This window comes from Ligilactobacillus pobuzihii E100301 = KCTC 13174 (assembly GCF_000349725.1).
GTDB lineage: Bacteria > Bacillota > Bacilli > Lactobacillales > Lactobacillaceae > Ligilactobacillus > Ligilactobacillus pobuzihii.
This window is the reverse complement of sequence record NZ_KB714687.1, coordinates 1-57,671: the sequence shown is the minus strand read 5'-3', so window position 1 is coordinate 57,671 and position 57,671 is coordinate 1. Positions and strand designations below refer to the sequence as shown.

Below are 57,671 nucleotides of genomic sequence, written 5' to 3'. Positions count from 1 at the left end.
GATCATATTATATGCATCGACGATCAGAATGTTTTTCTTCATTAGCGCTTACTTTCCTCTACTTGTATAAACTTGATAGATCAATAGGCTAGCGGCCACACTAGCATTTAAACTTTGAACGTGTCCACTCATCGGGATCGAGACCATACCATCGCAATTTTTCTTCAATAATGGCGAGATCCCTTTGCCTTCATTACCGATCACTAAGGCCGTTGGTGCAGTTCCATCAAACTTACGGAAATCCTGACCTTCCATATCAGTTCCAAAGACCCATACACCACGTTTCTTCAATTCTTTAACAACATTGTTCAAATTATTAGCTCGCATAACTGGTACGTATTCTATGGCACCAGTTGAAGTCTTGGTGACCGTTGATGTCAGTTGGACAGCCCGACGTTTAGGGATAATGACCCCATGTACACCAGCCGCGTCCGCTGTCCGAATGATCGAACCTAAGTTATGCGGATCCTCGATCTCATCTAAGATCAAGAAAAAAGGTGGTTCATCAGCAACATCAGCTTTGGCGAATAGATCATCAAGCTGTGCATATTCGAATGGTGCCACAGAAACTGCTACACCCTGGTGATTTTGGTGATCAGTCAGCATGTCTAACTTGGCTTTAGGCACACGCGAAACAACGATCGATTTCTTACGCGCTAAAGTAGCCAACTCGAAAATAGCGTCTGATTTCAATTTTTCTTGCACATAGACCTTATTGACCGGCTGGTCGCCTTTCAAAACCGCCATTGCAGCGTGGCGACCAATCACCAAGTCCGTTTGATCGGTAGTATTTTTCTTATTCATTTATTTTCTTCCTTTTTATGCGCGAATCCGTGCGCTAAAGTTAAGCACGGTCAGCTTCAACGGTTTCTATACACCACTGGGCTAATTCTTTCAAGCGGTCGTCTTGTTCACTGGTATACAAGTAGCCAAATAAGGCTTCAAAACCAGTTGAGATCCGATACGTTATGACAGCCGTATTTTTAGCCGATGTGTGGCTTTTAGCGTTGCGACCTTTTTTGAAAAAAGTCCACTCAGCTTCATTTAACTTATCTTGTACTTCCATTTGTTTGATCAAAAAAGCCTGGGCCTTAGCTGAAACGTAATGAGTTGCCGTGCGCTGAAGCTTATTGGGCTTAGTCAACCCCAGCTCCAATAAATGCTCACGGACAAAAACCTCCCAGATTGCATCACCAATATAAGCGAGTGCAATTCCGTTGATCTGTTGATAATTTGCTCTTGTCATATTTAGCCTAATCTCTCTTCCACCGGGTACCTTGTGGAGTATCTTCCAAAATGATCCCCTGTTCTTTTAATTCGTCTCTGATCCGATCGCTTAAAGCGAAGTCTTTATTTTTCCGCGCAGCATTACGTTCTTTGATTTTAGCCTCGATCTGCTCATCTAAAATGCCAGCTTGTTTGATCTCGATTCCAAACACAGACACGATTTTTTCGAAACCGTCTAATAAGTATTGTAAAGTAGCAGTATTGACCTGATCTTTTGCCGCGTAGATATTTAGTTCCTTAACTAGTTCATAAACGACAGCGATCCCGTTTTGCGCATTAAAATCATCGTCCATTGCTTCTTCAAAATGTGCTTTGTGATCTTGGAACTCCTTTTGAACAGTTGCATCCAATTCACCTTGCTCAGCTTGTTTTAAACGATAAGAAATATTATCAGCCGCAGTTTGGATCCGCTCCAAATTAGCCTTTGCATCCTGCAAGTTAGCAGAAGAATAGCGAATTGGACGCCGATACTGTGTCGTTGCCATAAAGAAGCGTATGATCTGCGGATCGACTTTTTCAAGAAGATCATGAACTGTCACGAAATTACCAAGTGATTTGCTCATCTTTTCGTCTTCTTCACCGATCGTTACGAAACCATTATGCATCCAGTAGTTAGCAAATTTATGGCCAGTTTTGGCTTCACTTTGAGCGATCTCATTTTCATGATGAGGAAATTCTAAGTCCTGTCCACCACCATGGATATCAATAGTGTCACCTAAATACTTGGTCGACATTACAGAACATTCAATATGCCAGCCTGGGCGCCCCCTGCCAAATGGGGAATCCCATGCTATTTCACCAGGTTTAGCAGCCTTCCAGACCGCAAAATCTAGTGGATCTGCTTTTTTAGCCTGATCTTCAGCACTTAAACGTGCACTGGCTCCTTGCTCTAAGTCATTAACTGACTGGCCTGACAACAAACCATACTTCCTGAACTTACGGGCACGGTAATAGACATCACCGCCTGACTCATAAGCATATCCTTTATCCACTAAGGTTTGCACAAAAGCAATTATGTCGTCCATGTTATCCATGACGCGCGGATTTAGGTCAGCCCGTTTAACATTCAAGGAATCTGTATCTTCGTAAAAAGCCTTGATAAACTTCTCAGTTACCTCTGACACGGTCAAACCCATTTCTTGACTAGCTTTGATGATCTTATCATCGACATCCGTAAAATTAGAAACGTATTTAACTTGATAACCTTTATATTCTAAATAACGCCGGACCGTGTCAAATGCGATCGCACTGCGGGCATTACCGATATGAATGTAATTGTAAACGGTTGGTCCACAGACATACATCCTGACCTTACCAGGTTGCATTGGCACGAATTCTTCTTTTTTCTTAGTTAAAGTATTATATAGCTGGATCATATAAAAACCTCCTGATAGACTCTTACCATTGCCAGTTTTGACTCTCATTTAATATATACTGCAAAAACAGTGCGTTTTGTTTTTTGAACTACAATTTTTTCTGTTTTATAAAAACAAGCTGTCTGGCTACCTGATAACCAAAAAATAATTACTTCGCTGGTTTGTTTGTGTGACTTACATTGGCGAACTAGGTGGTACATTCTTGTTTGTAATGCTTAGTTTAACTAACTTTGTACTACATTTGTGGTTGTAACACTTACTTCGACCGACTTCGCATTACATTTGCATTTGTAACACTTACTTCAACGGACTTTGTATTACATTTAAGTTTGTAACACTCACTTTAGCCGACTCTGCGTTACATTTCCACTTGCAAAGCTTACTGAGCGCATGTTAGTCTCACATTTACCTGCCAACTTGCACTGTAATTTTACCATTTTAACAAAAAAGTCCGGTGACAAAACAAACTCAGTTTTGTTTCCGAACTTTTCGCTTATCAGTGTTTAAAGCTTAATTCCTAATTCTGCAAAAGTCTTATCCAAGTGTGCCAACACTTTTTCGCGCCCGATCAATTCAATCGAAGGTGAAAGGTCTGGGCCATGCATTTCACGTGTTGTGGCGATTCGGATCGGCATATAAAGTTTCCGACCACGGATGCCGGTTTCCTTTTGGATCTGCATGATCACTGACTGGATATTAAAGGCATCAAACACTGGCAATTCTTTGATTTTTTGCGTAAATTTCTTCAAAACAACTGGAGCTGTTTCCTGTTGCATTTCATTCAAAGAATCCTCGTCAAGAGATTCAGGTTCGTTGAAGAAAACAGAAGACAGGTCGATCATTTCAGCCGCATATGACATTTGTTGTTTGTACAAGTTTGTCAACTGACGAGCCCATTCAATTTTTTCTTTCGATGGGTTTTTCGGTAAACGGTCAGCCTTGATCAATTGTTCGATTGCTAATGAAGTGATCTGGTCAGCATTGCCGGCCTTAACGTATTGGTTATTGACCCATTCAAGCTTCTTGTTATCAAATGAAGCGGGTGATTTACTCAAACGTTTAGGATCAAACATCTTGATAAATTGCTTCTTAGTGAAGATCTCTGATTCACCCACTGGTGACCAACCTAACAATGTGATGAAGTTAAACATGGCATTTGGCAAATACCCCAATGAACGGTACTGTTCGATAAATTGCAAAATAGTTTCGTCACGTTTACTTAACTTTTTACCAGTTGCAGTGTTAATGATCAGTGACATATGGCCAAAAACTGGTGCTTCCCAACCAAAGGCGTCATAAACAGCTAACTGCTTAGGCGTGTTAGCGACATGATCATCCCCACGTAAAACGTGTGTGATCTTCATCATGTGATCATCTACAACTACAGCAAAGTTGTAAGTTGGCATACCATCACGCTTGGCAATGACAAAATCGCCACCGATCGTATCAGACTGGAAGCTGACCTTACCTTTAACGATGTCGTCCCATTCATATAAATGATCATGTGGCACACGCAAACGAATGACCGGCTTGAGTCCTTTAGCTTTAGCAGCTTCTTTTGAAGCCTTGATCTGATCAGCGGTCATACCTTCATATTCGTAGATATAACGCGGCGCTTCACCATTAGCCCGTTGTTCATCACGTTGGGCACTCAGTTCATCTTCAGTCATGTATGATTCATAAGCCAGATCCTTGTCGATCAATTCTTGGATCAATGGTTCATAGATATCACGACGTTCTGATTGACGGTACGGACCGTATTCACCTGGCTTGTCGGGACCTTCATCCCAGTCGATGCCTAACCATTCCAAGTTATCCATCTGGCTTTTTTCGCCGTCTTTAACATTTCTTTTTGTATCTGTATCCTCGATCCGCAAGACAAACGTCCCATTATTATGTCGTGCAAATAAGTAATTGAATAATGCTGTCCGGGCATTTCCGATATGCAGATGTCCAGTCGGACTGGGAGCATAACGGACCCGAATTTTATCACTAGCCATTAAAATTACGCCTCTTTCGTTGATATTCGTCTTTTCTGGCTGTTTAAACAGCCACACCACTAAATTGTACTATGCTTATTACTAAAAATAAATAGTCTAGACCAAACTAATTAGAGTTTTTCTCATTGATACCGCGTTTTGAATGGACCGGTTTAGCAAAGATCATCCGACCAGCGTCAGTTTGGATGGCACTGGTAACTTCAACTTCGATCGTGTCATTCATGTAATACTGTCCATCTTCGACCACGATCATCGTTCCATCATCTAAGTACGCTACACCTTGTTGACGCTCAGTCCCTTTTTTAATGATCATGACTTTCAAAGTCTCGCCTGGGATAACACGTGGTTTCAAAGATTTAGCCAAAGCGTTGACGTTAAGCACTTCTACGTTTTGAAATTCAGCAACTTTATTTAAATTATAGTCGTTAGTAACGACCACCGCATCGATCATTTTAGCCAATTTCAACAACTTACTATCAACTTCTTGAATGTCATCAAAATCACCATCGTACATTTGAACAGGCATGATCTTTTCGTCACGTAATTTGTTTAAAATATCGAGTCCGCGCCGTCCCCGCACACGTTTGACACTATCTGCCGAATCAGCGATATACTGTAATTCATATAAAACGAAGTTTGGAACGACCAAAACACCTTCCAAAAAACCAGTCTGAACGAGGTCATAGATACGCCCATCGATCAAAATATTGGTATCCAGCAACTTATATTTATGGAAATTATCGCCGGCCTTGCGTTCTAAAACATCACCAGAACGACCATTCACGTCTTCAAAAGCGGTTTTCTTATGGCGCCCAAAAATTTTACGAATATCATTATAACGAGAACGACCAAGTGTAAAGCCTAAATATGCAAATAAAACTGCCAAAACAATGGGTAAGATCGTGCTTAAGAAAAATAATTGCGAATTCGAGAATAATAGAGAAATCAAAACGCCGATCACTAACCCGATTACTGTTGACACTATTTCTGTGACGACCAATTCTGGTCTTTCGTTTGCCAAAAACTTTTCAATTTTTTGAACTAATCTTTCCACCGGATCGATCAATAATATACTCAAAACTACAAAAACTAACAAACCAATGACCATATCAATAAAAATATTGTTGAGCCACCGATTAGAAACGTTGAACGCTGACCAGATCATTGGCATAAATGAGTAACCAGCGCCGATCCCTAAAAGTGCGAAAATCAACTGGATCATCCTTTTTCGCATCATTATCACTTCACTTTCTATTTTTTGATCACCTAAATACCCACATGACCTGAGTAAAAGATATTCCTTAAATTATTTTATCAAAAATCATCCAACTATGTGTGCTTTTTGCCTAATCAAAAGCAAAATGTAAAGCTTGGTTTAACGTTTTAACACCACGAATCTCGACATTCTCGGGCAAATGGGCTTCAGCCAGGTTATTTTGTGGGATAATGATCCGCTTAAAACCAAGTTTTTGAGCCTCTTTGACACGTGTTTCAATATCAGATACTCGTCTAATTTCCCCGGTTAAGCCAACTTCACCGATAAAACAATCCGTCGGGACGGTTTCTTTTTCACGATAACTAGACGCAATACTAATTGCCAAAGCTAAATCGATCGCTGGTTCATCTAATTTAACGCCACCAGCGGCCTTTAGGTAAGCATCCTGATTTTGTAACATCAACCCCGCTCTTTTTTCGAGTACAGCCATGATCAAAGAAACACGATTTTGATTCAAACCAGCTGTTGTTCTTTTCGCATTCCCAAAAGCAGTTGGTGTTACCAAAGCCTGGATCTCAACTAAGATCGGTCGCGTTCCTTCTAGTGAAACAACGACCGCCGAACCAGTTGCACCTTTTAGACGCTCTTCCAAAAAAATCTCCGAGGGATTATTAACTTCTTGTAAACCATCCTCACGCATATCAAACACACCGATCTCATTAGTGGAACCAAAACGATTTTTAACCGCCCGTAAGATACGGTAAGAATGGTGCAAGTCACCTTCAAAATACAAAACCGTGTCTACCATATGTTCTAAGATCTTGGGACCAGCGATCGCACCGCCCTTAGTAACATGACCGACAACGAAGATCGTGATGCCTTGCCCCTTAGCTAAACGCATTAAGTCAGCTGTTACTTCACGGACTTGTGAAACACTACCGACCGCAGAAGACATTTCTGGTTCCTGCATGGTTTGCACAGAATCGATAATAACGTAATCGGGCTTTAAATTATCAATATTAGCACGGATCGCTTCCATGTCAGTTTCTGGATAGAGGTAAAAATCATCACTTGAAACTGCCAAACGGTCAGCCCGCAATTTGATCTGGTTCGCACTTTCTTCACCGGAAACGTATAAAACTTTGCCACCAGTCTGTGCCAGTTGACCAGAAACTTGCAATAAAAGTGTTGATTTACCAATACCCGGATCCCCACCGATCAGAACTAAAGAACCAGGTACGATCCCACCGCCCAAAACACGATTCAGTTCATTGATCTGTGTTTGGACACGCGGAGTTTGCTTTAACGAAACGTCTTTTAGTAATTGCGGTTTGTTCGAACTAGAAGTCCCCGTTGATAATGTAGAAGCAACTGCTTTAGGTTGTTTTTTTTCAACTTCTTCAACTAAAGTATTCCATTGACCACAGTTAGGACATCTACCCAAATATCGTGGTGAAGAATAGCCACAGTTTTGACAGACATATTTAATTTTTGCTTTTGCCACTAGGCTGCCTCTTTTCTCTCTTTTAAAAATATTTTTCTTCCATAATTAGGAGGCTGGGACAAAACAATATTCCAGTTTCTTCTTTTGCTAAAAATAATCAAATTATCGCTTCTAATTTTTATAGCATAAACGCGTTTCAAAAGTCTGAATCCTCAATGTAATGCCGGCTTCAAAACGACTTTTGTCCCGCTCTCCTTTAAATATTAACATGGCCTATAGTAAAACAACCTTTTCGCGCTGTTTTATTTAGTTAAGTCCTAGCTATCTTTGACGCCATGTTAAAAAGTACGAGTTGACCAGAAATTAATGCTTATTTTTTAGCTAAAATCTTCCCACCTGCTTTTATTTACCTGATGAACCAAAGCCACCGGTCCTTTTTGCAGTTGGTTTTTCTTCTCCATCAGCTGTCAAATATGGCATGAAGATCCCCTGGCCAATTTTTTCACCTTGTTTGATCGTTTGGTCAAATAATGAAAAATTTAGTAACTGGAAAAAAATCTCGCCTTCGTTATTGTCATTATTATAATAATCTGCATCGATAATGCCCACACCATTTGGCAAAACTAAGCCGCGTTTTAACGGAGCACTTGAACGATCGGCTAATAATAAGTATTCATCGTCACCCATGTACGCTTTGATCCCCGTGGGTACTAAGTATGGTTTCAAAATTTTTTGCGCTGCAGTCATTTCATCTGGAGCGACTGCCTGACCTTTTTTCAAGGCAGCTAAAACTTTGATAAAATTTTTCTTCCAAATACTTGGCAACACAAAATCTTTGGAAGCAAAGAAATCATATCCAGCTGCATTTTGTGTGGCTCTTCGTGGTAATTTGGCGCTTGATGCAGCATAACTGCTGACTTTTTCAAATCCTCTTTTCAATTTTGACCCTCATTTTCCCATAAATTTTCAGACATTTTCATGATAACATATTTCCTTACTGCCAGTACTGGTCAGAAGCCTTTTTTAATTAAATATACGATTATGATATAATAGAAGAGCTATCAAACAACAGGCATGACTAAATCTTAACAACTTTATTCTTTGTTACTGATTTAGCCACTCTTAAGAAAAACCACGAGGAGGAGACAGCTCATCATGAAACAGGATGAATTAAAAAGATTAGTTGGTGAAAAATCTGTAGAATGGATCAAGGATGGTATGACAGTTGGTTTGGGGACAGGTTCAACAGTCAAATTTATGGTAGATGCTTTGGGTCGCCGTGTCAAAACAGAAGGCTTGCATATTACAGGAGTCACCACTTCTAAGGCAACTGCTAAACAAGCTGAAGAACTAGGCATCACACTCAAATCAGTTGACGCCGTTGATCACATTGACTTGACCATCGATGGTGCTGACGAAATCAGTAATGATTTTCAAGGCATCAAAGGTGGTGGCGCTGCTTTACTATTTGAAAAGATCGTCGCTACTAATTCCGACCAGATCATGTGGATCGTGGATGAAAGTAAAATGGTCAAAAATTTGGGTGCTTTTCCACTACCAGTTGAAGTTATTCCTTATGGTAGTCAAAAAGTTTTCGAACGTTTCGATAAAAAAGGCTACAACCCAACTTTCCGCAAAAATAACGATGGCAATAGTCTCTTGTTGACTGACTCTGAAAACTACATCATCGACCTACACTTGAATGACATCTTAGATCCTGAAAAGTTAGCCGATGACTTGATCAAAGAAGTCGGTGTGGTTGAGCATGGCTTATTCTTAAATATGGTCAATACTGTGATCGTCGGTCGCGCTGACGGTCCAGAAGTTTTAGAAGCTAAACGTTAAATTAAAAAATTATCATTTTTGCAAGGAGAGCTATCATGGCTCTCCTTTTTTAGTCTTGAATGTGAAACTATAATAATTCTGGTGAAAACCATTCTGACCGAATTCAAGCCTACTCGTTGACTTTTAATTTTATGTGAGCTAGATAAGCTGAATGTATTTACTATTATTAAAATATGCCGTAATATATGAGTAGACTGTTAAAGGAGAGTGACTTTTTAATGACCAAAGCAATCACTGCTGATCAATTAAAAAATTATCAACAAAATCTTGACCAACACACAGGTGCACAAGTTGCAGAACGTGCTGTAACAAAAAATGGTATTTTAGCAACAAGTATTGATTATCGTTCAAAAATCAACATGAACCCTGTTTTCTCCATTGATTTGGATACAGGTGAAGTTGCCAACCAGAAACAATCTGGTCGTTGCTGGATGTTCGCTGCGTTAAACACAATGCGTCATGATATTCACAATAACTTTAAGGTAGCGGATGATTTCGAATTATCCCAAAGCTACACATACTTCTGGGATAAGCTCGAAAAGGCCAACTACTTCTATGAAAATGTTTTAAAAACTGCTGATTTGCCAACTAGCGATCGTAAAGTTAGCTGGTTAATGACAACACCGCAACAGGATGGTGGTCAGTGGGACATGGTAGTCGCTTTGATTCAGAAATACGGTGTTGTCCCTCAATCCGTAATGCCTGAAACAAAGAACTCATCTGCTTCCGGTGAATTCAACAATACATTGAACCTTAAATTACGTAAGGATGCCGTTGAATTACGTGAATTAGTTGCCAGCAAAGCAAGTAACGAAGAAGTTGATGCAAGAAAAGATAAGATGTTAAATGAAGTTTACCGGATGTGTGCATATAGCTTCGGTGAACCAACTCGATCATTTGACTTCGAATACCGTGATAAAGACAACAACTATCACATCGACAAAGACCTAACACCACAGGACTTCTTTGACAAATACGTTGGTTGGAATCTTGATGACTATGTTTCGATCATCAACGGACCAACTGATGACAAGCCATACAACCACATGTACACAGTTGAAATGCTCGGAAACGTAGTTGATGGCCGTCAGATACGTCACTTAAACGTCGACATGAACACGTTCCGTGATGTCGCCGTAAAACAATTGAAATCCGGCGAAAGTGTTTGGTTCGGTTGTGATGTGGGCCAATCATCTGATCGTCAACAGGGTATCATGGATACTGAACTTTACAGTAAAGATGAATTATTCGACATTGATTTTTCTATGTCTAAAGCAGAACGCTTAGACTACGGTGAAAGCTTGATGACACACGCAATGGTCCTTACTGGTGTTGATCTAGTCGATGACAAACCAACGAAGTGGAAAGTTGAAAACTCATGGGGAAATAAAGTCGGATCAAAAGGCTTTTTTGTAATGAGTGACAATTGGATGGATGAATACTGCTACCAAGTTGTTGTTAATAAAAAATTCTTGCCAGCAGAACTTCAAGAACAATTGAAGGAAGAACCAAAAGTTCTTGCACCATGGGATCCAATGGGTTCATTAGCTTAATCTGATATTTTGGAATACCACAGTTACCAATCTGTTTGGCGACTGTGGTATTTTTTGTTGTCTGAAATTATGCTTGTTGGATATTACCAGATCAACTAGTTTAGAGCTTTTACTATATGATCGATAGGTTTTATTTCTAGCTTTGTAACACTTAATAAGGCTGACTTAGTCTCTCATTTTTATTTTTGATGCTTACTTTCCATAATTTAGCAACACATTTTAGCTTGTGGTGCTTACTTCTAGTGACTTGGTGTTGTATTTTCATTTATGCTACTTACTTATGCTGACTTAGAATTACATTCACGTTTGTAACGCTTACTTTGACTGACTTGGTCTCACATTTCTGTTTATAAGACTTACTTTCGATAACTTGGTTTCTCATTTTTATTTACATTCCTTACTATCATCAACTTCGAGTCACATCCCCCTTTGTGACACTTACTTCTGCTAAGTTAGGCTTAGATTTACACTTGTAACGCTTACTTTGGCTAATTTAGCCGGACATCTCCGCAATTTTTTATTTCTCAAAAAAAATAATGCTTCCAGTTTTTCAAGCTGAAAACATCATCTTTAGTCAGTAACTATTGTTTTGTCGGTTAAATTCATTTTTTCATCAAAGGTATAAATGATCGGTTCTCCATTCGCGACCTCTACACCATCGATATCTTTATCACTAATTCTTTCAATAAACTTGATCATTGCACGTAACGTACTGCCATGTGCCACCACTAACTGATTTTTGCCATCCATCAACTGTGGTGCGATCGTGTCCGTCCAGTACGGCACGATCCGTGCACTAGCCATTTTCAAGCTTTCTGCTAACGGCAATGAAGACTCAGGCAAATTAGCATAACGCCGATCTAAAACGGGAAAATCCAGCTTAGGGGGGACTGCGTAATATGAACGACGCCACAAAGCAACTTGCTGCGCACCGAAGATCTTTCGAGTATCATCTTTATTCCAGCCCCGTAAAGAACCATAATGTCGTTCATTCAAACGCCACGTTTTGTGGATCGGAATATACGATTGGTGCAGTTCATCCAAAACAATGTTAGCTGTCTTGATCGCACGAACTAAGACTGAAGTGTGCAGATCCGCGAATTCAAGCTGCTGGCTACGTAATAACTTTCCAGCAACATGAGCTTGTTTAACGCCATAGTCTGTGAGTGGCGAATCTGACCAGCCAGTGTATTCATTAACCTTGTTTGCAAGACTTTGTCCGTGCCGTAACAATACTAATTTTGACATCAAGGTCCATCCTCTCTACTCTCTCAGCCATTATCATAGCAAATTTTGACTTTAAAAAACAGTCTTTGTATTTTTCACCACATAGAAAAAACACAGAGTCTCCCCCCCATTTTTATTCTGAAATTGTAGCAACCGAAATACCAGGTGCAGCAGCGCTCATCAATGTGATAGTAGTAGCAAGTTCCAGTGCACTTTTACTCAGAAAATTATTAGTCATAAATATATTCTCCTATGTAATACTCTACAAGCTTTATCTTATCGTCGTGCTGTTTTAATGCCCATTACAGCTTAATTACAAAACATCCGAAAATACTACCATATCAGTATTTTTAAATAACAGTAACTTTTATAAAAATATTTGCGGTCTACCAATTCTCAATAAATACCTGTCTTTTCAAACAACGATCTCCAGTTTATTGATCTCAAAATTCAGCTTACATTCTGTAGCATTTATCTGATTAATTTTTAAATAGTCAGATAACTCTAGTATAGGTACAGTACAAAAAAGAGCACATTACCTGTGCTCTTTTCTTTTTACATATTCATATTTTACCATTAGGGTTTAACAAACTGACTTTATGGATGGATGTATGCCATAGCAGCACCAGCTGAAAGCGTCTGTGTATTAGGGCCCATTGGATTAGAGAAACCTGTACCACCTTGTGTAATAGTTACAGAACCGCCATTAACGCTTTGAACAAGTGCGACATGACCATATCCTGGAGCTGCAGTCCAGCCACCAACATTAGCACCACCAGCATAAACAGCAACGGAACCTGGAGATGGAGTATTGTCTACACGGAATCCAGCAGCTGAAGCTGAAGCAGCCCATTCCTGACCATTACCCCAGTGTCCGCCGACCCACGGAGCAGCCATTTTAACATAGTAAGTACATTGACCAGCAGGATAACCGTTCGGGCCGCCGCCCTTGCCATGATGACCGCCATCAAGCTTAACTTGTTGTACTTGAGCTTTGTTACTGTTATTGCTGTTACTATTACTACTGTTATTATTAGCTTTTTTATTGTTAGCTTTAACCTTCAAAACAGTATTGTCATCATTTTTGACAGCATCATTTTGGTTATCCCGGTTTTTTTGTGTAGCATCAGCATTTGCAGAAGCATGAGCTTCATCAGCAGCACGACCAGCAGTTTCTAAGTCTTTAGCCTTTGCTACCTTTTCTGCAGCTTTTTTAGCGGCTTTAGCATTTGCTTGAGCTGTTTCGTCTTCCTTGTTCTTTTTAGCAGTTAATTCTGCTTGTTTTGCATCAAGACCAGATTTCATTTTCAATAAAGACATTTTTTCGTCTTTTTGATCTTTAACGGACTTAGTCAAATCAGCTTGTTCCGCCTCAACTTGTGCCTTGTCATTTTTTTGTTGTTCCATTGTTTGGTTGTTAGCATGAACCACACGCGCAACAGTGACACCACGACCAATAGCGTCAGAAACATTTTCAGAATCACTTAAGAATTGAACAACAGAACCTGAGTTGTTGATTTGAGCTGACTGAGCTTGCTTTTTCAACTGACCATCACGTTTTGCGATATCAACTTTCAAATCATTGATTTTTTGTGACTTTTTCATCTGAACTTCAGTTGCAGCATTGATTTTCTTTTGTGATGCAGCAATCTTAGCTTTTGTATCTTTGATCTCAGTGTTCACATCATTCAGATCTGAAGCCGTATTAGCTGACACACTTGGTGCAACAACACTCATTGTTGTTACAGTTGCCAAAACAATGGCACATTGACTAAGTAAATTTCTTTTCATGAATATGTTCTCCTATGTAAAATAATGTTTTCAATTAAATAATTTTTATTCGCTTAATTACCACGATTTCTATATTAGCATTATTATCTTAAGATAACCATTACATTATATTTACAAAAAACTATATATCTCAGCAAAACAGGCCTTAATATTACAAAAATATTTCATAATTAAAAGCAAACAAAATTTGTTCATTTTCAAACATCACAACCAACAAGTTTTTTTGGCATTATTCATGAACTTACGTTTTTTACAACCTTTAAGTTTTATTACAAACAAACTGACACTAATACCAACTAATTTTTTCAAAATAGCTCAAAAAAGCCTTTACCCTCCATTACAGAAAGTAAAGACCACAAAATTTTATCTCACAAACCTTGAGTCACTGACATCAAGATGGGAACCACTAACAAGGCTAAAAAGGTAGTTTCTGTAACCATTACTGACGCATAATCCGCGTCCGCATTATACAAGCGTGCCACCACGGGCGCATTTGTCATCACTGGCATGGCTGATTGCAATATAAAAACTTGTTTCATTAAAACCGGAAAGTTAGTGGGTGCGACTAACAATGTCATCAACAGAGGCGCTAAAACAAATCGGCCCAATAAAATCAACAAATTATCTTTTTTTAGGGTCAATTGCTTTAGTCCCGCGTTATAAACACAGATCCCGATAAAGATCATCGATAATGGTGTGGTTAAGTTTCCTAAATAACTCAAATCCTTGCTCAAGAATAATGGTAACTTAATGTTCAATAAAACCAGTACTACTCCAACGATAAAACCTAACAAAGGCGGTGAGAGCACTTTTTTAAGCGTTATTTTCCAATTAAAAGTTGCTTCAGTAGAACCATCTTTTTGAATAAAATAAGTCCCGATCGTCCAAAAAATAGTCGTATTTGCCATATAATAAATCAAAACAAACGGAATACTTTTAGACCCGAATAATGCTTGATTGATCGGTAGGCCCACAAAAACAGTGTTGGAATTAAAAAACATCGATGAAAACAAACCATGATGACTCGGATCAACTTTTAGGATCCGAGTAAACAGCAAGGCGATCACCATTAAGATCAACATTGAAAGCACAGGGAAAACCAAATCAGGCACGATCGATATCAACTCATGTGAAGTAAACTTACTCGTGATCGTGTCGATCATGTAGCAAGGTAGTGCAAGTTGCGTAACTAATTTGGCGATCAATTTGTCAGTAGAACCTGGAAACCATCCCATAGCAGCAAGCACATAACCTACGATGATCAAAACTAAAATAATGATCACACCTGAAATACTATGCAAAAAAATATTCAAAATAAACTCTTCTCTCTAAAATTGTTGCAAAAATAACCTACCATATAAGTATACACGCCTTTTATTTTCATGAAAAGAAAGCAAAGTTTCGTTTTTCTTTTTCTTTCAATACTTAAATTATCACCTTTTTCAGACCAGCATGATTTTGAAAAGTTTTTAAATTTTCTCAAAAGACTAACATTTTATTTCAAAAAATGGCGCTAAAGTGTATAATTCACTTATGTTTGAATTTACACAAAGGAGTCACATATGGCCAATAAACACAAGCAGGACGAAGAAGAATATTATGATACTCCTCTCCGTCGACAAGATAACGGAAATTCACACCAATACAAAAAACAACACACATTACGTAAAAAGATCTGTGCGATCTTTTTAGCACTTTGTCTGGTCATAATATACGGTGGGACTGCATATGGCTATCATATGTTACATTCTGCTAAAAATACCTTAGATGACACTTATACAGAGTCAAATGTTAAAAAGATGCGCAATGTTTCTGACGTGATCAAAAATAAAAAGCCTTTTTCATTATTGATCTTGGGAACTGATACTGGCGATCTTGGTCGTTCAGATAAGGGACGAACTGATACTTTGATTGTGGCGACTGTTAATCCTGACAAGGGCCATGTCACTTTGACCAGTATCCCACGTGATACTGAAGTTAAGATCGCAGGTTCTGATAATTCTTACGATAAGATCAATTCTGCTTATACGATGGGCGGAGTCTCAACGGCGATCAAAACCGTCCAAAACACCCTGCATGTTCCAATCGACTATTATGTATTAGTTAACATGGGTGGTCTTACTAAGATCGTTGACGCACTTGGGGGAGTCACTGTCAATCCAACCTTAACATTTAAGTATAGCGATGCTGACGTCACTAAAGGTAAGAAAGTTAAGTTAAGTGGTAAAGAAGCCTTGGCATACTCACGAATGCGTTATGATGATCCTCAAGGTGACTATGGTCGTCAAAAACGTCAAAGACAAGTCATTCAGGCGATCATTGATCAGGCAGTTAGTGTTTCATCGATCAGTCGCTTCCAAGACTTGCTCAAATCGATCCAGACCAACATGAAAACTGACTTAAGTTATAATGACATGATGTCAATCGAAAGTAACTACAAGAATGCTGGTAAAAAAGTCGATTCTTACACTTTACGTGGTGATGACGCAATGCTTGGCGGTGCTTCTTATCAAATCGCCTCAAAAGAAGAAAAGAAAAAGGCTTCTGACCGAATCCGCAAACAATTAGAGTTAGAGCCTACGACTGAAGAATTCAGTAACCCTGTCGAAAGTGACGGTTCAACAGGCAACACGATGAATTCTGAAGATCAATTCTCTTCAGGCCAAGGACAGGGCGGCTATGGCAATGACCAAAATCAAACTGGTCAAGGCACCTATGGGCAAACTAGTGATAATGGATCATATGGGGCCTATGGTTATTAAAACAATCAGTTAAATAAAAAGACCTAGCGTTTTATTGAAGTATTGATATACTCAGTAAACGTTAGGTCTTTTTTTCAAATTTTATTTTAGGTCACAGCCTGAAAAATCTAATAACAAGCTGCCATACGCCAAGCCTGCTCCAAAACCACTAAGCAGGGTCAATCCAACTTGATCTTGTTGATCTAGTTGTTCAGCTAAAACTGACGGAATCCCAACCGAAGATGTATTGCCATGATCAGTCACATTTATCCCAAAACGACTAAGTGGTAAAGAAAGTGCCTGCGCAATTTTTTCGATCAAACGCAAATTAGCTTGATGAGTAACGACTAAATCAAGTTGTTCCGGCCTGATTTCTTGTTCCTGCAAGAAATCAGTCATATGTGTTATCACCGTTTGAGTTACAAAGTTAAACACTTCTCGCCCATTTTGATAAAAAGCATCTATATGTGGATAGTTGGAAGTACTGATCTTAGTTAACGGAGCGATCCGTCCACTATGAATAACCTGGCCATTACCTGATGTACACAATTTTTCGGCCACAAAGATCTCTTCTTGTTCATTAGTTGTTTGCGATAAGATCATCCCTGCTGCACCATCAGCAAAAAAGACGGTTGACGTGCGATCTTGAAAATCTTGCATTTTGGAGTTATTTTCTGCACTGATCACCATCACATTTTGATAGGAACCGTTTCTAATAAACTTCTCTGCAGTACTTAAAGCAAAGATAAAACCTGCACAAGCCGCTGAGATATCAAACGCAAATGCATTAGTTGCCTGCAAGTTTGCCTGGACTATCGCAGCCGTCGCAGGCGTCAAAGCATCTGGTGAGATCGTTGACACAATGATCATATCAATTTGATCAGCTGAAAGCCCCGCCTTTTTCAACAGTTGTTGCCCGACCTTGGTTGCCATTTCGGATGTGTTTTCACCAATCGCTATATAACGTGATTTGATTCCCGTATGTGCAATGATCCACTCATCAGATGTATCCATCACAGAACTTAATTCATTATTATCAACCACTCGTGGCGGAAAATATTCGGCCCAGGCTTTTGCTGTTATATTTTTCATCTTTCGCACCCCATGTTTATTGCTCAGTAACTGACAAAAAAGACTCATCATGGCTTTCCCATGTTTCAGAAAACGTCCACCATTAAAAAACTTACTGAATTCGTGTCACGCAGTCACTTCATTTTTTTACGAAAAAACCGTGAGAAACTTTTCAGTTTCCCACGGTTTTAAGATGCGGGTAAATGGATTCGAACCATCACGAGCTCAATGCCCACCAGATCCTTAGTCTGACGCGTCTGCCAATTCCGCCATACCCGCGACAACAGATATTATTATATCAAATGGTACTTAAAACTGCAATAGTTTTTTTATTTACCATGCTGCTCATATAAAACAATTTTTATCTTTAATTATTTTGGGACATTTTCTTTGACCAAACGTAATTTTCCCTGACAACATGAGCAAACATAGCGTTGTGTATTCACGCGTCGGACCCGCGGATAAGTTTGTCCACAATCTTGGCAAACATATAAATACCTGATCTGTGGGTGCTTTTTGTCTGGTGGACTTGGAGCATAACGTGAACCGCCCACATCTTGCAATAAACGTTTGAATGCAACATCGCGGTGTCTATAACCTGCACCTGCTAAATGCAAATGATAATGACAAAGTTCATGCTTAATGACACCTTCTAAAGTTTCTTGGCCATGTTCAGTCATCATCTTAGGGTTGATCTCAATGTCGTGATTTTGCAAAATATAGCGACCACCTGTCGTACGTAAACGTTTGTTAAACACAGCCTGATGGTTAAATGGCTTTAAAAAGTAACGCTGTGACAACTGCTCAACTAAAACCTGTAGATCATGATCAGTCAATTTTTCACTCCCTTTTAATTTTTAGTCTCCAAGTCTAAAATTTTCTGACATAAAATGCTAAAATTTAAGATGAAGGTTTTAGAAAGGAGCTTTGTTTTGACTCCCCAAGATATTTTAGAAAAATACTATGGCTATACTGAATTCCGACCCGGACAAAAAAAGATCATCGATCAAGTACTCCACGGTCAAAATACACTGGCGATCATGCCGACTGGTGGTGGAAAGTCTCTATGCTACCAAGTACCAGCACTTTTATTAGATGGTTTGACCTTGGTTGTTTCCCCCTTGATCTCGCTAATGAAAGACCAGGTCGACTCATTACAAGATAGTGGTATCAAAGCCGGCTTCATCAATAGTTCTCAAGATTGGAACGAAACGCGCCAAATCCTAACGGCAGCCACTAACAAACAATTAAAACTCTTATACATTGCACCAGAACGATTGGAGCAGTCCGGTTTCATGAACCAACTCCAGCGCTTGAATGTGTCTTTGATCGCCATCGATGAAGCACACTGTATCTCTCAGTGGGGACATGATTTTCGTAAAAGCTATTTATCATTAAGCTCCATTTTACCACAAATAAAATCACAGCCAACAATCATTGCCCTAACAGCAACTGCAACTACGCAAGTCGCCCAAGACATTATGGTCCGGCTAAATATCCCGACTGACAATGAGGTCAAAACTGGCTTTGCCCGCCCTAACTTAGCTTTTAAAGTAGTTAAAGGACAAAATAAAAATGATTATATCTTGCGTTACGTGAAAGCTAACCAAAATTCTGCTGGTATTATATACGCAGCGACCCGTAAAAAGGCTGAACAAATCGGCTCCATGTTGAAAAAAGCCGGATTCAAAGCTGCAGTTTATCATGCTGGATTAACCGAAGCAGTCAAAAAGAAAAATCAAGAAGATTTCTTGTTTGACCGTTTGTCCGTGATCGTAGCAACCAATGCATTTGGTATGGGGATCGATAAAAGTAATGTCCGTTATATTATTCATGCCCAAGCTCCTGGAAGTTTAGAAGCCTATTATCAAGAAGCCGGGCGTGCTGGCCGTGACGGCGCAAACGCAGAGGCTATTTTGCTCTATTCTGCCCAAGACATGCAGATCCAGCGACTATTTGCTGAAAATTCTGACGCAGATGATAAACATAAAGAAGTTATTTACCTCAATATTCAAAGCATGGTCAATTACGTTAATACTCAAAACTGTTTACAACAGTTCATCGTTCGCTATTTTGGTCAAGACATGGATGAATGCAATACCTGCTCAAACTGTACCGATGACCGACAAGAAACTGACATTACAGTTACAACTCAAAAGATTTTGTCGTGTGTGATGCGAATGCACCAACGCTATGGTAAAAAACTAGTCGCTCAAGTCCTAGCTGGTTCCAAGGCTAAACGAGTTTTAGAACTCGGACTAAACGACTTATCAACGTATGGGATCATGCGTCAACAAAAAACTGCCCAAATCGAGGAATTGATCGACTATTTGACGGCCAGCGATTATTTGACTTTACCTGACCCACAATACCCAACCTTACACTTAACTGAACTAGGAGCACAAATTTTGCGTGGGCAAAATACAGTTACACGTAAAGTGGCACTTATCAAAAGTAATAGTGCAAATCCTGAAGATTCTGAATTATTTGAACAACTCCGAGCCTTACGCTATGAATTTGCCGAAAAACAAAACGTGCCTCCTTACGTGATCTTCTCTGATCAAACTCTCCATGAGATGTGTCGTGTCTTACCAGAAGATTTCGACCAAATGTTAGAGATCAAAGGTGTTGGCCAACAAAAATTAGCAAAATATGGCCGAGAATTCTTGGATGTCCTTAAAAATTACCAAGAACGGTCACCACAAGCAAGATCTGTTTCTGCCAATAACTAACAAAAAACATCTTCCTAATGTCATGGTCACTGACAAGGAAGATGTTTTTTTCTAGGTTTTAACCGACTTTTTGCATGATCCGGCTAATATGCGCATTAACATGGTCCATGGCATCAGACTGAGCTTTTTCTGAATCTTTAAAAGCTTGGACATTAATTGTTTGTCCAGAATAATCAATGCTTGCATGCATTTGTTCACAGCCTGCTACAAAATCACGATAAGCTTTAACTAACTGCTTATGTGGTCCAATGATCATTACTGGAGCAGCTACTTTTTCCAACTTATCCAAGTTTTGGTGGTAAACCGTAATCCCTTGGCTAAAACTTTCCTGGATCTGTGCGAATTGATCTGTAGTTAACTTTTTACTTTCAGTGACCATTCCATTTGCCAGATCAAAATATGGATTCAAGTCACCTCCCATATCTTCAGTAGACTGAAGGATATCTGTGATCGTTTGTAAATACTTACCTAGATCCGCTTTTTTCTTCAAATTGTGGTTCCTCCTTATAAAATAACTAGCTGAAATATTATACCATATTTCAAAATATTTACTTTTCAACTAGGGATATGAAAAACCTAGCTAGTGCCGTCTCAAAAATTTCTATTTCCAGTATAGCATGGAGTCACGAGAATTTAACAGACCACCAGCTTTAAATTCTCGTACTAAAAAGGAGCTAGTACAAAACTAGCTGTGCGATTCTAAAAGGCCGTCGATCTATCCCATTAAAATAGGTTAAATCGACGACCCTTAAATGTATTCCAAAAGATTGAAGCCTGACTGTAATGATGATTACGTCATTATAGCTCTTCGCTTTGCTACGACTCAAAATAACGCAATCGTCGTTACAAGTCGACCTCAAAACATCTTCTGTTTCACTCTCATCCCTATGATTCAGTTATTTCCAAAAGTCATCATAAACGTTGATCGGTAAATGACGCTTATGTTGTGTCTTCAAATACCAGTTTTCGATTTTTTTTGCAGCAACATCATCGATTTGTTGTCCTTCCAAATAATCGTCGATCTGCGTGTAAGTGACTCCTAAAGCTATCTCATCTGGTAAAGCTGGACGATCTTCCTCCAAATCAGCAGTTGGAACTTTTTCATACAAATGTTTAGGTGCCTGCAAATATGCCAACATTGCTTTTCCTTGTCGCTTATCTAAACGCCAAAGAGGTGTAATGTCAGCACCACCATCTCCAAATTTAGTATAAAAACCAGTCACAGCTTCCGCCGCATGATCAGTCCCAACGACGGTCCCAGAACAAGCACCAGCAACAGCATACTGAGCGATCATCCGCGCACGAGCCTTAATATTACCTTTATTAAAATCACTGACAGTTAACTGATTAGCTTCTATCGCAGCGGCCATGGCATCAGAACTATCTTTAATGTCGATACGTACTGTTTGATCAGCTTGCATAAAATCGATAGCATCTAAGGCATCTTGTTCATCTGCCTGGTCACCGTAAGGTAAACGTACAGCGATAAACTTGTACTCTTGATCACCAGTCTGATCACGTAATTCACTAACCGCCTGTTCACATAAAGCACCAGCAAGCGTTGAATCTTGCCCGCCTGAGATACCTAACACTAATGTTTTTAGAAATGAATGTTTTTGCAGATATTCCTTCAAAAAATCGATCGAGCGGCGAATTTCTGTTTGTGGGTCGATTTTTGGTTGCACTTTTAGTTTGGTAATAATTTGTTCTTGTAACGGACGCATGCATCTTCCTCCTCTTATTCAAAAGTTCAAATTACGAGCTTATTCACGAATAATAACAACAGCCACACTTGGTTCAATGGTCATGTCATATTTTCTACCACTATTTTCAGTGTACACTTTTTGGGTAAAATTTTCACGAATAACCATGGCTTTTTTGCTAAAAAAAAACACCCTCCAAAAGAGAATGCTTTTTGTCCAAACGATAATTTGATTAACGTTTTGAGAACTGTGGAGCCTTACGAGCTTTCTTCAAGCCTGGCTTGCGACGTTCCTTCATACGAGGGTCACGAGTCAAAAGACCTGCGCGCTTTAAAACACCACGGAATTCCGGGTCAACTTGCAACAAAGCACGAGCAATACCATGACGGACTGCTCCAGCTTGTCCTGCATAGCCACCACCATTAACGTTAACAAAAACGTCATATTGGTCAGCTGTTTCTGTAACACCAAATGGTTGCTTGATAACTTCGATCAAGTTAGCAAATGGAACATATTCTTCTACACTTTTGCCGTTCATCGTGATCTTACCAGTACCGGGTACCAAACGAACACGAGCAACGGAATTTTTACGACGGCCTGTGCCATTATATTGTACTTGAGCCACTTTCAAATTCCTCCTAGACTAATTTATTGATATCCAAAACTTCTGGATTCTGTGCTGCATGCTTGTGATCTGCACCGCGATATACGTGTAATTTCTTGAGTTGTTGACGACCAAGAGTACCTTTTGGAAGCATGCCTCCAATTGAAAGTGCAAGTAACTTCTCTGGGTCATTTTCACGATAATCACCAGCAGTCCGTTCCTTTAAACCACCTGGATGTAATGTGTGATGGTAATATACCTTACGAGAAGCTTTCTTACCTGTCAAAGCAACCTTGTCAGCATTGATAATGATCACAAAGTCACCTGTGTCAACGTTTGGTGTATATGTTGGCTTGTTTTTACCGCGTAAGATAGTTGCAACTGAACTTGACAAACGACCCAAAGGGACATCTGTAGCGTCAACGACATACCATTTACGTTCTACTTCGCCTGATTTTGCTAAATATGTTGTACGCACGTTTATTTCCTCCATTTATGATGCTTGTTTGACAAACAATAAGTTAACGGGGCCTACTGTGGGGCAAACAATACCATGTACTATAGTACGATTTTTTTAACTACTAGTCAAATAAAAACCGGTAAAAAGATAACTTTTTTCACTTAATTTGTGAATCTATTTTACTTCTCAGACCCTGATTTTGCAAGAGAGCTTTTGCAACAATCTCCTGGGCTTGTTGACCATAATAAACTTCCTTCAAATACAACCCACTAGCTGGTGCAGTTTCACGTGCTTGATTACGGTCTTTCACATCATACAAACGTAAAAAATCATGAATAGGTCTTCTAGCATTGCCGATCTCTAATAAAGTTGCCACCATGATCCGTACTTGATTATACAAAAAACCATTTCCACAAAATTCAAACACTAACTCATTATTAGCAGGATCGTCTTCTACTGTGGCTTCATAAATCGTGCGAACGTGAGATCTAGCTTGACTACCTGAAGCCACGAAGCTGCTAAAATCATGAGTCCCCACTAAGTCTGGCATAGCCTGCTTGATCCTCTCAACGTCTAGCGGATATTTATAGTGTCCCGTATACAAACGCTTGAAGGGGTCAATAAACCATGAGCGTGAGACTCGATACATGTACCTTTTAGCATGTGCTTCATATCTTGCATGGAAGGTCTCTGGTACGATCTGACAATCAACGATCTCGATATCTAACGGCAACATGCTATTCAAGCCCCGTAACATAGAGTCAGCTGGCACATCGTGTGGAAAATCAAAGTGAGCCACTTGCCCCAAAGCATGTACACCTGAATCGGTACGCCCCGAACCAAAAATAGTAATATACTCATTTAATTTGCTCATTTTATTAACCGCTTTTTCCAGTACCGATTGAACTGTTCGTTGTTCAGGCTGGCTTTGAAATCCCGCAAAATGGGTCCCGTCATAAGCCATAGTTATTTTATAACGACTTGTCATTTTTAATTCCTTTACTAAATATACTAATTTTAACGCGCCAATTAATTACGTAAAAAAATCAGTGCGCCAGTCAAAGCTATGAATAAGATCACAGCCAGCGTATCATTTTTACGCCACTCTTGTTCGCGATATTTTGTCCGACCTTCTCCGCCATGGTAGCCTCGCGCTTCCATCGCAGTTGCCAGGTCTTCTGCACGGTTAAACGAGCTGACAAATAGTGGGATCAATAAAGGTATCACCGATTTGATCTGTTTCAACAAGTTACCTTCTCCAAAGTTGACTCCGCGAGCCCGCTGCGCGTTCATGATTTTAGTTGTTTCGTCCATCAACGTCGGTACAAAACGTAAGGCGATCGATAGCATCAAGGCAATTTCATATACCGGTACTTTGATCTTAGTGAGTGGTTTCAACAGTGACTCTAAGCCGTCCGAGATCTCGATCGGTGTAGTCGTTAATGTTAATAATGTCGACATGAAAATGATCAACACGAAACGACAAAAAACAAAGACACCGTTGATCAGTCCTTGATCAGTAATCGTAAATGGTCCAAAATGCCAAAAAACTTGCCCACCACTAGAAAAGAAGATCTGCAATAAAACTGTAAATAAGATCAGCCAGATCAAAGGTCTAACACCTTTAATAAAAAAGCCAAGTGAAATATCTGACAGTTTGACAAATAGCATTACCATCGCAGCCATCAGGACATACGTTTCCCAGTTGTTACACAAAAAAACGATCACGATAAAATAGAAACTAAGGAATAACTTCCCCCGTGGATCCAAATGATGAATCAAAGATTCGCCGTTAATATAACGACCCAGTAACATTTTATCCATGAAGCTCACCCCCACTTTGAGGCATTAGCTCCGCAAGCTTTTCTGCAAGTTGTTTTTCAGTCAAAGGCAAAGTCTCAAAAGGTACTCCCTGTTTGGCTAATTTGGCAGCGAACGCTGTGGTTTGTGGTAGTCCAAGATGGTGCTTATGTAGCCAATCGGGATCACTAAAAACTCTTTCTGGCGTGCTATTGGCAATTAAGCCACCGTTTTCCATCACGACTACATGATCAGCGTAATTAGCCACATCATTCATCTGATGGGTGACTAAAATAATAGTCAAATGTTGTTCTTGGTGTAACTGCTCAAACATCTCCATCATTTCTAAGCGTCCCTTAGGATCCAGTCCAGCAGTTGGCTCATCTAAGACTAAAATCTGCGGTTCCATAGCTAAAACTCCTGCGATTGCCACCCGTCGCATCTGACCACCAGATAATTCAAAGGGAGAACTATCTAAGACACTATCTGGTAGTCCCACTAAGGTTGCCATTTTTGCAGCAACTTGTTCAGCCTCTTCATCACTTTTACCAAAGTTTTTCGGCGCAAATGCAATATCTTTTAAAACTGTTTCTTCAAAAAGCTGGGCCTCAGGAAATTGAAAAACAAAACCAACGTGATGTCTCAACTCATTTAATTCTTTATTTTTAGTTTCACTTGTAATGTGATTACCAGCAACTGTTAAACTACCAGACGTGGGTTTCAGCAAGCCGTTCAAATGTTGTAAAAGAGTGGATTTACCACTACCGGTATGCCCAATGATCGCTGTATAACTTCCAGTTTTTATATCTAATGAAACATCAGTCAATGCACGACGGGAAAACGGTGTGCCGCTTTGGTAAACGTAATTTAATTTTTCAATATGGATCGACTTAACCAATTCACCATACTCCCTTCATCCATGTACTCGGACGGTGTTTGAATACCTCGCTTATTTAATTCAAATTTTAGGCGCTGTGGATACGGAACGTCTAAGCCAAGGTCGATCAGCTCATTACCTTTTTGAAAAAGTTCTTCAGGTAAACTATCTCCCATAATTTTACCGTCATCAACCACAACGACTCGGTCAGCTAAAGAAGCTTCATCGATATCATGAGTGATCGAGATCACTGTAAAACCTTCTTCACGATTCATTTGCTTGATCAGCGAAATGATCTGCATCCGTCCTTCAGGATCCAACATACTAGTTGATTCGTCAAAAATAACGATCTTAGGACGTAAAGCTAAGACACCAGCAATCGCAACGCGTTGCTTTTGCCCACCAGACAAGCGAACTGGTTCATGTTTGGCAAAATCTTGCATGTTTACTACCTGAAGAGCTTCTTTAACGCGTATATGCATTTCTTCACGCTCTATCCCCTGATTTTCCAAGCCAAACGCTACATCGCCTTCAACATCAGCACCTACAAATTGATTATCCGGATTTTGAAAAACCATTCCAATTTTTTTTCTAATATTCCATAAAGATTCCTCAGTTAACTTTTGTCCATCAACAAAGATCTCACCCGATTCTGGTTCGATCAAACCATCGATTGCTTTAGCTAGAGTGCTCTTACCACTACCATTGTGGCCAATCACTGCTAACCATTCACCTTCATTGACATGAAGATCAACATGGGAAAGGTCTAGTTTTTCATTTTCCTGTGAATAACGAAAGCATAGATCTTTAATGTCAATTATTCCGTCCATTGTCCGTTCCCTTTCAAATTTAGTCTTTAAGATTAATAATACCATAATGCGAAACATGAAAAAATACAAATTTAAAATGTTGAAAGCATAAACAAAGGGCACAACCAAAGTCGAATATCCAACGATTTACCACATAAAACCCAAAGTAAAAAGACGACCTATAAAACAAAAACGACCTACAGATTTTGCTCCATAAGTCGTTACTAAATTCAAAAGATTATACTAAACAAAAAATCACTTTTTATGACAAAACTTTCACAGTAAACTGCTACTTAAGACTAGACTTGGGCACGACCCATCATCATAACGTCTATCTATCGCCATAAAAGTGACACTTGTTAATTTATTTTTAGATGCTTGTAAAAATTAATCAACTAATTCCAAAACAACCATATGGGCTGCATCTCCGCGACGTTGATCCATCTTTAAGATCCGAGTGTAACCACCGTTACGCTCTGCATAACGTGGAGCTACCTCATCAAATAATTTTTGCAAAGCAGTTTGGATAGTAACAGTATCTTCCTCTTCTTTAACGTCCGCAACAACATCCATCATGAATGCAGCAGCACGACGACGTGAAGCTAAGTCACCCTTCTTACCCAAAGTAATCATTTTTTCAACAAACTTACGTGCTTCTTTTGCGCGTGGTTCAGTTGTAACAACTTTACCATTAACGATCACGTCAGTTGTCAGGTTCCGCAACATTGCTTTACGATGAGCACTGTCACGTCCTAATTTACGGTATGCCATGAACAGATTCCCTCCCTTGTTAGTTAGTTGATATTACTAGTCATCATGACGCAGTGACAAATCCAAATCGGCCAACTTTGCCTTAACTTCTTCTAACGACTTACGGCCTAAATTACGGACCTTCATCATGTCTGCTTCTGACTTATTAGTCAATTCTTGTACGGTATTAATACCTGCACGCTTCAAGCAGTTGTATGAACGAACAGACAAATCGAGTTCCTCAATCGTCATTTCGAGCATTTTTTCTTTATGAGTTTCTTCTTTTTCGACCATGATTTCAGCATTCTTAGCCTCATCAGTCAAATCAACAAATAAAGTCAAATGTTCGGTCAGGATCTTAGCTGACAAACTGATTGCTTCACTCGGAGTAATTGATCCGTTGGTCCAGACATCAAGCGTCAACTTGTCAAAATCACTCTTTTGACCAACACGTGTTTTTTCTACTTGGTAGTTGACACGTTCGATTGGGGTATAAATCGAGTCGATTGCCAATACACCAATAGGCATATCTTCAGTTTTAGCTTTGTTTTCATTAGCAGAAACATAGCCACGACCCTTGTTAGCAGTCATCCGCGCATGGAATGAAGCACCATCAGCCACTGTACAAATGTACAAGTCTGGATTAAGTACTTCAACTTCACTGCTTCCTTGAATGTCGCCTGCAGTTACTTCCATTGGCCCGGTAACATCTATTTCCAATGTTTGAACGTCTTCGGAATTTAACTTCAATGCAACTTTTTTCAAATTCAAAATAATTGTGGTTACGTCTTCCAAGACACCCTCAACAGAAGAGAATTCATGCAAAACACCATCAATTTGAACATCGGTGATAGCAGCACCTGGCAAAGAAGAAAGAAGAATCCGACGTAATGAGTTGCCTAACGTAGTACCATAACCACGCTCTAATGGTTCAACAACAAATTTACCGTAGTTTTCGCTTTCTTCAACTTTTTGAATTTTTGGTTTTTCAAATTCGATCATTCTTACCTTTACCCCTTTCAAAACGTAACGTGCAATCTGGAGACAACATCATGAAGATATTCTTCAAAATGAATGCATATCCAAATTAAACACGACGGCGCTTTGGAGGACGGCATCCATTATGAGGTACTGGAGTAACATCCTTGATAGCTGTTACTTCAAGACCTGTTGTTTGAAGTGCACGAATTGCAGCTTCACGACCAGAACCTGGGCCTTTAACAGTTACATCAACTGTCTTCATACCATAGTCCATAGCGGCTTTTGCGGCGGCTTCTGAAGCCATCTGAGCTGCAAACGGTGTTGACTTACGTGAACCTTTAAAGCCCAATGCGCCAGCTGAAGACCAAGAAACTGCATTACCATGGACATCTGTGATCATAACAAGTGTGTTATTAAAAGTTGAATGAATATGAGCAACGCCGCTTTCGATAACCTTCTTGGCACGACGTTTACGTGATTTATTGACTGCCATTAATTAGCTGACCTCCTTTTTTATAAAATTATTTTTTCTTGCCGGCAATTGAAATTGCTGGGCCTTTGCGTGTACGCGCATTGTTCTTCGTGTGTTGTCCACGAACGGGCAAATTACGACGATGACGCATGCCACGGTAAGAACCAATTTCTGACAAACGTTTGATGTTTAAGGCAACTTCACGACGAAGGTCACCTTCAACTTTGTAGTTATCCGTTGCCGCACGGATCTTATCTTCTTGTTCAGAATCTAAGTCACGTACGCGAACGTCTGGAGAAACACCTGCTTCTTCGACGATCTTTTCAGCGGTTGTTTTACCGATTCCGTAAATATAAGTTAAGCCGATCACAATACGCTTATCACGTGGTAAATCGACACCTGCTATACGAGCCATTACAATTACACCTCCTATTTATTTATTATCCTTGTCTTTGTTTGTGCTTTGGATTTGAGCAAATAACCATGACGCGACCTTTGCGTTTGATTATTTTGCAGTGTTCGCACATTGGCTTAACTGATGGTCTTACTTTCATGAATTATACCTCCTGCATAAGATTGAAGTACAATCTATCTGTAACGATAGGTGATGCGACCCTTACTTAAGTCGTATGGAGACATTTCAACCGTCACCTTATCACCCGGCAAAATACGAATATAATGCATCCGGATCTTACCTGATACATGAGCTAGAATCTCATGTCCATTTTCGAGTTCAACTTTGAACATCGCATTCGGTAAGGTTTCCTTGATCGTACCCTCAATTTCAATCACATCATCTTTCGCCACGCTAAAAGTACCTCCTTAAATTGGTTTTAAAACTTTACACTTAAAAATGTGAGAAGCTTTGTTGGAGTCCCACCTTTTTCCGTCAGGAACAGCTCTACCCCTATTTTTGGGCGAACTAGACCTATTGAAAAGATAAACCTAAATTATCATAGCATAGGCATCCCCGACTTGCAAGGAATAATTAGCAAGTTCCAAAATTTATGACAACTTTTTGCTTATTCTTGCTTTCGCTGGTATTCAGCATTTCCAACAAAGTTACTCAGCTATTATATCATTATGACAAACCGTTCAAAATGTTTTCAATATCAGAATAAACAGCCGTGATCTCTTGATTGCCTTTTACATTGTGTAAAAGATCCTTTTGTTTATAAAAGTCTAACAGTGGAGTATTCATCTTAATGTTTACATCTAAACGATTCTTGACAGTTTCAGGCTTGTCATCCTCACGTTGATAAAAGTCATGGCCACCACAACGATCACAAGTACCTTCGACTTTTGTCGGATTAAAGACCTTGTGGTAAGTAGCACCACAATTGCGGCAAATAAAACGACCCGTTAAACGTTCCATTAATGAATCAGGATCAACATCAATATTGATGACCCCCGTTAACGGACGTCCAAGCTCTTGCCCAATTTTTTCTAAAGCATGTGCTTGTGCCATGTTACGTGGATAGCCGTCCAACAAGTAACCAGATTTGACATCATCTTGGCTTAAACGCTCCTTAACGATTCCATTAGTAACCTCGTCTGGAACTAATTCACCTTTGTCGATATACTTCTTTGCTTCTAAGCCCATTGGAGTTTCATTTTTCATTGCTTCACGAAAAATGTCACCAGTGGAAATATGCACGACTTTATATTCATCAACAATTCGTTCTGCTTGTGTACCTTTACCGGCACCAGGCAATCCCATTAACATTAGATTCAATGCCATCAATAACCCTCCTAATTCAAAAAGAAAACTAAAAATATCTTCAAACAATTAGCACACCAGTGACAAATAATACACTGATCTACAACTAGGTTTTGCTTTTAATGTCTTAGATACTCCAATGGTAATTTTTCGTTTCTAGACTATATTTAAATTATTAAACAAAGTCCTTTCACAAAAAATTGGGTCAGTCCATCTCAATGAACACGACCCAATTTTACTATTCACGGATAAAACCGACGTATTCGCGTTTCATCATCATACCGTCTAGTTGTTTGATCGTTTGCAAAATAACCCCAACCACGATCAAAAGACTGGTACCACCTAACCCGATCGATTCGTCTAAACCGAAGTAAGCCGAACCAACTAACGGGATCAGTGAAATTAACCCAAGGTAAAGTGACCCAACTGTACTTAGTCTCATCAATAACGAAGAAACATAACGTTCAGTTTCTTTACCAGGCCAAACAGATGGAATATAGCTTCCTTGTTTTTGCAGATTCTCAGAAAGCTTTTCTGGGTTGACCTGCACAAAAGCGTAGAAGAAAGTAAATACTACGATCAATACCGTATACAAAATCATACCTGGCGTACTTTGCATACTAAAGATACTCGACATTACTTGATACCAAGTATCCTGCGAGTGATTCTGCGCAAATGCCATCAAAATCGTTTGTGGAGTTGCAATAAACGAGCTGGCAAAGATAACTGGAATAACACCCGCAACGTTGACTTTTAACGGTAAATAAGAATTATTACCGGCGCCGGCCAAACGTCTAGTATATTGGATCGGTACCTTATAGTTAGCTTGTTCAATAAAGGTTACAAAAGTAACGATCACTAACAAAACAACTAACAGGATAACTACATATAGTATTGGTTGCCAAACGTCACTCATATTTGCACCAGTAAATTGTTCTTGAACGAGCTGTTGAATACCAACAGGCATCCGAGCAACAATACCAGCCATAATGATCATTGAGATCCCGTTACCTAAACCACGGTCTGTGATCATATCTCCGAGCCAAGTTGTAAACATAGTACCACCAGTTAAAATGATACCGATACTAACATAAGTTTTTACACTTGGATTTTCCACAAGACTCAAACTACTCAATGTGTTAAATCCGGCAGTGATCCCGATTGACTGTATAAACGCCAACACGATTGCCAAGTATCTAGTTACTTGATTAAGCTTACGCCGACCAACTTCACCTTGTTTGCTCCACTCAACAAAACGTGGCACAATGTCCATTTGCAGTAGCTGCACGACGATTTGAGCGGTAATGTATGGCGAAACACCCATTGCCAAAATGGAATAGTTAGTCAATCCACCGCCTGAAAAAGTATTCAAGATACTAATTAACCCTGAAGACGCAACGCTGCTCAAGGCTTTTGCGTTGATCCCAGGGACGGTAATATAAGTGCCGAGACGAAATACAATCAAGACACCAAGTGTAAAAAAGATTTTCTTACGGATCTCTTTAACAGCAAGGGCATCTCTCAGTGTCTTCAGCATTTATTAAATCACCTCAGTTTGACCGCCTGCTGCTTCGATGGCAGCTTTTGCAGATGCAGAAAACTTATTAGCCTTAACAGTTAACTTCTTGCTAAGTTCACCGTTACCCAAAACCTTGATACCGTCTTTTTCATTCTTAATGATACCAGATTCAACGAGCATAACTGGTGTAACTTCTGCACCATCTTCAAATTTATTAAGAGTTTCAACATTCACGATCGCATAGTTTTTACGACTGATGTTGTTGAAACCACGTTTAGGCATGCGACGGAACAAAGGCATTTGTCCACCTTCAAATCCCATACGTACCTTGCTACGAGCCTTTTGACCTTTTTGGCCACGGCCTGCAGTTTTACCGTTACCAGATGAATCCCCACGACCAACACGATTACGTACTTGACGTGAGCCTTCACTTGCTTGTAATTCATGTAATTTCATTACGGTTGGCACCTCCTTGTTCTACTAAATAATAATTATTCAGCTTCTTCGACGTCCACTAAATGGTTGATTTTGCGAATTGCACCGCGCATTGCTGCGTTGTTAGGAACAACTGCTGAGCTATGAACTGTTGTCAAGCCAAGGCCTTTAACAATATCACGTTGATTTTGGGGACGACCGATAACTGAGCGAATCAAAGTAACTTTAATATTAGCCATTATATTCGTCCTCCTTATTCAGCAAAGTGTGAAGCAGAAACACCACGACGAGCGGCTGTTTCTTCAGCACTACGCATATTTTGTAAACCATTGATAGTTGCACGTACGACGTTAACAGGAGTATTTGAGCCAAGTGATTTACTTGTAACATCATCAATACCTGCAAGTTCCATAACGGCACGAACAGCGCCACCGGCTGCTACACCAGCACCGGCTTGGGCTGGTTTAAGTAAAACTCTGCTACCACTGTGTTGGCCAACAACTTCATGAGGAAGAGTTGTTCCAGCAACTGGAACTTCGATTAAGTTCTTACGAGCAGCATCAACGGCCTTACGGATAGCTTCAGGAACTTCCTGAGCTTTACCAGTACCGAATCCTACGTGACCATTATGGTCGCCGACAATTACTAAAGCGGCAAAACGCAAACGACGTCCACCTTTTACAACTTTAGTAATACGGTTGATCGCTACAACGCGATCTTCCAAATCTAATTGAGCTGGGTCAATAAAAGCCATAAACGTTAATTCCTCCTTTTTTTAAAAGTCTAAGCCATTTTCACGAGCAGCATCAGCCAATGCTAACACGCGACCATGGTACAAGTAACCGCCACGATCAAAAACAACTTCTTTAATGTTCTTATCTGCAGCACGTTTTGCTACTAAAGCACCAACGGCAGAAGCTTGTTCTGTCTTTGTACCTGCAGCAATTTCACTATCTAAAGTAGAGGCACTAGCCAGCGTCACACCCGCTACGTCATCAATAACTTGAGCGTAGATGTTTTTGTTTGAACGATAAACATTTAAGCGTGGGCACTCAGCAGTACCAGAGATCTTATTACGGACACGAATATGACGTTTTTGACGTGTCTTATTTTTGTCTGGTTTCGAAATCACTATTTTCACCTCTTGATTTTATTTAACAGCTATTATGCTGCGTAATTACTTACCTGTCTTACCTTCCTTATGAGCAACATATTCACCAACATAACGAATACCTTTGCCCTTATAAGGTTCTGGTGCACGTGTAGCACGAATACGGGCTGCAGCATCACCGACAAGTTCTTTGTCGATACCAGAAACAGTAATTTCGGTATTAGAAGGTACTTCAACAGTGATACCTTCTTCTTCCGCAATTTCAACTGGGTTGGAATAACCAACGTTTAAGACCAGCGTCTTGCCTTTCATTTGTGCACGATAACCAACACCACGAAGTTCAAGATTTTTCTTGAATCCTTCCGTAACACCAACTACCATGTTGTTGAAGTTTGCACGCGTAGTACCATGCAAAGCCTTAGTTTTATAATCATCAGAAGGGCGGTCGAATGTAACTTCATTGCCATCAATATTCATTGTGATCAATTCAGATAATTCACGAGTCAATTCACCTTTTGGGCCCTTGACAGTAACAACATTACCGTCTTGTTTGATCTCTACGCCTTCTGGAACTGTAACAGTTTTATAACCAATACGACTCACGAGATGTACACCTCCTTGCTTTTATTTAATATTACCAAACGTAAGCGAGAACTTCGCCACCGATGTTCTTTGCACGAGCTGTTTTGTCTGTAACAACACCTTCAGATGTTGAGATCAAAGCAATACCTAAGCCGTTTAAAACTTTAGGAACTGCATCAGCTTTGACATAAGAACGTAAGCCGGGCTTGGAGATCCGACGTAAACCGGAGATAACACGTTCGTTATTTTTATCATATTTCAAGAACACACGGATGATGCCTTGTTTGTTGTCATCGATGTATTCAACATCACGGACGAAGCCTTCATTCTTAAGAATATCAGCCATACCGTTTTTGATTTTTGAAGCAGGAATTTCAACTGATTCATGTCTTGCCATGCTGGCATTACGAATACGAGTTAAAAAGTCTGCAATTGGATCGGTCATTGCCATGTTGTTTGCCTCCTTTTACTGTATATTATGGTTTACCAACTAGCCTTTTTCATGCCAGGGATCTGACCTTTATGGGCAAGTTCGCGTAGGCAAACACGGCATAATTTAAATTTGCGATAAACAGAATGTGGACGTCCACAACGTGCGCAACGTGTATATTCACGTGACGAGTATTTAGCAGGACGTTGGTTTCTTGCAATTTGTGACTTCTTTGCCAAGTTTGTAACCTCCTTATTTAGCGAATGGCATTCCAAGTTGTGACAACAATTCCTTGGATTCTTCATCAGTATCTGCTGTTGTAACGATAACGATATCCATTCCACGAACCTTGCTGACATTATCAAAATCAATTTCAGGGAAAATCAATTGTTCACGGACACCAAGAGTATAGTTACCACGGCCGTCAAAGGCACGCTTACTTACACCATGGAAGTCACGCACACGTGGTAACGAAACAGAAACCAACTTGTCTAAGAAGTCATACATGCGTGTACCACGTAATGTAACTTTGGCACCAATCGGCATACCTTCACGTAAACGGAAACCAGCGATTGATTTTTTAGCCTTTGTAACAACTGGCTTTTGACCTGAGATCAAAGTCAATTCTTCAACAGCTTCGTCAAGGTTCTTAGCGTTGCTTACTGCGTCACCCACACCCATGTTGATCACGATTTTTTCAACTTTAGGTGCTTGCATGATTGATGAATAATTGAATTTATCGATCATTGATGGAACGATTTCGTTTGTGTATTTTTCTTTTAAACGGTTAACCATGAAAAAATGTTCCTCCTTTCCTTGTTAGGTTTAGATAATTTCACCGGTTTTTTTAGAAACGCGGACTTTTTTGCCATCTTCTACCTTGAAGCCAACACGTGTTGCTTCATTGTTTGAAGGATCGATCAACATTACGTTAGAAACATGGATCGGAGCTTCAACTTCTGCGATACCACCACTTGGATTATCATTAGAAGGTTTTTGATGTTTCTTAACGACATTGACACCTTTTACAACCACACGGTCCAAAGCAGGAATAGCCTGAAGGACTTCTCCTTCTTTGCCCTTGTCTTTGCCAGCAATTACTTTTACTTTATCATTTCTTTTAATGAACATTATTACTTGTGCACCTCCTTGTCGGATAAACGGTTGTTTTATAGAACTTCGGGTGCAAGGGAAACAATCTTCATATAGCTCCCTACACGTAGTTCACGGGCAACCGGTCCAAAGATACGGGTGCCTTTTGGTGATTTATCATCGCCGATGATAACAGCAGCATTTTCATCAAACTTGATGTATGAACCGTCAGCACGGTGTGTACCATATTTAGTACGAACGATAACAGCTTTTACAACGTCGCCTTTTTTGACAACGCCACCTGGTGTTGCTTGTTTAACAGTAGCAACCACAATGTCACCGACACTAGCAGTCTTAACACGAGAGCCACCTAAAATTTTAACAACTAAAAGCTCACGTGCACCAGAATTATCAGCAACATGTAAACGACTTTCTTGTTGGATCACAGTTATGTGACCTCCTTTCGTTATTAGATCAGAATACGAATAAGTGCTTAGTTGTCTTTATCGATTAAAGTACAACAGCTTTTTCAACTATTTCTGATAAACGGAAACGCTTTGTAGCTGACAATGGACGGGTTTCCATGATTTTGACGATGTCGCCCGTTTTTGCTTCATTGTGTTCATCATGAGCCTTGTATTTCTTGGAATACTTAACACGTTTGCCATATACTGGATGAAACTTGTATGTTTCAACAACGACAGTGATCGTTTTGTCCATCTTATCTGAAACAACACGGCCACGGTAAACTTTACGGTAGTTACGACCTTCACTCATGCGCGATTAGCCTCCTCTTCGTATTCTTTATTTTGCAGCTTCGTTTTGACGCAGCAAAGTCTTGATGCGTGCAATTGCTTTCCGAACTGTTTGCAAGCGAGCTGTATTTTCAAGCTGACCTGTAGCAGATTGGAAACGCAAATTGAACAATTCTTCTTTATATTGCTTTTCTTTAGCAAGTAATTCGTCAGTGGTTAATTTGTTGAGTTCATCTTTGAATTCTTTAGTTTTCATCAGATTCGCCACCTACTTCCTCACGAGAAACTATTTTAGTTCTAACAGGGAGTTTGTGTGAAGCCAAACGCAATGCTTCTTGCGCAACTTCTTTAGAAACTCCACCAACTTCAAACATGATCTTACCACGTTTAACTGGTGCAACCCAGCCTTCTGGGGAACCTTTACCATTACCCATACGAGTACCGATACCTTTTGAAGTATATGACTTATGAGGGAAAATCTTGATCCAAACTTTCCCACCACGTTTCATGTAACGGGTCATTGCGATACGACAAGCTTCGATCTGACGGTTTGAGATCCAATGTGAATCAAGTGCTTGCAAACCGTAATCACCAAAAGCTACTGTCTTACCACCCTTAGCTTCGCCACGCATCTTACCACGAAATTCGCGACGATGCTTTACACGCTTTGGTACTAACATAGACTATTCCCCTCCTTTACTTTGATCTTTCTTTTCAGGTAGAACTTCGCCACGGAAGATCCATACCTTAACACCGATTTGACCATATTGAGTATCTGCTTCAACCCATGCATAATCAATATCAGCACGAAGTGTGTGCAATGGAACTGTTCCTTCTGAGAAATGTTCCACACGTGACATATCAGCACCATTCAAACGACCTGATGTTTGAACTTTGATACCTTTAGCACCCGCACGCATTGTACGTTGAATACCTTGTTTCATGGCACGACGGAATGCTACACGTCCTTCTAATTGTTGCGCGATGTTTTCGCCAACTAACTTAGCATCCAAATCAGGCTTCTTGATTTCGATGATGTTGATGTGTACACGTCTGCCAGTTAAGTTGTTAAGTTCTTTACGTAATTTTTCAACTTCAGAACCGCCTTTACCGATGACCATACCCGGTTTTGCAGTATGGATAGAAATGTTAACACGCTTTGCAGCACGTTCGATTTCTACGGTAGAGACAGATGCGTCGGCTAATTTATTTTCAATATATTCACGGATACGGATATCTTCGTGAAGATATGAAGAAAAGTCCTTTTCAGCATACCATTTGGATTCCCAATCACGAATAATACCAACACGTAATCCAGTAGGATTTATTTTGTGACCCACGCTTATCCCTCCTTATTTTTCAGATACCACAACAGTAATATGACTGGTACGCTTGTTGATTGGAGAAGCAGAACCTTTAGCACGAGGACGGAACCGTTTCAAGGTTGGTCCTTCGTTTACAAAAGCTTCGCTTACATACAAATCTTCGGCGTCTAAGTCAAAATTGTTTTCTGCGTTGGCAATTGCGGATTTTAAAACTTTTTCAATCAGATAAGCACCAGATCTTGGAGTGAACTTCAAGATACCAAGTGCTTCAGCAACATTTTTCCCACGAATAAGATCGATCACAAGACGCGCCTTACGTGCAGGGATGCGAACTACGCGAGCAGTTGCTTTTGCTGATGTTACTTGTTCAGCCATTTTATTTCCTCCCTTAGATTATCTTGCGATGGTCTTTTTATCATCAGCATTTGTGCCGTGACCATGGAATGTACGCGTAGGTACAAATTCGCCTAACTTATGTCCAACCATGTCTTCTTGGATATAAACTGGAACTTGTTTACGACCATCATGAACAGCGATCGTGTAACCAACAAAGCTAGGATAGATTGTAGAACGACGTGACCAAGTCTTAATTACGGATTTTTTTTCATTATCAGCTTGTGCTGCAACCTTTTTTAGCAGATGTTCATCAGCAAAAGGTCCCTTTTTCAAACTACGACTCAAGAGTTATCCTCCTTTCGGATAAAGTCACCATTTTAATTTAAAAGATGACTATTTCTTCTTACGTCCACGAACAATAAATTTATTTGAACGTGCTTTACGAGAACGTGTCTTCTTACCAGCAGTCTTCTTACCCCAAGGAGACAAAGGACTTGGCATACCAACAGGAGCTCTACCTTCACCACCACCATGAGGGTGATCGTTAGGGTTCATTACAGAACCACGTGACTGTGGACGAACGCCCATCCAACGTTTACGACCAGCTTTACCAAGTTTGATCAATTCATGTTGTGCATTACCAACGGAACCGATAGTTGCACGGCATGTACCCAAGATCTGACGAACTTCGCCTGAAGCCAAACGTACAGTAACGTACTTGCCTTCCATACCCAATACCTGGGCTGAAGTACCTGCAGAACGAACTAATTGACCACCCTGGCCTGGCTTTAATTCGATATTATGAATAACAGTACCAGTAGGTATGTTCATTAATGGTAATGAATTACCAACTTTGATATCTGCATCTGCACCAGATTCAACTAACTGGCCTACTTTAAGACCTTTTGGTGCAAGGATGTAGGATTTGACCCCATCAACATAAACAAGTAATGCAATGTTAGCTGAACGGTTAGGATCATATTCGATCGTTTTGACAGTTGCAGGAACGCCATCTTTAATACGTTTGAAATCGATCAAACGATATTGACGTTTATGACCGCCGCCACGGTGACGAACAGTTTTATGACCGTAAACGTTACGACCAGCAGTTTTGCTTTGAGAAGAAAGCAAGGACTTCTCAGGAGTAGTACTTGTGATTTCTTCAAAGTCAGAAGTTGTCATATTACGGTGACCATTCGTGGTCGATTTATATACTTTGATCCCCACTGTGTTTCCCTCCTAATTTATTTATTCTTCTTCAAAAATTTTAATTTCTTTTGATTCAGGTGTTAAAGTAACGATTGCCTTACGACGCTTCTTTGTGTAGCCTTCGTAGCGACCCATACGTTTCTTTTTACCTTTTAAGTTCATGACATTAACATTAGCAACTTTAACATCAAAGATTTCTTCAACAGCATCTTTGATCTGAAACTTAGTTGCTTGAGTATTAACATCAAATGTATAGCGCTTGTCGTCCAAGTCGGCCATTGAAGCTTCAGTGATCACTGGACGTAAAATTACTTCGCGTGCTTCCATTATGCTAGACCCTCCTCTACTTGAGAAAGAGCTCCTTTTGTGATGACAACTTTGTCACTATCAACAACGTTTAATACATTCAAACCTTTTGCAGGAAGAACAGTAACGTTTTTGAGGTTACGAGCTGAACGAGCAGCATTTACGTCGTCATCTTCAAGAACTACTAAAACTTGAGAGTTTACATTTAAACTCTCAAGTGATGCTGCAAAGTCCTTAGTTTTTGGTTGTTCGAATTCGAATGAATCAACTACAACTAAACTTTCATCATTAACTTTTTCTGAAAGTACAGACTTAAGTGCCAAACGGCCAACTTTGCGTGGAAGTTTGTAGGCGTATGAACGTGGTGTTGGTCCGAAGATCGTACCACCGCCGACCCAAATAGGTGAACGTGTGGAACCAGCACGAGCACGGCCAGTACCCTTTTGACGCCATGGTTTCTTACCACCACCGCGAACGGCAGTCCTATTTTTAACAGCATGTGTTCCTTGACGAAGTGATGCTCTTTGCATCAAAACAACGTCACGAACAACGTTATCGTTTGGTTCGATACCAAAAATTGTGTCGTTCAATTCAACTTCACCATTTTTGCTACCATCTTGTTTAAATAATGCAACTGTAGGCATGTTTGTATTTCCTCCCTTCCCTTAATTTATTTCACTGCACTTTTAACAGTAACAAATGACTTGTTTGCGCCAGGAATGTTACCTTTAACGAAAAGTACACCATTATCTGTATCAGCTTTAACGATTTGCAAGTTTTGAATCGTTACCTTCTTACCACCCATACGTCCTGGAAGTACCTTGCCAGGGAATACGCGGTTGATAATAGCACCCATTGAACCTGGGCGACGATGATAACGAGAACCGTGTGCCATCGGACCACGTGCTTGGTTCCAACGCTTGATGTTACCTTGGAAACCTTTGCCTTTTGTTGTTCCGGTTACATCCACGCTGTCTCCTGCTGCGAAGACGTCTGCGTGAATTTCGTCACCGACTTTGTAATCTCCCAGCTCAACATCGCGGATTTCACGAACGAAGCGCTTAGGAGCAGTATTTGCTTTTGCTGCATGACCTTTAGCAGGTTTATTTGCCTTGATCGCACGCATATCGTCGTAGCCCAATTGAACTGCCTTATAACCATCGTTTTCAACGGTCTTGATCTGCATTACGATATTGGAATCAACTTTCACAACAGTAACAGGAACTAATTCACCGTTCTCTGTGAAAACTTGAGTCATACCTACTTTTTTTCCTAAGATTCCTTTTGTGGTCATGAGTACACCTCCAATAAAATTGATTTATAATAAAAATTGACTAAAGTTTGATTTCGATGTCAACGCCAGAAGGCAAGTCGAGTTTCATTAATGAATCAACTGTCTTTGGTGTTGGGTTGACAATGTCGATCAAACGTTTATGTGTCCGCATTTCGAATTGTTCACGAGCATCTTTATGCTTATGTGGTGATGATAGAACTGTGTACAATGTACGTTCTGTTGGCAATGGGATCGGTCCTGAAATTTCGGCACCCGTTCTCTTTGCTGTTTCAACGATCTTGTCCGCAGATTGATCTAAAATACGGTGTTCGTACGCTTTAAGGCGAATACGAATTTTTTGTTTTGCCATTTTGTTCCCTCCTTCGTCCATTTTAAAAATAAGACTAGCTCCATGAAAATTACCGCCGCCCCCGTGGCAAAGCATCCGGGTGTGTCGCAACCTTTCACATCAAAGCTCGAAATATTTGTTTGGTGGCATACCAAACGATATACCCGCTCAAGCAGGTACTTAACTATAGTAGTACAAATAAGTTGAGTTATCAAGGATTTTCTGAAATTTTTTTGAAAAAAGATGCTTTTTTCTCAAAACAAGAAATGGATGGTCGATCAATTAACCAACTTTAGGTCAGAAATCCTAAACAACCATATCCATCTGTGAATTAGCCTTGTCGAGCATAACACAATATTATGAAAACAACAATCAATACTACTTAGATACCTAATCCCTGTTGCAACTAATTTTCAATTTAAATATGTCAAAGCAACAACCTTGTATCAAGCACATCAAGCTAAAGAAATCATCCACAGATATAGCAAGGAACGTTATTATAGTTCTCAAACATAAATAACTGTTTTTTTATTTGCGACATCAAAGCTATCTAATTAACTAACATTTACATTAACTTCTATGTTATATAGACTGCGATCAGCGTCCATGGTCTACACTTTCATGTCAATGTCTACATTGATAGTGTAGCTTTAAGCTAGATGACCACAAGTGGAATGAAATATTTCAAAAATTCTTTAAGTGTCACTACACTTGATTAGATATACTACGGCCTTTATTTAACTTTAAATATTATTTTTCTAAAAAAAAGGATCGTCCGAGTATAAAAACTCGAACAATCCCTTTATTTTTAAACATTATTCAGCGTCTGGATTTCCACCGTTCTTCTTAATAATGTCAGCTTGAATTGACTTAGGTACTGGTTCGTAGTGGTCAAATGTCATTGTGAATGTACCACGACCCTGTGTAGACGAACGCAAGGTTGTAGCGTAGCCAAACATTTCTGACAATGGAACGAATGAATGTACCAACTCAGCGTTACCGCGAGCTTCCATACCATCAACACGTCCACGACGAGCAGTAACATGGCCCATAACATCCCCCAAATTATCTTCTGGGGCAACAATATCAACCTTCATAACTGGTTCAAGGATAACAGCTCCGCCGCCCTTAGCAGCATTACGTAATGCAATCGAAGCAGCAACCTTAAAGGCAGCTTCACTAGAATCGACATCATGATAACTACCATCGTATAACTTAGCTTTAACGTCGATCAAAGGATAGCCGGCAAGAATACCGTTTTCCATTGATTCTTTCAAGCCTTGTTCTACAGCAGGAATGTATTCACGAGGAACAACACCACCGACGATAGCATTTTCAAATGAGAATCCTTCGCCTTCTTCAGTAGGTGTAAATTCAATCACAACATCACCATATTGACCTTTACCACCAGACTGACGGATAAACTTACCTTGAGCAGATACTTGTTTAGTAAATGTTTCACGATAAGCAACTTGTGGTTCACCGACTTTAGCTTCCACGTGGAATTCACGTTTCATACGGTCAACGATGATATCCAAGTGAAGTTCACCCATACCGGCAATCAACGTCTCACCAGTTTCTTGGTTAGTTTCAGTCTTGAATGTTGGATCTTCTTCAGCAAGTTTTTGCAAAGCAACATCCATCTTATCTTGGTCGGCCTTTGTATTAGGTTCGATAGAAACCTGAATAACTGGTTCTGGGAAATCCATAGATTCAAGGATCAATGGACGATCAGTTGATGTCAAAGAATCACCTGTTGTAGTATTCTTCAAACCAATCGCAGCACCAATATCACCAGAAAATACTTCTGGGATCTCTTTACGGTGGTTAGAATGCATTTGCAACAAACGACCAACACGTTCACGCTTGTCTTTAGTAGCATTCAAAACATATGAACCAGCTTCCAAAGTACCAGTGTAAACACGGAAGAACGTTAGACGACCAACATATGGGTCAGTAGCGATCTTAAATGCCAAACCAGCAAATGGAGCATCATCGTTAGCATGCAATTCAACTTCATCACCTGTGTCAGGATCAGTTGCCTTGTATGGACGAACATCAATTGGTGATGGCAAAAAGTCATTAACACCATCAAGCATCATCTGAACACCCTTGTTCTTGAAGGCGGAACCAGCAAATACTGGGTAAATGTCCAAGTTCAACGTAGCTTTACGGATAGCTTTCTTGATTTCGTCAGAAGGAATATCTTCACCTTCAAGATATTTTTCCATAATATCGTCATCAAGATCTGCTAATTGTTCAAGCATTTCGTCACGATGTTTTTGTGCTTCTTCTTTGTATTTTTCAGGAATATCAACTGTATCCCATTGGGAACCAAGTTCGTCTTCGTCGTATAAGTCGGCCTTCATATCGATCAAGTCGATAACACCTTCAAAATCGTCTTCAGCACCAATGGGCATCTGAACAGCAACGGCGTTTGCTTGAAGACGGTCATGGATCGTTGATACTGAATAATTAAAGTCAGCACCAAGTTTGTCCATCTTGTTGACGAATACGATACGTGGAACATTATATGTTGTAGCTTGACGCCAAACATTTTCGGTCTGTGGCTCAACACCTGACTGAGCATCCAAAACAACTACAGCACCATCAAGAACACGCAAGGAACGTTCTACTTCAACTGTGAAATCAACGTGTCCTGGGGTATCGATAATATTGATACGGTGGTCTTTCCATTCAGCAGTTGTAGCAGCTGATGTAATAGTAATACCACGTTCTTGTTCTTGGTCCATCCAGTCCATTTGTGATGCGCCATCATGAGTTTCACCGATTTTATGAATACGACCAGTATAATAAAGAATACGTTCAGTCGTAGTCGTTTTACCAGCATCAATATGGGCAACGATCCCGATATTACGGGTTTTTTCCAATGGAAATTCACGTTTGTTAGCCATTGAGAATTTATCTCCTTCCAAAAATCATTAGCTTGCCAAATCTTGTTTAAGTAAGTTTTGACATGACACCTGGCGAGTGTCTTACATTAATATACAATCTAAAAAACGGCCATTATAGGATTTCTTGAAATCATATAACAGCCATTTCCAAAAAATTACCAGCGATAATGTGCAAATGCACGGTTAGCATCTGCCATCTTATGTGTATCTTCACGTTTTCTAACAGATGCACCAGTATTGTTAGCTGCATCCATAATTTCACGGGCTAAGCGCTCTGACATTGAATGTTCACCACGAAGACGTGAGTAATTTACAAGCCAACGCAAACCAAGTGTTGATCTTCTTTCAGGACGAACTTCGATCGGCACCTGATAGTTAGAACCACCGACACGGCGAGCTTTAACTTCCAGAACTGGCATGATGTTTTTCATTGCTTCTTCAAAAACATCAAGTGGTTCATTTCCTGTTTCAGATTTAATCATATCGAATGCATCATATAAAATTCTTGAAGCAGTCCCACGTTTACCATCGACCATCAAACGGTTGATCAAACGGGATACCAATTTAGAGTTATAAATTGGATCTGGGAGTACTTCAAGTTTTGCAACGGCACCTTTTCTTGGCATCGTATAACCTCCTCAAATTCTAAAAAAATATGTTTGTTGTTTTATTAAGCTCTGACTAAACGGCCAGCTTATTTCTTAGGTCTCTTTGCACCGTACTTAGAACGTCCCTGCATACGGCCTTCAACACCGGCTGTATCCAATGCACCACGAACAACGTGGTAACGAACACCAGGCAAGTCCTTAACACGACCACCACGAACTAAAACAACACTATGTTCCTGTAGGTTATGACCAATACCAGGAATGTAAGCTGTAACTTCAATCAAGTTGGACAAACGAACACGCGCATACTTACGCAAAGCTGAGTTAGGCTTCTTTGGTGTCATTGTACCGACACGAGTTGCAACACCACGTTTTTGTGGAGCAGCATTTTTTGTAGTTACTTTTCTATAACTGTTATACCCATAATTTAAAGCTGGGGAATCAGACATTGAAGAATTAGATTTACGACCTTTACGAATTAACTGGTTAATTGTTGGCATCTAAAACTTCCTCCTTCCTTATTTTCGATAATTTTTAAGTCCACACATCCAGGAGTTTCATTTTTAATTATAAAAATAAACGTCGCTAAGACGTAGTGTCTACATGTGCTAACTTGTTCACAGCCAGCACGGTCTTGGATGATCCAAGAGAACTGTTCACATAAAGCACCTTTATTAGGTTACCACCCTTTTTGGTCACTTGTCAAACAAATTTCGCGCTTTTTTGCGTATATTTTAATGAGGTGATCAATTTGCTTTTAATCCTAATTTTTACTCTGGGTGCAACCCTAGCTTCATGTGCGACCTGTTGTGCCTTCCGCTTTTGCAAAAATATTTCTGCCTTTGTTCCTCGCTCTTTTTGTGATAATTGTTACCACTCTTTAACATGGTGGCAGTTACTACCAATTTTAGGCTGGGCAATTCAAAAAGGAAAATGTCACTTTTGTGATCGACCGATCCCTATTTTAAGCACTGCGCTCGAAAGTTTATATGGTTTTATTTTCATTTGGCTTTTTTTCCATAGTGCTAATTTGTTTTCTTTTACTTTGATCGCTGGGTTGTTGATTTGGCTATTAGTATTAAGCCTTGAAGACCAACGTGGCATGGAAGTGTCTAGTTTTTGTCTATATTGTGGTGCACTTTTATTTACATTGTGGGCAAGTCCGCAGGTATGGTGGACGATCAAGACTAGTTGGTTAGCCTTACTGCTTTTTTTTGGTGTCTGTTTGCTTTTTGAATATCATGGACAGCTAGGTCCAGCTGACACAATTTGTGTTTTAGTGATAATGCTAGTCTATGGTTTTCATTTTGGTTGTTGGTTACTATTATTAGCTTCAACTATCTTTTTAGCCACTCACCTCCATGATGCACCCCAAACCCGCCATGCTTTTCTGCCATCCTTAAGTAGCAGTTTTATTATTTTAGTTTTTTTCCAAATTTATTGAGCAAAAAAAAGACCCTAACCAACAAATTTTTGGTTAGAGCCTTTTTTATCTTATCAGTTGTCTTTATTAACAACTAAAGTTACTTTATTGTTTATCCGAAGGAAGTTCATTACTCTCTTCAATGTTTAACTTTTTAGCAACATCTGAAATCGAATAAACACTGTCGGATACGCTACTCTTTTCCTCAGGTTCAATATTACGGTACCTAGACATACCTGTACCAGCCGGAATGATCTTACCAATGATAACATTTTCTTTCAACCCTACCAATGGATCATTCTTACCGCGAATAGCAGCATCTGTCAAGACACGTGTTGTTTCCTGGAAGGAAGCCGCTGACAAGAAACTGTTTGTTTCTAAGGCAGCCTTCGTGATTCCAAGTAAAACGGGACGTGAAGTAGCAGGAATGCCACCATTGACCAATGTCTTTAGATTTTGTGCAGAGAAGTCCTTGATATCCATCAAGTTACCTGGCAACAAGTCAGTGTCTCCTGGATCCATGACACGAACCTTTTGTAACATCTGACGTGTCATAACTTCGATGTGTTTATCAGAGATATCAACACCTTGCATACGATAAACCTTTTGAACTTCAGATAAAATATAGTTTTCAGTTGATAAAACATCACGAACTTTGATCAATTCCTTAGGATCGATCGAACCAACTGTTAACGGGTCACCACGGTGGATCTGATCGCCTTCAGCGACGCGCAAAACAGCGGTAAATGGTAAACTATATGTCCGTGTATCTGTTTCACCTTTAACAGTAACTTCTTTAGTACGGTCCGCTGGATTTTCTTCGATCGAATCGATCACACCAGTTACTTCAGTGATCACAGCACGACCTTTAGGGTTACGCGCTTCAAATAATTCTTGAACACGAGGAAGTCCTTGAGTAATATCACCACCGGCAACACCACCGGTATGGAAAGTACGCATTGTTAACTGAGTACCTGGTTCACCGATCGATTGAGCAGCAACTGTACCAACAGCTTCACCAACTTCAACTGGATCACCTGTAGCCAAGTTACGACCATAACACTTACGGCAAACACCATGACGTGTATTACATGTGAAGGCTGTTCTGATCGTAACCATTTCAATACCAGCATCCACAACTTTTTGAGCAAGTTCTTCAGTGATAAAGGTATCTCTTGGAACGATCACTTCACCACTTTCTGGATCATAAACACTCTTCATTGTGAAACGACCTAAGATTCGATCATACAATGGTTCGATCATTTCGTTACCTTCGCGGATAGCTGTAACGTCCAAACCACGGTCCGTCCCACAATCATCTTCACGAATAATAACATCTTGTGCAACATCAACTAAACGACGTGTCAAGTAACCTGAGTTAGCGGTCTTCAAAGCCGTATCAGTCATACCTTTACGGGCACCGTGGGAAGAAATAAACATTTCCAAGACAGATAATCCTTCACGGAAGTTAGAAATAACTGGCAATTCCATTGTTTTACCAGATGGAGAAGCCATCAAGCCACGCATTCCGGCTAACTGAGTAAAGTTAGAAATGTTACCACGCGCACCCGAATCACTCATCATTTGAATTGGGTTAGATGGATCGATATTAGCGATCAGCTTATCTTGAATATCATCTTTAGCCTTGTTCCAAATTGAAATAACACGGTTATAACGTTCATCGTCAGTGATCAAGCCACGACGGAACTGTTTACCAACAGTTGCTACATCTTTATGAGCTTGTTCAATGATCTCAGGCTTTTCTTTTAAGTCGGTCACGTCAGAAACCCCAACTGTTAAACCAGACTTAGTTGATTCTGCATAACCTAAGTCTTTCATACGGTCAAGTAATTCTGATGTTTCTGTCACCTTATAGTCTTGATAGACTTGGGCAATGATGTCTGATAAGAAACCAGACTTGAACGGATTGACCAATTCAGCATTTTCCAAATATTCATGGATATCCTGACCTGGTTCCAAGAAGTATTTGTCAGGTGTTTGATCGATCAAGTTATCTTCAGTTGGTTCATTCAAATAGTTGAAATCAGCCGGCAAGATCTCGTTAAAGAAGGCCTTACCAACACTAGTAACTAAGATCCGTTCTTTTTGCCAATCAGTGAAAGGCGTACCCTTTTGTGCTAATGAGGATGCCTGCAAACCGATCCGTGTATGCAAATGAACGTAGTTGTTCTGATATGCAGTCCGGACTTCGTTTACATCCTTAAATATCATACCTTCACCCTCACGATTCGAATCTTCGATCGTGATGTAGTAGTTACCGATCGTCATATCCTGTGATGATGAGATGATTGGCTTACCATCTTTTGGTGCCAAGATATGGTGTGCAGCTAACATTAACAAACGAGCTTCAGCCTGAGCCTCATCAGACAATGGAACGTGGATGGCCATCTGGTCACCGTCAAAATCGGCATTATAAGCTTCACAAGCTAATGGGTGTAAACGCATCGCCTTACCGTCGACCAAAACTGGTTCAAACGCCTGAATACCCAACCGATGCAGTGTAGGTGCCCGGTTTAACAAAACTGGATGTTCTTTGATAACATCTTCTAAAACATCCCAAATGTCTTCATCACGACGTTCGATCTTACGCTTAGCATTCTTGATATTTGACGCCATTTCACGCTTAACTAATTCTTTCATCATAAATGGTTTGAACAATTCCAATGCCATTTCATGCGGAATCCCCATTTGATTCAAACGTAGCTTAGGCCCGACATCGATAACTGAACGACCAGAATAGTCAACACGCTTACCTAATAGGTTTTGACGGAAACGCCCTTGCTTACCTTTCAACATGTGTGAAAGTGACTTTAATGGACGGTTACCTGGGCCAGCAACCGGACGACCACGACGACCATTATCGATCAATGCATCTACAGCTTCTTGGAGCATCCGTTTTTCGTTTTGAACAATAATGCCAGGAGCATTTAAATCTAATAAGCGTTTCAAGCGGTTATTCCGGTTGATCACACGACGATATAAGTCGTTCAGGTCAGAAGTAGCAAAACGCCCACCCTCAAGTTGGACCATTGGACGTAGGTCCGGCGGGATGACCGGGATTGCATCCATGACCATCCAGTCTGGTTCGTTACCAGAATTCAAGAAAGCTTCCAAAATGTCCAAACGCCGAACAGCACGTGTCCGTTTTTGTCCAGTAGCTTGGTGTAATTCTTCTTTTAGATCAGCACATTCTTTATCAAGGTCAACATCTTTTAACAGAGTCCGAATTGCTTCGGCACCCATATCAGCCTTAAAGCCATTGCCATATTCTTCACGTTTGTCACGATACTCACGTTCAGTCATTAACTGCTTTTTCTCAAGTGGAGTATCGCCAGGTTCAGTTACAACGTATGAAGCGAAGTAAATGATCTCTTCCAAAGCACGAGGACTCATGTCTAAAACAAGGCCCATTCGACTTGGAATACCCTTAAAGTACCAAATGTGAGTTACAGGGGCAGCAAGTTCAATATGTCCCATACGCTCACGCCGCACCTTAGAACGAGTAACTTCGACACCGCAACGGTCACAAACTATTCCTTTATACCGGATCCGTTTATATTTCCCACAAGCACATTCCCAGTCTTTTGTGGGTCCAAAAATACGTTCATCAAACAAACCGTCTTTTTCAGGTTTCAGAGTCCGATAGTTGATAGTTTCGGGTTTCTTGACTTCACCGTATGACCAGCTTCTGATCTTATCAGACGAAGCCAAACCGATCTGCATACTATCGAATTTGTTGACATCGATCAAAGGACCGACCTCCCTTTTTTAATGTTGATTTTATTGTTTTTAAGATTTTGATTCAGTCTCTGACTCTGCATTAGCTTGTGCTTCTTCAGCCTTTTTATCAGCCTGCTCTTTAGTATACTTACTCAAAGCATCTACGTTGACGACTTCATCATCTTCATCGTCCATTTCACGTAGTTCAATTTCTTGTTTGTCACTATCAAGCACCTTCATGTCTAGGCCAAGAGCTTGCAATTCCTTAACAAGCACACGGAATGATTCCGGCACACCTGGTTGAGGGATCGGTTCTCCTTTGACAATGGCTTCATAAGTCCGAACACGGCCAGTCACGTCATCAGATTTGTAGGTCAAGATCTCTTGCAGTGTATAAGCAGCACCGTAAGCTTCTAGAGCCCAAACTTCCATTTCACCAAAACGCTGTCCACCAAACTGTGCTTTACCACCCAATGGTTGTTGTGTAACTAATGAGTATGGCCCAATTGAACGAGCATGGATCTTATCATCGACCATATGAGCTAACTTCATGTAATACATAACACCAACGGCGATCCGATTGTCGAATGGTTCCCCAGTCCGACCATCATACATAACACTCTTACCGTCACTCGGTAATCCAGCTTCTTTTAAAGCAGCCCAGATATCATCGTCAGTTGCACCATCAAAGACAGGTGAAGCAACGTGAATACCTAATTTTCGAGCAGCCATACCTAAGTGCAAGTCTAATACCTGTCCGATATTCATACGGGAAGGAACACCCATTGGTGATAACATAATATCGATTGGTGTACCATCAGGCATAAACGGCATATCTTCTTCAGGGATAACAACTGAAACAGTACCTTTATTACCATGGCGTCCGGCCATCTTGTCACCAACTTGCAACTTACGTTTCTGTGCAATATAAACACGGACCATTTGGTTAACACCTGGTGAAAGTTCGTCACCGTTTTTACGGGTAAAGATTTTAACGTCTTCAACAATACCGCCGCCACCATGAGGTACATGTAAGGAAGTGTCACGAACTTCACGGGATTTTTCACCAAAGATAGCGTGCAATAAACGCTCTTCAGCCGATAATTCAGTCATACCTTTTGGCGTAACCTTACCGACCAAGATATCGCCGTCATGAACTTCTGCACCGATCCGAACGATACCGAATTCATCAAGGTCTTTCAAAGCATCGTCACCCACATTTGGGATCTCACGAGTGATCTCTTCAGGCCCCAGTTTAGTGTCACGTGCTTCAGACTCATGTTCTTCGATATGGATCGAAGTGTAGATATCATCCTTGACTAGACGTTCACTAATTGCGATCGCATCTTCAAAGTTATAACCATCCCAAGTCATAAAGGCAATCAATGGATTTTGACCCAAGGCTAATTCGCCTTGTTCCATAGAAGGTCCATCGGCTAAGACAGAATCAGCCTTAACCTCTTCACCTACATGAACGATCGGTGTTTGGTTATAGTTTTTACCGCCATTAGAACGACGGAATTTCATTAATTTATATTTATCAAGTGAACCGTCCTCTAAGCGAACACGGATCTCTTTGGAATCAACATATTCAACGACCCCATCATGGTCAGCGATCATAGCATCACCTGAGTCATGTGCAGCCTTATATTCGATACCAGTTCCGACTAACGGTGAGTGTGGCTTCAATAACGGCACAGCCTGACGCTGCATGTTAGCACCCATTAAAGCACGGTTGGAATCATCGTTTTCCAAGAAAGGAATACATGCTGTAGCAACAGCAACTACTTGCTTAGGAGAAACGTCCATGTAATCAACTTTATCAATACTGATTTCCATGTTTTCTTCTTCTTTACGTGCCATAACGATATCGTTGACAAACGAGCCGTCATCATTCAATGGCGTGTTAGCCTGAGCAACTACGTATGGATCTTCTTCGTCAGCTGCCAAGTAATCGATCTTTTGGGTAACTTTATGTGTATCCCATGAAACACGACGATATGGTGTTTCAACAAAACCATACTTATTGACACGTGCATAAGAAGCCAAACTATTGATCAAACCAATGTTAGGACCTTCTGGAGTTTCGATCGGGCACATACGACCATAATGAGTATAGTGAACGTCACGAACTTCATAACCAGCACGATCACGTGTCAAACCACCAGGCCCTAAGGCAGACAAACGACGCTTATGCGTTAATTCACCCAATGGATTGGTCTGATCCATGAACTGAGACAATTGTGAACTACCAAAGAATTCCTTGATAGATGCAACAACTGGACGAATATTGATCAATTGTTGTGGTGTCACTGTAGATGTGTCTTGAATCGACATTCTTTCACGTACCACACGTTCCATCCGAGATAAACCGATTCGGAATTGATTTTGCAACAATTCACCCACAGAACGGATCCGACGATTACCCAAGTGGTCAATATCATCAGTTGATCCGAAACCTTCCTGCAAATTAAAGAAGTAGTTCATTGAAGCAATAATATCAGCAGGTGTAATGTGCTTATATTTCAAATCAACATTCCCATTACCAATAATGTTAACGACACGTTCTGGATCATTTTTCGAATAAACTTTGATCATTTGTAATTTCATCGGTTCTTGAACCACACCGTCATCAGATGGTTGGAAAGTAACCATCTTGAAGTCGTCACGTTGCAAGTAATCAGACAATTTATCCATCGCACGTTTGTCGATAGCCTCATCTTTATTGACTAAGATCTCTCCTGTGTCAGGATCAGCCAATGTTTCAGCTGCAACCGTATTTAACAAGCGTGTTCTCAAATCTAACTTCTTATTGATCTTATAACGACCAACTGGAGCAAGATCATAACGTTTTGGATCAAAGAAACGAGCTGTTAACAAACTTCTGGAAGAATCAGCAGTCTTTGGCTCGCCTGGGCGGAGACGTTCATAAATATCCTTCAATGATTCTTCAACACGAGAATCTTCTGGATTTTTATGCACATCTTTTTCCAAGGTGAACATTAAACTATCTGTTTCGCCCATCATATCTAAAATTTCACTGTCCGAGCCGTAACCTAAAGCACGGATCAATTCAGTCATTGGAATCTTACGTGTCCTGTCAATACGAACATAAGAAATGTTTTTAGCGTCTGTTTCGTATTCCAACCATGCACCACGGTTAGGGATCACGGTTGTTCCATAGTTCGTGCGGCCGTTTTTATCTAACTCAGAGTTAAAGTAAACACCCGGAGAGCGAACTAATTGGGAAACAATTACACGTTCTGCCCCGTTAATAATAAATGTACCTTCTTTGGTCATTAATGGAAAATCACCGAAAAAGACATCTTGTGACTTGATCTCATCTGTTTCGTGGTTGATCAAACGTAATGTGACATGTAATGGCGCAGAATAATTAGCATCATGTTCACGTGCTTCATCAACTGTATACTTAGGTTCTAAAAGTTGATAATCAACAAATTCCAGGGAAAGTTTGCCTTGAAAGTCGTCAATCGGCATAATATCTTCAAACATTTCCCGTAGTCCTTCATCTAAGAACCACTGATAGGAATTAGTTTGGATCTCGACCAAGTTAGGCAGATCAAGAACTTCCTTAATGCGGGAATAACTTCTACGCACACGGTTTTTGCCGTATTTTACCAAGTGTCCTGCCAAATTGTTCACCTCTCAAAATATTTCTGTGAATTCAGTATCTGACTAAACTGAAAAGACTAATGTTACATTTTGTTTACAAATCCAACTATTGCAAAAAATTTTTGCGATTTTAGGCAAAAAAAAGCAAAAACAGATCGTCACTAAAAATGGACTTCACTATTTTTGCTATTTCTCTATCAACCATGGACAATATATCACAGTCAACAGCTAAATTCACAGTTTTTGCAATTGTTAATTATATCAAGTATTGAGTAATTGTCAAGCCTCAAAAGTTTAAAAACAACCACTGTTACGGAAGAAAAAATGGTTTTGCTAAATGTTTATTTTCCTTGCGTAACAGCTGCTTTTTTGGCTTGTTCTTTCACCTTCAAACTGATCTGACCCTTTTGAGCTCCAATAGTAACTGTTGCACCCTCTGTGATCTTACCTTCAAGCAAGGCTCCACTCAAACGGTCTTCGATCTCGCTTTGCACCGCTCTTCTGATCGGACGTGCACCATACTCTGGGTCAAAACCAGCTTTAGCGACCACATCGATCGCAGCCGGTGTTAACTTGAGTTTGATACCTTGTTCTTTGATCCGGTCGATCACTTCGCGTGTCATTAACTTCACAATTTCATGCAGTTGTTCTTTGTTTAAGGAATGGAAAATAACAACTTCATCGATCCGGTTCAGGAACTCTGGTCGGAACGTTTGTTTCAAGCGACCCTTGATTTGCTCAGACATTGCCTGATAATCATCAGTACTTGACTTAGCCGCAAAACCAACTTCTTTTTTATCGCGGACATCAGTGGCGCCTAAGTTTGAAGTCATAATAATGATCGTATTTCTGAAATCGACTTTGCGCCCCTTGGAATCAGTTAAGAAACCATCATCCAAAACCTGTAATAAGATGTTGAAGACGTCTGGATGAGCTTTTTCAACTTCATCTAACAAAACTACCGAATAAGGTTTATTTCTAACTTTCTCCGATAATTGACCACCTTCATCATAGCCTACGTAGCCCGGGGGAGCACCGATCAAACGACTGGTTGAGTATTTTTCCATATACTCACTCATATCGATCCGGACCATATTATCTTCATCACCAAACATGGCTTCAGCCAAAGCCTTAGCTAGCTCAGTTTTACCAACACCAGTTGGTCCTAGGAACATGAACGAACCGATCGGTCTGGTTGGGTCACCTAAACCACTGCGTGCACGCCGAATAGCCTTGGCAACTGCTGCGATCGCTTCGTTTTGTCCAACCACACGTTTATGCAAAATGTCTTCCAAATTGACTAAACGTTCGCTTTCGCTCTTAGTCAATTGAGTAACTGGAACTCCGGTCCACTCAGAAACAACGTTGGCAACATCTTCTTGGCCTACTTGTTTAGTATAGTTACCGTCCACTACCGTTTCTTGGTCAGCTAACTTAGCCAGCTTATCTTTCCATTTCAATTCTTGTTTGCGGTACTTAGCAGCATCTTCAAACTCTTCATTTACTAATGACTGTTCCTTGGCCGACTTAGCTTCTTTTAATTTATGGGAAGCTTTAGTGACTTTTTGTTGACTGCCTGAAGAAGCGATGTGTACTCGAGCAGCTGACTCATCCATCAAATCGATCGCTTTATCGGGCAAGAAACGATTCGTAATATAGCGATTGCTCATTTTAACTGCCGCATCGAGTGCTTCATCCGTGATTTTTAATTGATGGTGCTTTTCATATTTAGGTCTAAGGCCCTTCAGAATAGCCAAGCTTTGTTCATCTGTTGGCTCTTCTACTATGATCGTAGCAAAACGTCGTTCTAAAGCAGCATCTGATTCAACATACTTTTGATATTCATCTAAAGTCGTTGCACCGATCACCTGAACTTCACCCCGGGCTAAAGCTGGCTTCAAAATATTTGAAGCATCGATCGCACCCTCAGCACCACCAGCACCGATCAGAGTATGCAGTTCATCAATGAATAAAATGACATTTCCATCGTGATAAACTTCATCCAAGATCTTCTTTAAACGATCTTCAAATTCACCACGATACTTAGTACCAGCAACTAGTGAGCCCATATCAAGCATCATGACACGCTTGTTAGCCAGTTCGACTGGCACATTATCGTTGATGATCTCTTGCGCGAAACCTTCAGCAATAGCTGTTTTACCAACACCAGGTTCACCTAATAAAACTGGATTATTTTTAGTACGTCGACTTAAGATCTGTATAACTCTCGTAACTTCTTTTTGGCGACCAACGACCGGATCGATTTGACCATTATCAGCCATTTCATTTAAATTGCGGGCTAAACCGTCCAAGGTCGGTGTCCCCTCGACCTTATCTTTCTTCTTCGCATTACGGCGCACCTGTGTTTGACTAATGCCCAACTGACGGAAAACGGTTTGTCTGACCCGTTTAATATCAATATCTAAACTATCTAAGATCCGTGATGACAAAATATCATCATCTTCTAACAAGGCCAACAAGATGTGTTCTGTCCCAATTTTTTCAGAATTTAACAATTCTGCCTGGGCAGCGGCACGATTCAAAATGTTCTTAGCCTTAGGTGAATATGGCAAATAATTATCTGGTGCTTGTCTTTTTAAAGTGCCATAACCAGTTAGACGTTCAATTTCTTCTTTAATATCAGTAGGTGTGATCACAAATTGTGCCAAAACTTTACGTGCAATACCTTGTTCTTCTGAAACAAGTGCCAACAATAAATGTTCTGTCCCAATTGCTTGATGCCTAAACCCATTTGCGTTAACTTGTGCAAGTTCTAAAACTCTTTTAGCACTAGGAGTATATGATTCATTCATTCCGGGTCCTCCTTACTATGATAGGTACTCTAGGTGATAAAGGTTACCATGTCTAGCAAGTTTACCACCTCTTTTTGAATGTTACTCATAAAACATATTCTAATCAGCACATCTCAGACGATTTAAAACACTGACCAAAATCCGAGCGCGAACCACGTTTTCTAAACGTTTATCAGCGAAATTTAAAGTCGTGCGATCCATCGTCGCCAAAACTAGATTTGCTTCTTTTTGCGTTAATAATTTATCTTCATAAAGACTTTGTATGATCTGCAAAGCTTTACCAGATGTGATACTTTCTCCGATAAGATCGATCAACTGGTCTAAGACATCCGTGTCATCGATCAAATTGACCTTAGCGATCCGAATATACCCACCGCCACCGCGCTTACTTTCAACGACATATCCATTTTGGATAGTAAATCTTGTTTTAATAACATAGTTGATTTGAGATGGAACAACGTCAAATTGCTCGGCGATCTCAGAGCGTTTGATTTCGATCTGTTGCGAATCAGCTAAAATACTTTTTAAGTATTTTTCAATAATATCGGATATATTGCGATTTTGCATTTAAACCACATTCCTTATTATCCAACTTTGACTAATATTGACTATTATTATATATGGAAACATGGTCAAATTGCAAAGATATTGCCATATTTGTTTTAAATCACCACAAATTAGGCAACACTAATGTCATGGCAGATCACATGACCTGGCTAAATGGTCTTAATTATAGAAAATTGACTAAAAATACTTTGGCCTTTATGAGTTGCTTATTATCCAATCTGCAACAGGCAGATGCAAGTAAAAAGCTTGGAAAAAAATTTCATTATTTCACAATTTCCTTATGGTAATTTTAGCCAACAAAAAAGACAAACGTAAAAACTAATACGTCTGTCTTTTGATTTCTATCGGGAAAACAGGATTCGAACCTGCGACCTCCACGTCCCGAACGTGGCGCTCTACCAAACTGAGCTACTTCCCGATCAAAAAATATATAGATACACAAAAGACAACTTTACCGAACAATTAAATAAACTGTCCGACAAGTCATCTTTCATTATCAATCGGGAAGACAGGATTCGAACCTGCGACCCCCTGGTCCCAAACCAGGTGCTCTACCAAGCTGAGCTACTTCCCGATAAAAAATGCACCCAGTAGGAGTCGAACCTACAACCTTCTGATTCGTAGTCAGACACTCTATCCAGTTGCGCTATGGGTGCATAAGTTATTAAAATTATTGGACACTGGAATCTTCCAGCGAAGCGGAAGACGGGATTCGAACCCGCGACCCCCACCATGGCAAGGTGATGTTCTACCACTGAACTACTTCCGCATATGCCGACTAGACGATTCG

General features: G+C 40.1%; 62 protein-coding genes and 5 tRNA genes (1 of these 67 running past the window's edge). 5 read left to right on the top strand and 62 right to left on the bottom strand.

The window, feature by feature from the left end; genetic code table 11:
* The 8 genes from LACPOB_RS0102565 to LACPOB_RS0102530 form a co-directional block, all read right to left on the bottom strand.
* A protein-coding gene (locus LACPOB_RS0102565; RefSeq protein WP_017867269.1) for an NYN domain-containing protein crosses the window boundary here: on the bottom strand, positions 1 to 42 show its beginning. The gene continues 480 nt to the left of window position 1, outside the view; 42 of the gene's 522 nt are visible here — the first part of the coding sequence; its start codon is at positions 40 to 42; its stop codon lies off the left edge, out of view.
* Positions 43 to 48: 6 nt separating this feature from the next.
* Positions 49 to 804 carry a 23S rRNA (guanosine(2251)-2'-O)-methyltransferase RlmB gene (gene rlmB, locus LACPOB_RS0102560; RefSeq protein WP_017867268.1) on the bottom strand — a complete coding sequence of 252 codons (756 nt, stop codon included), beginning with the start codon at positions 802 to 804 and terminating at the stop codon, positions 49 to 51.
* Between the two features lie 40 nt (positions 805 to 844).
* Entirely contained in the window at positions 845 to 1,246 is a 402-nt protein-coding gene (locus LACPOB_RS0102555) for a Mini-ribonuclease 3 (RefSeq protein ID WP_017867267.1), read from the bottom strand.
* Positions 1,247 to 1,253: 7 nt separating this feature from the next.
* Positions 1,254 to 2,663: a cysteine--tRNA ligase gene (gene cysS, locus LACPOB_RS0102550; RefSeq protein ID WP_017867266.1), complete on the bottom strand. Its 1,410-nt coding sequence runs from the start codon at positions 2,661 to 2,663 to the stop codon at positions 1,254 to 1,256.
* A 503-nt stretch (positions 2,664 to 3,166) separates the two neighbouring features.
* Positions 3,167 to 4,663, bottom strand: coding sequence for a glutamate--tRNA ligase (gltX, locus tag LACPOB_RS0102545; RefSeq protein WP_017867265.1), 1,497 nt, complete (start codon positions 4,661 to 4,663; stop codon positions 3,167 to 3,169).
* 106 nt (positions 4,664 to 4,769) lie between these two features.
* Positions 4,770 to 5,897 (bottom strand): PIN/TRAM domain-containing protein, encoded by a 1,128-nt coding sequence (locus tag LACPOB_RS0102540; protein ID WP_026142713.1) that lies wholly within the window; start codon positions 5,895 to 5,897, stop codon positions 4,770 to 4,772.
* 112 nt (positions 5,898 to 6,009) lie between these two features.
* A complete protein-coding gene (gene radA, locus LACPOB_RS0102535; RefSeq protein ID WP_017867263.1) occupies positions 6,010 to 7,383 on the bottom strand; it encodes a DNA repair protein RadA in 1,374 nt (457 codons plus the stop codon).
* A gap of 342 nt (positions 7,384 to 7,725) precedes the next feature.
* Complete coding sequence (locus tag LACPOB_RS0102530; RefSeq protein WP_017867262.1) at positions 7,726 to 8,262, bottom strand: dCTP deaminase/dUTPase family protein; 537 nt, start codon at positions 8,260 to 8,262, stop codon at positions 7,726 to 7,728.
* 216 nt (positions 8,263 to 8,478) lie between these two features.
* Here LACPOB_RS0102530 and rpiA point away from each other — a divergent pair, with 216 nt between their 5' ends.
* Together rpiA and LACPOB_RS0102520 are read left to right on the top strand one after the other, a co-directional pair.
* Entirely contained in the window at positions 8,479 to 9,168 is a 690-nt protein-coding gene (rpiA, locus tag LACPOB_RS0102525; protein WP_017867261.1) for a ribose-5-phosphate isomerase RpiA, read from the top strand.
* A 218-nt stretch (positions 9,169 to 9,386) separates the two neighbouring features.
* Entirely contained in the window at positions 9,387 to 10,721 is a 1,335-nt protein-coding gene (locus LACPOB_RS0102520) for a C1 family peptidase (protein WP_017867260.1), read from the top strand.
* Positions 10,722 to 11,291: 570 nt separating this feature from the next.
* Here the strand turns inward: LACPOB_RS0102520 and LACPOB_RS0102515 are convergent.
* From LACPOB_RS0102515 to LACPOB_RS0102500, 3 genes are all read right to left on the bottom strand, one after another.
* A complete protein-coding gene (locus tag LACPOB_RS0102515) occupies positions 11,292 to 11,969 on the bottom strand; it encodes a 2,3-bisphosphoglycerate-dependent phosphoglycerate mutase (RefSeq protein ID WP_017867259.1) in 678 nt (225 codons plus the stop codon).
* A 576-nt stretch (positions 11,970 to 12,545) separates the two neighbouring features.
* Positions 12,546 to 13,739 carry a CHAP domain-containing protein gene (locus LACPOB_RS0102505; protein ID WP_017867257.1) on the bottom strand — a complete coding sequence of 398 codons (1,194 nt, stop codon included), beginning with the start codon at positions 13,737 to 13,739 and terminating at the stop codon, positions 12,546 to 12,548.
* Positions 13,740 to 14,107: 368 nt separating this feature from the next.
* Positions 14,108 to 15,052: an AEC family transporter gene (locus LACPOB_RS0102500; RefSeq protein WP_017867256.1), complete on the bottom strand. Its 945-nt coding sequence runs from the start codon at positions 15,050 to 15,052 to the stop codon at positions 14,108 to 14,110.
* A 249-nt stretch (positions 15,053 to 15,301) separates the two neighbouring features.
* Here LACPOB_RS0102500 and LACPOB_RS0102495 point away from each other — a divergent pair, with 249 nt between their 5' ends.
* Positions 15,302 to 16,501: an LCP family glycopolymer transferase gene (locus LACPOB_RS0102495; protein WP_017867255.1), complete on the top strand. Its 1,200-nt coding sequence runs from the start codon at positions 15,302 to 15,304 to the stop codon at positions 16,499 to 16,501.
* An 81-nt stretch (positions 16,502 to 16,582) separates the two neighbouring features.
* Here LACPOB_RS0102495 and LACPOB_RS0102490 read toward each other — a convergent pair whose 3' ends face one another.
* From LACPOB_RS0102490 to LACPOB_RS0102480, 3 genes are all read right to left on the bottom strand, one after another.
* Positions 16,583 to 17,572 (bottom strand): beta-ketoacyl-ACP synthase 3, encoded by a 990-nt coding sequence (locus LACPOB_RS0102490; protein ID WP_017867254.1) that lies wholly within the window; start codon positions 17,570 to 17,572, stop codon positions 16,583 to 16,585.
* 173 nt (positions 17,573 to 17,745) lie between these two features.
* A tRNA-Leu gene (locus tag LACPOB_RS0102485) sits at positions 17,746 to 17,830 on the bottom strand.
* A 92-nt stretch (positions 17,831 to 17,922) separates the two neighbouring features.
* Entirely contained in the window at positions 17,923 to 18,387 is a 465-nt protein-coding gene (locus LACPOB_RS0102480) for a SprT family protein (protein WP_017867253.1), read from the bottom strand.
* A gap of 96 nt (positions 18,388 to 18,483) precedes the next feature.
* On the opposite strand from LACPOB_RS0102480, the gene recQ reads away from it, so the two are divergent.
* Positions 18,484 to 20,283 (top strand): DNA helicase RecQ, encoded by a 1,800-nt coding sequence (gene recQ, locus LACPOB_RS0102475; protein ID WP_017867252.1) that lies wholly within the window; start codon positions 18,484 to 18,486, stop codon positions 20,281 to 20,283.
* Between the two features lie 58 nt (positions 20,284 to 20,341).
* Here recQ and LACPOB_RS0102470 read toward each other — a convergent pair whose 3' ends face one another.
* From LACPOB_RS0102470 to rpsL, 40 genes are all read right to left on the bottom strand, one after another.
* The gene (locus LACPOB_RS0102470) at positions 20,342 to 20,773 is read right to left on the bottom strand and encodes a hypothetical protein (RefSeq protein WP_017867251.1); all 432 of its coding nucleotides are present in this window, start codon (positions 20,771 to 20,773) and stop codon (positions 20,342 to 20,344) included.
* A 406-nt stretch (positions 20,774 to 21,179) separates the two neighbouring features.
* The gene (gene nadE / locus LACPOB_RS0102465; RefSeq protein ID WP_017867250.1) at positions 21,180 to 22,007 is read right to left on the bottom strand and encodes an NAD(+) synthase; all 828 of its coding nucleotides are present in this window, start codon (positions 22,005 to 22,007) and stop codon (positions 21,180 to 21,182) included.
* A 211-nt stretch (positions 22,008 to 22,218) separates the two neighbouring features.
* Positions 22,219 to 22,611, bottom strand: a complete 393-nt coding sequence (rpsI, locus tag LACPOB_RS0102455) for a 30S ribosomal protein S9 (RefSeq protein ID WP_017867248.1) — start codon at positions 22,609 to 22,611, stop codon at positions 22,219 to 22,221.
* Between the two features lie 13 nt (positions 22,612 to 22,624).
* On the bottom strand, positions 22,625 to 23,068 hold the full coding sequence (gene rplM, locus LACPOB_RS0102450) for a 50S ribosomal protein L13 (protein ID WP_017867247.1): 444 nt from the start codon (positions 23,066 to 23,068) through the stop codon (positions 22,625 to 22,627).
* Positions 23,069 to 23,207: 139 nt separating this feature from the next.
* Entirely contained in the window at positions 23,208 to 24,038 is an 831-nt protein-coding gene (gene truA, locus LACPOB_RS0102445) for a tRNA pseudouridine(38-40) synthase TruA (RefSeq protein WP_017867246.1), read from the bottom strand.
* Positions 24,039 to 24,079: 41 nt separating this feature from the next.
* Positions 24,080 to 24,874 (bottom strand): energy-coupling factor transporter transmembrane component T family protein, encoded by a 795-nt coding sequence (locus tag LACPOB_RS0102440; protein WP_017867245.1) that lies wholly within the window; start codon positions 24,872 to 24,874, stop codon positions 24,080 to 24,082.
* Positions 24,867 to 25,748 carry an energy-coupling factor ABC transporter ATP-binding protein gene (locus tag LACPOB_RS0102435; protein WP_017867244.1) on the bottom strand — a complete coding sequence of 294 codons (882 nt, stop codon included), beginning with the start codon at positions 25,746 to 25,748 and terminating at the stop codon, positions 24,867 to 24,869. Before LACPOB_RS0102435 ends, LACPOB_RS0102440 begins: the two co-directional genes overlap by 8 nt.
* Positions 25,718 to 26,557 (bottom strand): energy-coupling factor ABC transporter ATP-binding protein, encoded by an 840-nt coding sequence (locus LACPOB_RS0102430; RefSeq protein WP_017867243.1) that lies wholly within the window; start codon positions 26,555 to 26,557, stop codon positions 25,718 to 25,720. Before LACPOB_RS0102430 ends, LACPOB_RS0102435 begins: the two co-directional genes overlap by 31 nt.
* A 366-nt stretch (positions 26,558 to 26,923) precedes the next feature.
* Positions 26,924 to 27,307, bottom strand: a complete 384-nt coding sequence (gene rplQ, locus LACPOB_RS0102425) for a 50S ribosomal protein L17 (RefSeq protein WP_017867242.1) — start codon at positions 27,305 to 27,307, stop codon at positions 26,924 to 26,926.
* Between the two features lie 36 nt (positions 27,308 to 27,343).
* A complete protein-coding gene (locus LACPOB_RS0102420; protein ID WP_017867241.1) occupies positions 27,344 to 28,288 on the bottom strand; it encodes a DNA-directed RNA polymerase subunit alpha in 945 nt (314 codons plus the stop codon).
* Between the two features lie 85 nt (positions 28,289 to 28,373).
* On the bottom strand, positions 28,374 to 28,760 hold the full coding sequence (gene rpsK, locus LACPOB_RS0102415; protein WP_017867240.1) for a 30S ribosomal protein S11: 387 nt from the start codon (positions 28,758 to 28,760) through the stop codon (positions 28,374 to 28,376).
* Between the two features lie 28 nt (positions 28,761 to 28,788).
* Positions 28,789 to 29,154, bottom strand: a complete 366-nt coding sequence (gene rpsM, locus LACPOB_RS0102410; protein WP_017867239.1) for a 30S ribosomal protein S13 — start codon at positions 29,152 to 29,154, stop codon at positions 28,789 to 28,791.
* A gap of 25 nt (positions 29,155 to 29,179) precedes the next feature.
* Positions 29,180 to 29,293, bottom strand: coding sequence for a 50S ribosomal protein L36 (rpmJ, locus tag LACPOB_RS0102405; protein ID WP_017867238.1), 114 nt, complete (start codon positions 29,291 to 29,293; stop codon positions 29,180 to 29,182).
* A gap of 34 nt (positions 29,294 to 29,327) precedes the next feature.
* A complete protein-coding gene (gene infA / locus LACPOB_RS0102400; protein WP_010496733.1) occupies positions 29,328 to 29,546 on the bottom strand; it encodes a translation initiation factor IF-1 in 219 nt (72 codons plus the stop codon).
* 274 nt (positions 29,547 to 29,820) lie between these two features.
* The gene (locus LACPOB_RS0102395) at positions 29,821 to 30,480 is read right to left on the bottom strand and encodes an adenylate kinase (protein ID WP_017867237.1); all 660 of its coding nucleotides are present in this window, start codon (positions 30,478 to 30,480) and stop codon (positions 29,821 to 29,823) included.
* Between the two features lie 217 nt (positions 30,481 to 30,697).
* Positions 30,698 to 31,996 carry a preprotein translocase subunit SecY gene (gene secY / locus LACPOB_RS0102390; RefSeq protein ID WP_017867236.1) on the bottom strand — a complete coding sequence of 433 codons (1,299 nt, stop codon included), beginning with the start codon at positions 31,994 to 31,996 and terminating at the stop codon, positions 30,698 to 30,700.
* Between the two features lie 3 nt (positions 31,997 to 31,999).
* Positions 32,000 to 32,434, bottom strand: a complete 435-nt coding sequence (gene rplO, locus LACPOB_RS0102385) for a 50S ribosomal protein L15 (protein ID WP_017867235.1) — start codon at positions 32,432 to 32,434, stop codon at positions 32,000 to 32,002.
* A 35-nt stretch (positions 32,435 to 32,469) separates the two neighbouring features.
* Entirely contained in the window at positions 32,470 to 32,652 is a 183-nt protein-coding gene (gene rpmD, locus LACPOB_RS0102380) for a 50S ribosomal protein L30 (protein WP_017867234.1), read from the bottom strand.
* Positions 32,653 to 32,666: 14 nt separating this feature from the next.
* Positions 32,667 to 33,167 (bottom strand): 30S ribosomal protein S5, encoded by a 501-nt coding sequence (gene rpsE / locus LACPOB_RS0102375; protein ID WP_017867233.1) that lies wholly within the window; start codon positions 33,165 to 33,167, stop codon positions 32,667 to 32,669.
* 21 nt (positions 33,168 to 33,188) lie between these two features.
* Positions 33,189 to 33,545 (bottom strand): 50S ribosomal protein L18, encoded by a 357-nt coding sequence (gene rplR, locus LACPOB_RS0102370; protein ID WP_017867232.1) that lies wholly within the window; start codon positions 33,543 to 33,545, stop codon positions 33,189 to 33,191.
* 45 nt (positions 33,546 to 33,590) lie between these two features.
* Positions 33,591 to 34,127: a 50S ribosomal protein L6 gene (gene rplF / locus LACPOB_RS0102365; RefSeq protein ID WP_017867231.1), complete on the bottom strand. Its 537-nt coding sequence runs from the start codon at positions 34,125 to 34,127 to the stop codon at positions 33,591 to 33,593.
* A gap of 31 nt (positions 34,128 to 34,158) precedes the next feature.
* Complete coding sequence (rpsH, locus tag LACPOB_RS0102360) at positions 34,159 to 34,557, bottom strand: 30S ribosomal protein S8 (protein WP_017867230.1); 399 nt, start codon at positions 34,555 to 34,557, stop codon at positions 34,159 to 34,161.
* 32 nt (positions 34,558 to 34,589) lie between these two features.
* Positions 34,590 to 34,775, bottom strand: coding sequence for a type Z 30S ribosomal protein S14 (locus LACPOB_RS0102355; protein WP_017867229.1), 186 nt, complete (start codon positions 34,773 to 34,775; stop codon positions 34,590 to 34,592).
* A gap of 13 nt (positions 34,776 to 34,788) precedes the next feature.
* The gene (gene rplE / locus LACPOB_RS0102350; RefSeq protein WP_017867228.1) at positions 34,789 to 35,331 is read right to left on the bottom strand and encodes a 50S ribosomal protein L5; all 543 of its coding nucleotides are present in this window, start codon (positions 35,329 to 35,331) and stop codon (positions 34,789 to 34,791) included.
* Positions 35,332 to 35,361: 30 nt separating this feature from the next.
* Entirely contained in the window at positions 35,362 to 35,667 is a 306-nt protein-coding gene (gene rplX, locus LACPOB_RS0102345) for a 50S ribosomal protein L24 (protein ID WP_017867227.1), read from the bottom strand.
* A gap of 38 nt (positions 35,668 to 35,705) precedes the next feature.
* Entirely contained in the window at positions 35,706 to 36,074 is a 369-nt protein-coding gene (gene rplN, locus LACPOB_RS0102340; protein WP_017867226.1) for a 50S ribosomal protein L14, read from the bottom strand.
* Between the two features lie 64 nt (positions 36,075 to 36,138).
* Entirely contained in the window at positions 36,139 to 36,405 is a 267-nt protein-coding gene (gene rpsQ / locus LACPOB_RS0102335) for a 30S ribosomal protein S17 (RefSeq protein ID WP_017867225.1), read from the bottom strand.
* 27 nt (positions 36,406 to 36,432) lie between these two features.
* Positions 36,433 to 36,639 (bottom strand): 50S ribosomal protein L29, encoded by a 207-nt coding sequence (gene rpmC / locus LACPOB_RS0102330; protein WP_010496712.1) that lies wholly within the window; start codon positions 36,637 to 36,639, stop codon positions 36,433 to 36,435.
* The gene (gene rplP, locus LACPOB_RS0102325; RefSeq protein WP_017867224.1) at positions 36,629 to 37,063 is read right to left on the bottom strand and encodes a 50S ribosomal protein L16; all 435 of its coding nucleotides are present in this window, start codon (positions 37,061 to 37,063) and stop codon (positions 36,629 to 36,631) included. Before rplP ends, rpmC begins: the two co-directional genes overlap by 11 nt.
* A gap of 3 nt (positions 37,064 to 37,066) precedes the next feature.
* Positions 37,067 to 37,723 (bottom strand): 30S ribosomal protein S3, encoded by a 657-nt coding sequence (gene rpsC / locus LACPOB_RS0102320; protein ID WP_017867223.1) that lies wholly within the window; start codon positions 37,721 to 37,723, stop codon positions 37,067 to 37,069.
* 12 nt (positions 37,724 to 37,735) lie between these two features.
* Positions 37,736 to 38,083: a 50S ribosomal protein L22 gene (rplV, locus tag LACPOB_RS0102315; protein WP_017867222.1), complete on the bottom strand. Its 348-nt coding sequence runs from the start codon at positions 38,081 to 38,083 to the stop codon at positions 37,736 to 37,738.
* A gap of 18 nt (positions 38,084 to 38,101) precedes the next feature.
* Positions 38,102 to 38,389: a 30S ribosomal protein S19 gene (rpsS, locus tag LACPOB_RS0102310; RefSeq protein WP_017867221.1), complete on the bottom strand. Its 288-nt coding sequence runs from the start codon at positions 38,387 to 38,389 to the stop codon at positions 38,102 to 38,104.
* A 48-nt stretch (positions 38,390 to 38,437) separates the two neighbouring features.
* Positions 38,438 to 39,271, bottom strand: a complete 834-nt coding sequence (rplB, locus tag LACPOB_RS0102305; RefSeq protein WP_017867220.1) for a 50S ribosomal protein L2 — start codon at positions 39,269 to 39,271, stop codon at positions 38,438 to 38,440.
* Positions 39,272 to 39,292: 21 nt separating this feature from the next.
* Positions 39,293 to 39,580 carry a 50S ribosomal protein L23 gene (gene rplW, locus LACPOB_RS0102300; RefSeq protein WP_017867219.1) on the bottom strand — a complete coding sequence of 96 codons (288 nt, stop codon included), beginning with the start codon at positions 39,578 to 39,580 and terminating at the stop codon, positions 39,293 to 39,295.
* Positions 39,580 to 40,203: a 50S ribosomal protein L4 gene (gene rplD / locus LACPOB_RS0102295; protein WP_017867218.1), complete on the bottom strand. Its 624-nt coding sequence runs from the start codon at positions 40,201 to 40,203 to the stop codon at positions 39,580 to 39,582. Before rplD ends, rplW begins: the two co-directional genes overlap by 1 nt.
* 26 nt (positions 40,204 to 40,229) lie before the next feature.
* Entirely contained in the window at positions 40,230 to 40,853 is a 624-nt protein-coding gene (rplC, locus tag LACPOB_RS0102290) for a 50S ribosomal protein L3 (protein ID WP_017867217.1), read from the bottom strand.
* Between the two features lie 40 nt (positions 40,854 to 40,893).
* Positions 40,894 to 41,202 (bottom strand): 30S ribosomal protein S10, encoded by a 309-nt coding sequence (gene rpsJ, locus LACPOB_RS0102285; protein ID WP_010496695.1) that lies wholly within the window; start codon positions 41,200 to 41,202, stop codon positions 40,894 to 40,896.
* 794 nt (positions 41,203 to 41,996) lie between these two features.
* The gene (gene fusA, locus LACPOB_RS0102280; protein WP_017867216.1) at positions 41,997 to 44,096 is read right to left on the bottom strand and encodes an elongation factor G; all 2,100 of its coding nucleotides are present in this window, start codon (positions 44,094 to 44,096) and stop codon (positions 41,997 to 41,999) included.
* A 155-nt stretch (positions 44,097 to 44,251) separates the two neighbouring features.
* On the bottom strand, positions 44,252 to 44,722 hold the full coding sequence (gene rpsG, locus LACPOB_RS0102275; RefSeq protein ID WP_017867215.1) for a 30S ribosomal protein S7: 471 nt from the start codon (positions 44,720 to 44,722) through the stop codon (positions 44,252 to 44,254).
* 68 nt (positions 44,723 to 44,790) lie between these two features.
* Entirely contained in the window at positions 44,791 to 45,204 is a 414-nt protein-coding gene (gene rpsL / locus LACPOB_RS0102270) for a 30S ribosomal protein S12 (RefSeq protein WP_017867214.1), read from the bottom strand.
* Between the two features lie 242 nt (positions 45,205 to 45,446).
* On the opposite strand from rpsL, the gene LACPOB_RS0102265 reads away from it, so the two are divergent.
* Positions 45,447 to 46,148, top strand: coding sequence for a prepilin peptidase (locus LACPOB_RS0102265; RefSeq protein WP_258420982.1), 702 nt, complete (start codon positions 45,447 to 45,449; stop codon positions 46,146 to 46,148).
* A gap of 84 nt (positions 46,149 to 46,232) precedes the next feature.
* Here the strand turns inward: LACPOB_RS0102265 and rpoC are convergent, their stop codons facing one another.
* The 8 genes from rpoC to LACPOB_RS0102225 all read right to left on the bottom strand — a co-directional run bounded on the left by rpoC (position 46,233) and on the right by LACPOB_RS0102225 (position 57,650).
* Entirely contained in the window at positions 46,233 to 49,898 is a 3,666-nt protein-coding gene (rpoC, locus tag LACPOB_RS0102260) for a DNA-directed RNA polymerase subunit beta' (RefSeq protein ID WP_017867212.1), read from the bottom strand.
* 39 nt (positions 49,899 to 49,937) lie between these two features.
* Positions 49,938 to 53,531: a DNA-directed RNA polymerase subunit beta gene (rpoB, locus tag LACPOB_RS0102255; RefSeq protein ID WP_146983676.1), complete on the bottom strand. Its 3,594-nt coding sequence runs from the start codon at positions 53,529 to 53,531 to the stop codon at positions 49,938 to 49,940.
* A gap of 311 nt (positions 53,532 to 53,842) precedes the next feature.
* Positions 53,843 to 56,314 (bottom strand): ATP-dependent Clp protease ATP-binding subunit, encoded by a 2,472-nt coding sequence (locus LACPOB_RS0102250; RefSeq protein ID WP_017867210.1) that lies wholly within the window; start codon positions 56,312 to 56,314, stop codon positions 53,843 to 53,845.
* 99 nt (positions 56,315 to 56,413) lie between these two features.
* Complete coding sequence (locus LACPOB_RS0102245; RefSeq protein ID WP_017867209.1) at positions 56,414 to 56,881, bottom strand: CtsR family transcriptional regulator; 468 nt, start codon at positions 56,879 to 56,881, stop codon at positions 56,414 to 56,416.
* Between the two features lie 344 nt (positions 56,882 to 57,225).
* Positions 57,226 to 57,299: transfer RNA gene (locus LACPOB_RS0102240), tRNA-Pro, on the bottom strand.
* A gap of 82 nt (positions 57,300 to 57,381) precedes the next feature.
* Positions 57,382 to 57,455: transfer RNA gene (locus LACPOB_RS0102235), tRNA-Pro, on the bottom strand.
* Positions 57,456 to 57,463: 8 nt separating this feature from the next.
* A tRNA-Arg gene (locus LACPOB_RS0102230) sits at positions 57,464 to 57,537 on the bottom strand.
* A 41-nt stretch (positions 57,538 to 57,578) separates the two neighbouring features.
* A tRNA-Gly gene (locus tag LACPOB_RS0102225) sits at positions 57,579 to 57,650 on the bottom strand.
* Positions 57,651 to 57,671 lie beyond the last annotated feature (21 nt).

Coding starts and splice junctions, on each gene's coding strand:
- rpmJ (WP_017867238.1), bottom strand. CDS start 29,293: ATGAAAGTAAGACCATCAGTTAAGCCAATGTGCGAACACTGCAAAATA.
- nadE (WP_017867250.1), bottom strand. CDS start 22,007: ATGCGTCCGTTACAAGAACAAATTATTACCAAACTAAAAGTGCAACCA.
- cysS (WP_017867266.1), bottom strand. CDS start 2,663: ATGATCCAGCTATATAATACTTTAACTAAGAAAAAAGAAGAATTCGTG.
- rpiA (WP_017867261.1), top strand. CDS start 8,479: ATGAAACAGGATGAATTAAAAAGATTAGTTGGTGAAAAATCTGTAGAA.
- rplO (WP_017867235.1), bottom strand. CDS start 32,434: ATGAAATTACATGAATTACAAGCAAGTGAAGGCTCACGTCAAGTACGT.
- gltX (WP_017867265.1), bottom strand. CDS start 4,663: ATGGCTAGTGATAAAATTCGGGTCCGTTATGCTCCCAGTCCGACTGGA.
- rpsK (WP_017867240.1), bottom strand. CDS start 28,760: ATGGCAGTCAATAAATCACGTAAACGTCGTGCCAAGAAGGTTATCGAA.
- LACPOB_RS0102495 (WP_017867255.1), top strand. CDS start 15,302: ATGGCCAATAAACACAAGCAGGACGAAGAAGAATATTATGATACTCCT.
- rplV (WP_017867222.1), bottom strand. CDS start 38,083: ATGGCTGAACAAGTAACATCAGCAAAAGCAACTGCTCGCGTAGTTCGC.
- LACPOB_RS0102420 (WP_017867241.1), bottom strand. CDS start 28,288: ATGATCGAATTTGAAAAACCAAAAATTCAAAAAGTTGAAGAAAGCGAA.
- LACPOB_RS0102440 (WP_017867245.1), bottom strand. CDS start 24,874: ATGGATAAAATGTTACTGGGTCGTTATATTAACGGCGAATCTTTGATT.
- LACPOB_RS0102490 (WP_017867254.1), bottom strand. CDS start 17,572: ATGAAAAATATAACAGCAAAAGCCTGGGCCGAATATTTTCCGCCACGA.
- rplP (WP_017867224.1), bottom strand. CDS start 37,063: ATGTTAGTACCAAAGCGTGTAAAGCATCGTCGCGAATTTCGTGGTAAG.
- fusA (WP_017867216.1), bottom strand. CDS start 44,096: ATGGCTAACAAACGTGAATTTCCATTGGAAAAAACCCGTAATATCGGG.
- rpmC (WP_010496712.1), bottom strand. CDS start 36,639: ATGAAAACTAAAGAATTCAAAGATGAACTCAACAAATTAACCACTGAC.
- rpsQ (WP_017867225.1), bottom strand. CDS start 36,405: ATGAGTGAAGGTCGTAACTACCGTAAAGTTTACCGTGGCCGTGTTGTT.
- LACPOB_RS0102430 (WP_017867243.1), bottom strand. CDS start 26,557: ATGGACGGAATAATTGACATTAAAGATCTATGCTTTCGTTATTCACAG.
- rpsM (WP_017867239.1), bottom strand. CDS start 29,154: ATGGCTCGTATAGCAGGTGTCGATTTACCACGTGATAAGCGTATTGTG.
- rpsL (WP_017867214.1), bottom strand. CDS start 45,204: ATGCCAACAATTAACCAGTTAATTCGTAAAGGTCGTAAATCTAATTCT.
- secY (WP_017867236.1), bottom strand. CDS start 31,996: ATGCTGAAGACACTGAGAGATGCCCTTGCTGTTAAAGAGATCCGTAAG.
- LACPOB_RS0102540 (WP_026142713.1), bottom strand. CDS start 5,897: ATGCGAAAAAGGATGATCCAGTTGATTTTCGCACTTTTAGGGATCGGC.
- LACPOB_RS0102520 (WP_017867260.1), top strand. CDS start 9,387: ATGACCAAAGCAATCACTGCTGATCAATTAAAAAATTATCAACAAAAT.
- rplX (WP_017867227.1), bottom strand. CDS start 35,667: ATGTTCATTAAAAGAAATGATAAAGTAAAAGTAATTGCTGGCAAAGAC.
- rpsE (WP_017867233.1), bottom strand. CDS start 33,167: ATGGCTTTTATTGACCCAGCTCAATTAGATTTGGAAGATCGCGTTGTA.
- truA (WP_017867246.1), bottom strand. CDS start 24,038: ATGACAAGTCGTTATAAAATAACTATGGCTTATGACGGGACCCATTTT.
- LACPOB_RS0102515 (WP_017867259.1), bottom strand. CDS start 11,969: ATGTCAAAATTAGTATTGTTACGGCACGGACAAAGTCTTGCAAACAAG.
- rplW (WP_017867219.1), bottom strand. CDS start 39,580: ATGGAAGCACGCGAAGTAATTTTACGTCCAGTGATCACTGAAGCTTCA.
- rpsH (WP_017867230.1), bottom strand. CDS start 34,557: ATGGCAATGACCGATCCAATTGCAGACTTTTTAACTCGTATTCGTAAT.
- rplC (WP_017867217.1), bottom strand. CDS start 40,853: ATGACCACAAAAGGAATCTTAGGAAAAAAAGTAGGTATGACTCAAGTT.
- rpmD (WP_017867234.1), bottom strand. CDS start 32,652: ATGGCTAATATTAAAGTTACTTTGATTCGCTCAGTTATCGGTCGTCCC.
- LACPOB_RS0102245 (WP_017867209.1), bottom strand. CDS start 56,881: ATGCAAAATCGCAATATATCCGATATTATTGAAAAATACTTAAAAAGT.
- LACPOB_RS0102505 (WP_017867257.1), bottom strand. CDS start 13,739: ATGAAAAGAAATTTACTTAGTCAATGTGCCATTGTTTTGGCAACTGTA.
- LACPOB_RS0102395 (WP_017867237.1), bottom strand. CDS start 30,480: ATGGCATTGAATCTAATGTTAATGGGATTGCCTGGTGCCGGTAAAGGT.
- rplD (WP_017867218.1), bottom strand. CDS start 40,203: ATGCCTACAGTTGCATTATTTAAACAAGATGGTAGCAAAAATGGTGAA.
- rpsG (WP_017867215.1), bottom strand. CDS start 44,722: ATGCCAAGAAAAGGTGCCGTTGCAAAACTTGAAGTACTCCCAGATCCA.
- LACPOB_RS0102250 (WP_017867210.1), bottom strand. CDS start 56,314: ATGAATGAATCATATACTCCTAGTGCTAAAAGAGTTTTAGAACTTGCA.
- LACPOB_RS0102555 (WP_017867267.1), bottom strand. CDS start 1,246: ATGACAAGAGCAAATTATCAACAGATCAACGGAATTGCACTCGCTTAT.
- rpsJ (WP_010496695.1), bottom strand. CDS start 41,202: ATGGCAAAACAAAAAATTCGTATTCGCCTTAAAGCGTACGAACACCGT.
- rlmB (WP_017867268.1), bottom strand. CDS start 804: ATGAATAAGAAAAATACTACCGATCAAACGGACTTGGTGATTGGTCGC.
- rplE (WP_017867228.1), bottom strand. CDS start 35,331: ATGGTTAACCGTTTAAAAGAAAAATACACAAACGAAATCGTTCCATCA.
- rplQ (WP_017867242.1), bottom strand. CDS start 27,307: ATGGCATACCGTAAATTAGGACGTGACAGTGCTCATCGTAAAGCAATG.